Raw genomic sequence first — 57671 nt, forward strand, 5'->3', positions numbered from 1 at the left:
TCTGGCGTGCTCGGGTGGCCTCCGTGGTGACGCTGCGCTGCCGCCTCCGGCCGCTGACCGCTCACGCCGCCACCTCCTGAGTGCCGACGAGCAGCCGGAACAACACGGCCATTCGCATGTGCACTCCGTTCGTCACCTGTTGCAGGACCGCCGCTTTCGGCGAATCGGCGACCGCCGAGGCGATCTCCATGCCGCGCAGCATCGGACCGGGGTGCAGGACCACCGCGTCGTCGCCGAGCAGGCCCATCCGCCGTTCGGACAGTCCGTAGTTGATCGAGTACTCGCGGGCCGACGGGAAGAAGCCGCCGTTCATCCGCTCGGCCTGCACGCGCAGCATCATCACCGCGTCGGCGCCGGGCAGTTCCGCGTCGAGCGAGGTCGCGACCCGGCAGGGCCAGCTGTCCACGCCCACCGGCAGCAGGGTGCGCGGCGCGACCAGCACCACCTCGGCACCGAGGGTGTCGAGCAGGAACACGTTCGAGCGCGCGACCCGGCTGTGCAGGATGTCGCCGACCAGCACGATCCGCTTGCCCTCGATGTCGCCGAGGCGCTGACGCAGGGTCAGCGCGTCGAGCAGCGCCTGGGTGGGGTGCTGGTGGGTGCCGTCGCCCGCGTTGATGATCGAGGGGGCGGCGCGGTTCTCCTCGCGCGCCCACTGCTCCATCCAGCGCGCGATCTGGTGCGCGGCGCCGGAGGCCGGGTGCCGGACGATGAGCGCGTCGGCGCCCGCCGCGTGCAGGGTGAGCGCGGTGTCGCGCAGCGATTCGCCCTTGGAGACCGAGGAACTCGAGGCGCTCACGTTGATCACGTCGGCGCTCATCCACTTGCCCGCGACCTCGAACGACACCCTGGTGCGGGTGGAGTTCTCGTAGAACACGGTCATCACTGTGCGGCCGCGCAGCGTGGGCAGCTTCTTCACCTCGCGGCCGAGCAGGGCCTGTTCGAAGCGCTCGGCCTCGTCGAGGAGTTCGGTGGCGGTGCCGCGGTCCAGGTCGGCGACCGTCAACAAATGCTTCACTGCTGCGCCTCCTGGTGCAGGTACACACCGTCGTGTCCGTCGTGTTCGGTGAGCAGGACCGAGATGTCCTCGGCGCGCGCGGTCGGCACGTTCTTGCCGACGTAGTCGGCGCGGATCGGCAGCTCGCGGTGCCCGCGGTCGATCAGCACGGCCAGCTGCACGGCGCGGGGGCGGCCGAGGTCGCGCAGGCCGTCGAGGGCCGAGCGCACGGTGCGGCCGGAGAACAGCACGTCGTCGACGAGGACGACCAGCGCGTTCTCGATGCCGCCGTCGGGCACCGAGGTGCGCTCGAGCGGACGGTGCGGACGGCTGCGCAGGTCGTCGCGGTAGAGGGTGATGTCGAGCGAGCCCAGTGCGGGGCGCACGCCGGAGAATTCCTCGATCTTGGCGGCCAGCCGGTTGGCCAGGGTGGTGCCGCGGGTCGGGATGCCCATGAGGACCACGCGTGGCGCGTCGGCGTCGCCGGAATCCAGGGCGGTCTTCTCGATGATCTGATGCGCGATGCGCGCGACGGTGCGTTGCACGTCCGACGGCGACAACAGTTCGCGGCCGGCTGCCACCCACTCCGGAGTGTGCCGCTGCGATTGTTCGCCCGCGCCGGTTTTGGCCGCCCGTTCGGGCACAGCCATGCCGACCTCCTTCCCCGCCTCACCGGACGGTCCGTTAAAGGATGCCTAACTCGCGCTCCACCCTATCAGCGTCACGACACCTCTTTGACCAGGTAGGCCCACCTGTGAGCGCGGACACGGACCGCGCGGGGCCTGCCGTGGTGCGGCTGCGCTCACACGCCGCGCGAAACTGTGGTGATCACAGTGATTTCCGGCCGCGGACGCGGGGCCGGCGATAAGCGTTTGCGGTCGGCCGAGCCTCCGGGGTGCAATCCAGCTATGGAATCGCAGGGGTTGAGCGGCCGGGTGGCGATCGTGACGGGCGCGAGCCGCCGGGCGGGGATCGGCTACGCGGTCGCCCGTCGGCTGGCCGAACGGGGCACGTCGCTGTTCCTCACGCACTGGGCGCCCCACGACGCGGACCAGCCGTGGGGCGCCGAGGACACCGACGAACTATGCCGGGAACTCGCCGCGTTCACCGAGGTGGCCGATCTCGCGGTCGACCTGGCGGACCGCGAGGCCCCGGAGCGGGTGCTCGACGCGGCGATGTCGGCGTTCGGCCGGGTCGACATCCTGGTCGCCAACCACGCGCGCAGCGGCGGTGACGGCTCCCTGCTCGACATCGATGCCGACATGCTCGACGGCCACTGGGCGGTCGACGCGCGCTCGGTGCTGCTGCTCACCCAGGCGTTCGCCCGGCACTATCGCGCCGATGCCGACCCGGTCCGCGACCGCGGGCGCGTCCTCTGGCTCACCTCCGGCCAGCACCTCGGCCCGATGCGCGGCGAAATCGCCTACGCCGCGGCGAAATCGGTGCTGGCAGGGCTCACCCCCACCGTCGCCGACGAACTGATCGAGCGCGGCATCCTGCTCAACACCGTCAACCCGGGACCCGTCGACACGGGCTACCTCTCCGCCGCCACCGCCGACCGTGACCTCGCCGTCGTCGAGGCCGTCCACGCCGCCTTCCCCCGCGGCCGGGCGGGCACACCCGACGACCCCGCCCGCCTGATCGCCTGGCTGGCCTCCGACGAGGCCCGCTGGATCGTCGGACAGGTGCTCGACTCCGAAGGCGGATTCCGTCGTTCTCGCTGGTGAGAGCGCGTGTTCACGCTGTCGTCATGCCGTGCGCGGCTCGCGCGAACCAGGTGAACACCGGGCCGGGGTCCGGCTGTTCGGGCCGGCCGTTGACAGCGCCGAGCAGACGCCAACAGCGGTGCACGCGTGGGTCGACCTCGAGCCGTGCGAGATCCAGCGGCAGGACACACGTCGTCACCTACCGGCACCCGCCCGGCGCAGGCGTTCGGCGGCTTGGGCACGGAGACCCTTTCCGCACAGCGGTTCGTCGCCGTGTAGGTACTCCCAGCGCGCGTTGTGCGCGGCGGGCCACACACCGGCCGCCCACGCGACTTCGCACTCCTCCACACTGAATCGCCGGCCGCGCAGCTTCTGGTACTCGGTCAGGAAAGCGGCGGAGCTCTCGATCGGCGCCAAGGTAGAGGGTGATTCGCCCGCGAAAGATCCGGACGCGGCTCCCGCGAGCGCGGCTTCGGGCTGCCACGCGAGGCTGTCCCAGTCGTGAACGACCCCGATGTCGCCACCGTGCCAGCGGAGGTTCTGCGCTTCGAAGTCGGCGTGGCCGAGGACGCACGGCAGGTCGGCCGCGAGCAACCGCGCGCGGGCACGGGCGGCCGCCTCGACGACGAAGTCGGGCACCGCACGCTGGTCACGGGCGTCGAGTTCCGGTATCGCCGGCCACAGGCCGGGGTCGCGGTGATCCCAGCGAGACCACCGTGGGTTCGGCAGTGGCGCAGGGACTTTCAGCTCAGCCAGCTCGCCTGCGAGGCGTGCGAACACGGTGGCGTAGCGCCGTGCGATCGCCGGGGAATCGCCGCGCAGGAGATCGCCGCCCGGCCTGTATTCCTCCGCGTGGACGGCCAGATGCCCTTCCCGGAGGACAGGTGTCAACGGGCGGGCACAGGGAAATCCGCGAGCGGCCAGAGCGGCTTGCGCGGTGACACAGGGCGCCGCGCGACCGTCGTCCGGCCTGGCCTTCACGACGACTTCGCGCCGGTCGGTCAACCGCAGTCCGTATACCGCCGAGATGCTGTGCGTCGCGAACAGCAGACGTGTGGGTTCGGCGCCCAGGTTGTCGTCGCACCAGCGCGGTAACCACTCGGGTGCACGCGGGAGCGGGGCTGGCCGGCGGCCGTCACTGTGACGGGTCATGAGGTGGGGTGGGCCAGGTGGCGGTGTCGGGGTCGATGCCGTGGGCGCGGGCGTTGGCGTCGATGGTGGCGCTGAGCCAGGTGGTGAGGCCGGGGGCGATGGCGTCGTAGAAGGCGCGGTAGCCGGGGTCTGTGAGGTAGCCGCGGCCGAGGCAGACGTGCATGGTGTGGGTGCAGTCGAAGTGGGCGGCGATACCGACTCGGTGGCGTTCGGCGAGGGCGTCGGCTTCGGGTGAGCCGGGGCGGACGCCCGCGCGGACGGCGGCGCCGAGGTCGGCGTGCAGGGCCTCGGTCGCGGCGGTGATCGCCTGCCAGTCCCGCGCGGATCGGGCGGCGGCGTGTTCGGCGTACTGGGCCCACTGCGGCGTGTCACCCCACCGGTCACGGGCCTGCTCGACCCAGGTGGGCTGCCAGTCCTCGCCGAAGATCGCGACCTGGTCGTCGGCGGAGAGCAGCAGTCCCGACTCCCGCGCCGCGATCATCCGTTCGACCGCCGCGGTCATCCGTTGCAGCTGCCGGGTCTTGGCGCGCAGGTCGTCGTGTTGGCGGCGCAGGGTGGCGAGGGCGTCGGCGGTGGGCGCGTCGAGCAGGGCGCCGATCTCGTCGAGGGGAACGCCGAGTTCGCGGTAGACGGTGACGCGCTGGGCGCGCACCAGGTCGGCCGCGGTGTAGAGACGGTAGCCGGCGGGCGTGCGGTCGGACGGGTGCACCAGCCCGACCGCATCCCAGTGGTGCAGCGTGCGCGTCGTCACGCCGAGCAGTTCCGCCGCGGCGCCGACGGTGAGCGGTTCCGACACGTCATCCAGTGTGCCGTGCCCGATCGCCGTCACTGGTCAGGCGCCTGGATCCCGATCGACCGCAGGTGCTCGGCCTCGGGGCTGTCGGGATCGTAGGGCCGCGCGGCGGTCATGATCACGCGGATGTTCTCCGGCGTGCGGACCTCCAGCTCGACCGAATTCCAGGGCATCACCCGAGGACCGGTCGTGCATCCCGGCGACACCCGCTCGCAGGCCGCCGCGATCGTCTCGAGCTCGTACAGGACACACGAGAAACCGACGGTCATCGCGGGCGCCTGCGCCTGCCGCTCCCCCGGAACCAACAGGACGTCCTGAAACGCCCAGCGGCGCACATGGATCACGTGCCCGGGCGCGGCGAACAACTCGATGAACCCGAGCCCGTTGATCCACAGATCCGACGAAGCCGCGAGGTCGGCGGTCGGCACGGTGACGAACATCGGCATGCCGTAGATGCCGCGGAACGGCTCCGGCGCCACGGCGTCGGGGCCGGGAACAGGAACGGGACTGATCTCGAAAGCGGGGTGAAGTGCGTTCATGGGAGCAGCGTGGGCCCTCACGCTACGTCAGGGTCAAGCGCGGCCCCGCACCGCGAGCACCACCCCGACGTCGGGATCGCCCACCGCGACGTCCCGGCCGAGCGGCGCGATCATGTCGTCCCAGGCCACGAACTCCGTACTCCAGCCGTGCTCTGCGAGCCACCGCTCGCCCGGCCGCTCGACATCGCGCGCGACCACACCTGCCTCGGTGCCACCGGCGACCAGCCGACGTAGCTCGACGTACGGTCGGGCGGCGTGGTCGACGGCGAAACGGCTCAGGCCGAACTGGCTGCGCGGCGCCGACAGTGCCGTCAGGTCGGCGAGGACACGGTGATGCTCCGCGACGGACAGATAGCCGAGCGCGCCCTCATCGATCCACCGGGTCGGTAGGTCGGCACGAAAACCCTTCGCCCGCAACGCGGTCGCCCACTCGGCGCGCAGATCGATCGGCAGGACGTGCCGACGAGCCGTCGGCCGGGCGCCCGCTGCGCGCAGCACCGGTTCCTTGAAGGCGAAGAGTTCCGGCAGGTCGAGCTCGAAGACGGTGACGTCGGCGGGCAGGTCCAGCCGGAATGCGCGGGTGTCCAATCCCGCTCCGAGCAGCACGATCTGGGGACATCCCGCGGCGACGGCCGCCGCCACACGGTCGTCGACGAGCCGCACACCGACCGACCGGCCCGCGAAGAACTGCTGGGCCACCGACTCCACCCTGGCCCAGCGGGCCGCGCCCTCGGCGGTGCGAGTGAAGTCCTGGCGCGCGGCGGCCACGAAAGCGGCGGCCAGCGGGTCGTCGTAGAGCCGATCCCGTCTGCGGGATTCCCACTCCCTGATCAGCGCGACTCCGATCGCCGTGAGCGCGACCCCTTCGGTGGGGGCGTATGTCATGAGCCCTCCCAACTAACTAGCCGACCGGCTAGGTATCTCGGCTGTGCTCCGACGGTAGGCTTCCCCTAGCCGGTCGTCAAGCAAAAGGAATCACGTGGACGGACGTCGTAGCGACACCAGGGAACGCATTCGCGCGGTGGCGATGGAGTTGTTCTCCGAGCGCGGCTACGAGAAGACCTCGTTGCGTGAGATCGCCGAGCGTCTCGGCGTCACCAAGGCCGCGCTGTACTACCACTTCCGCACCAAGGAAGACATCGTCGTCAGCCTGTCCGACGATCTGCGGCGCGGTATCGACGACATCGTCAGCTGGGCGGAGCAGGCCCCGCCGGGACCCGAACGGGCCGAACAGATTCTGCATCGCTACAGCATGCTGCTGCACAGCCTCGGTCGCGACATGGTGCGCTTCTGGCACGAGAACCAGCCCGCCTTCCGCGATCTCGGATTCGGGGCTGGCCTGCGCTATCAGTTCCGGGTCCTGGCGGACCTCATGACCGCGCCCGAGCACGCGCCGCTGGACGTCTATCACGCGAGGCAGGCGCTGCTGGCGATCAGCTGGAGCCTGTCGATGATGGGCGACCTCGACCTCTCCGACGACGAGATGCACTCGGCCGCGACAGATATCGCCGTCGACATCCTCGCGCGGATCCGGTAGGGCTACTACAGCGGCGCCGGTGGTTCCGGTGCTGTCTGGCGGGTGGGCAGGGCGGTGATGGTGAGCGCGAGCATGACCAGCGCGATCCCGGCGAGTTCGGCGACCGACAGTCGCTGGCTCAGCGCGATCGCGCCGACGACGGCCGCCGTGGCGGGCAGCAGCGCCAGCAGCAGGGCGAAGCGGGCGCGGCCGATCGCCGTGAGCACCACCTGGTCCAGGGCGTACGGGATCGCGCTCGACAGGACGCCGACACCGAGCCCGAGCAGCCAGGTGCGGGGATCGGCGAAGACGGACGCGTCGATCGCCACCTGCGGGACGAGGACGAACGGCGCGAGCAGCACCGCGGCGGCGGCCATCCCGACGGCCAGGGAGTCCTGGCCGTCGCCCGCGTCGGCGACCCGCTTGCCGACCATGATGTACCCGGCCCACAGCACAGCCGAGGCCAGCGCGAAGCCGACCCCGACGGGCTCGACATCGAACTGCACCCCGGCCAGCAGCACCACACCGACGGCGACGAGCAGCACGGCCACCACATCTCGGACCCGCCGCGACCCGAGCGTGGCGACGGCCACCGGGCCGAGGAATTCGATGGCGACCGCGGTGCCGAGCGGAATCCGCGCGATCGCCTCGTAGAACACGATGTTCATCGCCACCGTGACCACACCGAATCCGGCCGCCACCGCGATCCCCCGCCGCGTCCACCGGCTCCGCCACGGCCGTCGCCAGGCCAGCAGCGCTACGCCGGCGGCCGCGGCGCGCAACCAGGCGACGGTCGCCGGTTCGGTCGTGTCGAACAGAAACACGCCCAGCGCGGCACCGACGTACTGGGAGGTCGCCGCGACGACGAACACCAGCGGCACGGACCAGCCGGGAAGGACGGCCCGGCGCGACCGCCCAGATGTCGACATCACATTCATCCCAGGAGTACCCCGCAACTCATACCGGAATTCAACGCCAGACCCCGCGCATGCCGGTCAGGCACTCCCGCACCCGCGACCACGCTCAGAGCTGTCCGACCCAGCGGTCCAGCGCGTCCCGCAGCGTCGGCGCGGCGGTGCCGGCGGATTCGTCGACCGCCGCGGCCCAGGCGACAAAGGCGTCGGGCCGGATCAGGATCGCGTCGGCGGGCCGGTCCTCGGTTTTCGCGGTGACGATCACGAGCCGCGGCTCCCGCTCGCGGGCCTGCTCGCGCAGGTCCGCGCGGTCGGCGAGGTCGAGCAGGACCGGGCGGGCGGCGTGCAGGAGTTCGGCGACGCTGGTAGCGCCCTGCTCGGTGAGCAACGGCAGATCGGGCGCGAAGCTGCCCGCCAACGGGTGCGGGTCGGCGCCGGGCACCGCGTACCGCACGTCGTTGGCCGAGATCATGCCTGCCAGCCTGCGCAGCGCGGGCTCGTCGGTGAACAGCTCCTGGAACACCGCGCGCAGCGCGTCGGCCGCCTCGTCCTGGCCGCGCCGCAGGGCCGCCTGCGCGCGGGTCTGCTGCAGCGCCCGGCCCGCCGCAGCGTGCCGTTCCTCGTGGTAGCTGTCGAGCAGCCCGGCCGGCGCCCAGCCCTGGACGGTGGCCGCGAGCTTCCAGCCCAGGTTGACCGCGTCGAGCATACCCACATTGAGGGCCGTGCCGGTGGCGGGCAGCAGGTGCGCCGCGTCGCCTGCCAGCAGGACGCGGCCGGACCGGAAACGCTCGGCGCGCCGAGCCTGGAACTGGTAGCGCGACAAGCGGATCGGATCGCCGAGGGGCAGCTCGGTGCCGAGGACCCGGTGCGCGCTGGCGGCGAGTTCGGCCAGGGTGAGCGGGTCGTCGTTGTCGTATTCGGTGAGTTCTTCCTCGGTGGTCTGGAAGAACATCGTCCGCTGCGCGGGATCGACCGGGCCGATGGCGAACACGCCGCGTTCGGTGCGGGTGAAGCCCGGCGAGATCGGGCCGTAGCCGGGCAGGTCGAGCCCGCCGTCGGCGCGGACGGGCACCGTGTCGGGCACCGTCACCATGCCGAGCCGATTGACCTCGGGAAAGGTGTTGCCCGGGAAGGCTATTTCGGCGAATTCACGGATCCGGCTCCGGCCGCCGTCGCACCCGACGAGATACCGCGCCGTGAGCGTGTAGACATCGTCCGGCCCCTCGACCCGGACGCGCACGCCCTCCTGGTCCTGGTCCAGCGCGACCACCTCGTGCCCGCGCCGGATCTCGGCACCGAGCTCGCCCGCCCGCTCGGCCAGCAGCTCCTCCACCCGCGCCTGCGGGATCCCCATCGCGTCCATCGGCCCGTCGGCGAGGCTGGTGAAATCGACGTGCATCCCGCCGAAGGGGAAGATCGGCGCCGCGATCGGGCTGCCCACCGCCGCGAACCGGTCGAGCAGGCCGCGGTAGCGCAGCACATCGAGGATCCGTCCGCCCAGGCCGCTGGCCTTGTGCGCGGTGCCCGGCACGGCACGGCGTTCCAGCACGATCGGCCGCACCCCGGCCAGGGACAGTTCCCCCGCGAGCATCAGTCCGGCGGGTCCAGCGCCGACGACGATCACGTCGGTCTTCATCTCACGCACTCGTGTAACTCCCATATCCACTGGTCCGAACTGTCGACGTGCGATTGTGCAGGACACCCGGGGCCTTGCGGCAAGCCCCCGGGTCGGCTATACCTTGGAAGGGGCAGGGGGAATAACCATTCCGGCGTCGCGCGCTGTCAGATACGCGTCGAGCTGAGCCGCACCGGCCAGCAGATTCCGGCTCCGGGCGACCAATCGCTCCTGCCAGGCGTCCAGGAACGCACTGAGCACTTCCGGCCCGCCCGCCGCACGCAACCGCGCCACGAACTGCGCGACCTGGGACAGGCCGTATCCACCGCGACGCAGCTGCCGGGCGATCTCGGCATCACGGACGGCCTCGGGCCCGTAGTGCCGGTATCCGGTCGAGCGATCGCGTTCCGGGCGAAGGATGTCCGCCGCCTCCCAGGTCCGCAGCGTGGCCGGGTGCACACCGATGCGGCGCGCGAGTTCACCGACGGTCAGCGCGGGACCGGCGAGCGGAGTGGGCGGCGAACCCGACAGGGTGCCCAGCGCGGTCGCGACCTCGGCGCGGGTGGCGCGTTCGTCGAGCAGGTCGGCGTGCGCCGCGTCGATCCGGCGGAACGCCGACTCCGGGTCGTCGCGATGGATCGCGCGCATGATCGCCGCGGCCGCCTGATGCCCGTGCCCGGTGCGCAGGCCGAGAAAGGCCCGCAAAGCCTGGGCGTGCAGGGGCGTGTACCGCCGGTAGCCGACGGCGGTGCGGTCGGTCGGGGGCAGGACGCCCGCGTCGTCGTAATTGCGCACGGCCTGCGCCGACAATCCGTGTTCGCGGGCGAGATCGACCGGCCGCAGGGACGCGTCGCCTGTTTGAGGCTTTTTCATTCCCAACCTGGACCTTCTCGCCAAAAGTTTCCACCGAACCTTCAACGATACTGTTCAAGGGCAGGACCTTCCGAAAGAGGAGAACATGCCTGCCTTCACTCCGCTCACCCACCCGCTCCACGATCAGGCGGCGCTCGGCCGCACCCTCGACGAATTCCTCGCCGCCCGCCCCGAGCCGCTCGACATCCTCGCTCTCGGCGAGCCGACGCACGGCATCGCCGCGTTCCCCTTGCTGCGCAACGAACTTCTCGTCCATCTCGTCACAAGAGGGTTTCGGTCGATCGTGCTGGAGAGCGACTTCTTCGCCGCGTCCGTGGTCGACGACTACGTCAACGGCGGCGCGGCGGACCTGGACACCGTGCTGGAGACCGGGTTCAGCCACCATTTCGGCGCGGTCCCGGGCAACCGGGAACTCGTCGAATGGCTGCGCGCCCACAACGCCGACCGCGCACCGGGCGACCGCGTGCGGTTCCACGGGTTCGACGCACCGCTCGAACAGACCGACGTGCCGAGCCCACGACACACCCTCACCGCGGCAGTGCGCCACCTCCCCGTGGCACTGCGCCCCGCGTCCACCCGCGACCTGGACGCCCTGCTCGGCGACGACACCGACTGGACGAACCCCGCAGGCATCTACGACCCGTCGGCCTCGATCGGCGACTCCGACCGGGTGCGTGCCCTGCGGGTCGTCGCCGATGACGTCGCCAGCGCGCTGCGCCGCGCCGCGCCGCCGCTGCATCGGGCCGACCCGGCCGGCTACGCCCTCGCCCTCGCGTCCGCCCGCACCGCGCAGGGCTTGCTGCGCTTCCACACCGCGATCGCCGACACCGGCCCCGATCGGTTCGCCACCCTGCTCAGCCTGCGCACCGAGATGATGGCCGACAACCTGCTCGCCATTCGCACGGCCGAGCAGCGACGCGGCCCGAGCCTGGTGTTCGCCCACAATGTGCACCTGCTGCGCGGCGAGTCCACCATGGCCATGCACACCGGCGAGGTGCGCTGGTGCGGCGCGGGCGCGCTCCTCGCGTGCGCGCTCGGCGACCGGTACGCCGTCCTCGCCACCGATGCCAAGCCGCACAGCACACCCGGGACCCTGCAGGGTCTGCTCGCGGCCGCCACCACCGGCCGCACGCTGTTCCCCGCCCCGGCGTTGCGCGCCGCGTTGCCCGCACCGATCGACGCGGACGCACCGATCCTGCCGGGCCACATCCCGCTCGATCCGGCCGATCTCGCCGGCGCCGACGCCGTCGTGTTCGTCGCGGACACCGATGGCCACCGGCATCAGTATCGATAGCCGGTATTCGAACACATTTTCGAACACGGGGTAGACTGACGGCCATGTCGCTGCCCCTGCAAGGTTCACTGTTCGACGGTGAGGCGGTTGCGCTGGGTCCGATCGAGAAGATCCAGCGCACCCAGCTCGACGCGACGGCCTGGGTGGACACCCTTCCCGGCTGGCTGAGCGGTGCGAGCGAGGTGTTCGAGCGGCTGGCCGAGCGGGTGCCGTGGCATGCCGAACGCAGGCCCATGTACGACCGCGTCGTCGACGTGCCGCGCCTGGTGTCGTTCTTCGGCGAACACGACCCGCTCCCCGACCGCATTCTCGTCGCCGCACGCGACGTACTCACCGGCCATTACGCCGAGGAACTCGGCGAGCCGTTCCGCACGGCGGGCCTGTGCTTCTACCGCGACGGGCGCGACAGCGTCGCCTGGCACGGCGACACGATCGGGCGGGGAGCGACCGACGACACGATGGTCGCGATCGTCTCGGTCGGCGCGCCGCGCACCCTGCTGCTACGCCCGCGCGGCGGCGGATCCAGCGTACGTTTCACCGCCGGACACGGCGATCTACTGGTGATGGGCGGCGCGTGTCAGCGCACATGGGAACACGCGGTGCCGAAGACGACCCGGCCGGTCGGCCCGCGCATCAGCATCCAATTCCGTCCGCGCGGGGTGCGCTGACGTTCCGCCACACCGGTCGCGCCGGACCGATCACGGAGCCTCGAGCACCGAACGCACGAGTTCGCGCACACCCGCACGCAGGCGATCGACCTCGCCCGCCCTCGCCAGGTGCTGGGCGAGTTCCCCGCCGAGGGTCGACAGGAGCAGCGCGCCCACGGTCTCGGCATCGATGTCCGGGCGCACCTCACGCAACAGCGTGGTGACGTGCTCGGCCCAGAAGGCGTGGAACTCGGCGCTGCGGGGATGCGGGGGCATGGCCCGGTAGGCGGCGATCAACTCCACATCGTCGGCGACCATGCGGGTCATGGCATCGAAGAAGGCCAAGAGCCGGTCGGTGGCCGGTGCGCCGGGACCGAGCGGCGGCGGCCCGTCGGACACCGCCGCCATCAGCGCGATCGCCCCCTCGGCCACCAGCTCGTACAGCAGGCCCGCCCGGCTGCCGAACCGGTGGAAGATCGTTCCCTTGCCGACCCCGGCGGCCGCGGCGACCCGGTCCATGGTGATCCCCGCCGCGCCGTGCTCGGCCAGCAGCGCGGCGGTGGCGTCGAGGATCGCTCGGCGGTTGCGCGCGGCATCGGCACGTTCGGTGGGGCGCGGCTCGGTCATCGCTATCGCTTCCTCGGCACAGCCGATCCGTTGACAAGTTGACCGACGGTCCATATCGTTCGGATATCTGGACCGCTAGTCAACTTATGGAGTTCTGATGCGAGCAATCGTAATGACCACGACCGGCGCACCAGAGGTGCTGGTGCCCCGCGACATCGACGACCCGACACCCACGGAGGGTCAGGTGCTCGTCCGCGCGGCGGCCGTGCCGGTGCTCTATCCCGAGACCAAGGTGCGCGCCGGCGCGTTCCCCTTTCCCGCGCCGCTGCCCGCGGTGTTCGGTTTCCAGGCGGCGGGCACGGTCGTGGATCTCGGCGCCGGAGTCGACCCCGCACTGCTCGGCGCGCGGGTCGTCGCCGCCACCAGCGGTGTCGGCGCCTACGCCGAACTGGTCGCCGCCGAGCAGGGTTCGGTGACGGTCATTCCGGACGGCCTCGAGACGGAGGCCGCCGCCGCGATCCAGATGCCGGGATCGGTCGCGCTGGCCCTGATCGCGACCGCCGCCCTCACTCCCGGCGAGACCGTGCTGGTCGAGGCGGGTGCGACCGGCGTGGGCAGCTGCCTCGTCCAGCTCTGCGCGGCACGCGGGGTCCGGGTGATCGCGACCGCGGGCGGCCCGGACAAGGCCGCGCTGGCGCGCGAACACGGCGCGGCGGCGGTGCTCGACCACTCCGCGCCGGCGTGGGCCGACCACCTCGGCGAGGTGCTGTCCGGCGGCACCGTCGACGTCGTGTTCGACTCGATCGGCGGCGAGTCCCTGACACCGCTGCTCGACCACATCACCCCGCTGCGCGGGCGGATCCTCAGCTACGGCTGGCTCGCCGGCACTCCCGCGCAACTCGGTGCCACCGACCTCGTCTTGCGCGGCCTCACCCTCACCGGATGCGCGGGCGCCGCCTGGCTCGACACCGTCGCCGCCCAGCGCCCGGCCGCCCTCGACGCCGCGGCGCGAGGACTCCTGAGCGTCGGCATCGACGCCGTGCTGCCGTTGGACGCCGCCGCCGAGGCGCACCGCAAGCTCGAGGATCGCGCGGCATTCGGCGCGGTGCTGCTGCGCCCGTAGACGATCCCGCAATTCACGCCGCCCTCCTGAAACCCTGTCTGCTACTTGATGATTCGCTCATACTCGAAGACGGAGTAACGCGGACCGAGTGGGGTGGCCGAGATGACGTCCAGCAATGATCGAGAAATCCTGCGCCTGCGAATCGAATACGAGATCACCCACGCCGTCGGCGAACTGCCCGGCCGATCGAAGAACATCTACACCGCCCTGTTGCTGGACGCTCGCAGGCAGTGGCGGCTGCTTCTGCACCGCTCCCAGCCCGCACCCGCGAGCCGATGCGACAGCCTGTTCCTCGGTCCGCGCGGCGTATTCGCCCTGAACATCGTCGACGAGTTGCCCGGTGCGGCTCAGATCCGCAGGCTGCGCGCCCAGGCCGAACAGCTGGTCGCCGGGGTCACCATCGCACCGCACGGCAACGAATTCGTGCGCGAGACGGTCGAATTGGTCTTCGTGCTGCCGGTCGGGCAGCCGCCGGCGACCGACGGCCGTTTCGTCGTCACCACGGACGCGACCCTGCGTTCCCTGCTCACCCGTGACCGGGTCATGACGGCTGCGGCGGCCGACGCGCTCGCCGAGCACACCGGCCGCCGCAGCACCGACTACCAGCTGATCCCGACCATCGTTCCCGCGCAGGCCGCCGAGACCGATGGACTGCTCGAGGTCGCCGACCTGCGCGCCGACCAGGTCACCGAGGCGCTGGCCAGGCCGTTCCCGTCCTGGTTGGCCTTCCTGGATCCGGCGCAGAATGCGCTGGTTTCGCGCGACTACAACGGTCCCGCGCGGATCGTGGGTCCGGCGGGGACGGGGAAAACCGTTCTCGCCCTGCATCGCATGGCGTATCAGTCGCGGCGCTCGACCGGGCCGCTGCTGTACACCACGCTGGTCAAGAACTTGCCGCCGTATCAGAAGACCGCCTTCGCTCGACTGTCGCCATGCACGGCCGACCGCGCGGAGTTCACCAACCTGCACGCGTGGGCACGGGAGCTGCTCACGCGCAGGAGAATCCCCGTCGCCATGGACATGGACCGGGCGGACAACGCGTTCGCCATGGCGTGGTCGCGGGCGGGCGCCCACGGACCGCTGGCCGAGATCTCCGTCGATATCCGGTACTGGCGGGAGGAGATCGACCGCGTGATCAAGGGTCGCGGGCTCGGCCTCGACGACTTCGCCCAGTACGCCGCTCTGCGGCGGCGCGGCAGACGAGTCGCCCTGCACGATGCCGCCCGCACGCGCGTATGGGACCTGTACCGGCAGTACGAGCGGCTCCGCCGGGAAGCCCGGTTCCACGACGCCAATGATGTGATCGCCCTCGCGCTGAATCAGCTTCGCGTCGATCCGCTCGAGCGGCCGTACGCCATGGTGGTCGTCGACGAGGTCCAGGACATCACCGTGCAGAGCCTGCGCCTGGTCCACGAACTCACGGGGAACGCGGCCAACGCACTGCTGCTGGTGGGCGACGGGCAGCAGCGGATCTATGCCGGTGGCTGGCGGCTTGTCGACGCCGGCATCCACGTCGTCGGCCGCAGCGAGACCCTGACGAAGAACTACCGCAATCGCAGGGCCATCGTCGAATTCGCCGCCGCCCTGCCCGGTGCGGCGTCGATCCGGGATCTGGATCCCGAGGACAGCCACCTCCTCGCGAGAGCCGGCGCCGCGCTGCCCGGCGGCCGCGTGGACCGATGGTCAGGACGCTCCGACGACCTACCCGCCGCCGTGATCGGCCAGATCCGGAACCTGCGCGCCGCGGGTGTCGCCGACGAGGACATCGCGATCATCACCATGACCGTCTTCGAGGCCGATCGGCTCCTGCGCGCACTCGAACGCGCCGGCATTCCCACCCAGAACATGGAACGATTCCACGGCGCCGACGACGACGCGGGCGTGAAGGTCGGCACTGTCTACCGCGCCAAGGGCCTGGACTTCCGCGCTGTCATCCACCCGTTCGCCGAACCCGCGCCACCGACGACCGACGCGGAGCGGGAACGTCACGAACTGACCATGCGCCAGCAGTTCGTGGCGGTGACCAGGGCCCGGGACTTCGTGTGGCTCGGCGTGGTCCGGGACTAGTCGCGCATCCACCGCTGGGCAGGTGAGTGGGGCCCGCGGTGGGGTGGTGCGGTGAGAGCGGAAATCGGTATTGCCGATCTCGTTGCTCGGCAACAGGATTCGGTTTCGGTGTGGCTGATCCAGGTCGTATCCTGGTAGGGTCCGCATTCGGTTGCACAGGGGGTCGTGGTGATCGTCGTTGTCGCGGACGAATCCGAGCTCGAAGGCGCAGAAGAGGTCGTCGCGGCGGCGATCCGGGACTGGACGTCGGAGGCGGGTGGTATCGCGGTTTTCCGCTGCCATGTGCCGGAGAGCCGCGGCGGATCCGTCGAGGTCGACGCGCTGGTGTGCACGCCGCAGGGCGCCACCGTCATCGAGGTGAAGGGGTTCACCGCCCGCCAGGACGGCACACTCGCCACCCCGCCGAACGGTCCGTGGACGGTCGACGGCGCGGAGGCCGCGCTCTATCACGCCGTCCGGGTGCCCAATCCGTTCGTCCAGGTGCGGCGACAGGTGTTCGCGGCCAAGAACCTGCTGCAACAGTCCGGCATCTTCGGCTGGGTGAACGCGTTGGTGGTGCTGGTCCCCCAGCCCGGTTCGCGGATCGCCCTCGAGGAATCGCGCATCGCCGACGGCTACCGGGCGGTGCTGATCGACCGCGACGACGCGTCCGCGCTGCACGACTACTTCCACGCCGAGACCGGACGCACGGTCCGGCTCAGCGTCAACGACGTGCGCCGGGTCTTCGACGCGCTGAACCTCGCCCATTTGCTGCCCAGCCGGGTAGAGCTGGCGGATCAGGGATTCCCCGCCCGCCTCGCGCCGACCACCAGCAGCCGCCCCACCCCGACCGCCCCCGAGTCGGAGGAGAAGAAGGACACCGAGGCGGTACCCACCGGCGCGGGCGCCGCGTCGCCGCTGAGTATCCGGGCGAGCGCGCCCGCGTTTCTCGCCGCGATCGATCGGCTCGCGCATCGGCCGCGCAAGTCGGGCGAGCCGGACAGCGAACAGCGAATCCCGGCACGGGAATCCGAAGCGGATACCGTCTCGGGCGCGGGTGACCAGTCAGCGTCGGCTGCCTCGCCATCAACGTCGGCTGGCTCGCCATCAACGTCGGCTGGCTCACCATCAGCGTCGGCTGGCTCACCATCAATGTCGGCCGCCTCGCCATCGGGTTCGGCCGCCTCGCCATCGGGTTCGGCGGATGAGGCTGCTGGTTCGGCGGACGAGGCTGCGGGGGTCGTGGCCTCCGTCGATGGCCACTCGCAGGTCGGTGGATCTCCCGGGGCGAATCACGGCGACACCGCCGCGCGGCAAGCACCAGCGAAGGGACACGCCACACCCGGAGCCGAAGTGGGCGGCCCGAACGAGGTCTCCGCAGCTTCGGAGTCACCGGCAGACACCGTGGGCGGGCTGCGCTCCTCGACGGAGTCCGATGCACGGAGCCGGATCAGAACAGCTGAGGACTCGGGCCCAGCTTCCACCACGGACCCCGGCGACTCGTCTGCCGGTTCGCGGCCTGCCGAGAGCAGCCGCACACCCGTCAGCAAGGTCGCCGCTGCCACCGCAGCGGGAGCTGCGGTCGTGGCAGCGGGAGCCGGTGCTCGGAAGGCGACCTCGACAGAAGCCCCGAACCCACAAGCCGAGGCGACAGAGCCGACACCCGAGGGAACCGAGACGCCGGAGACCGCCTCGTCGCGAACCGACGCCTCAACAGGCACCGACGCTGCAGCAACCGACCCTGCCACCCCCGACGCTTCAACAGACAACAACGCGACGGCAACCGATCCCGCCACACCCAACGCTCCAACAGACAACAACGCGGCAGCAACCGATCCCGCCACACCCAACGCTCCAACAGACAACACCGCCGCAGCAACCAACCCCGCCACACCCAACGCTCCAACAGACAACAACGCGGCAGCAACCGATCCCGCCACACCCAACGCCTCAACAGACAACACCGCCGCAGCAACCAACCCCGCCACACCCAACGCTCCAGCAGACAACACCGCCGCAGCAACCAACCCCACCGCACCCGACGACGCGGCGGAACCCTACGTCGCCGTGGAGGAGACAGCAGGAGCCACCGAACCAAGTGGCGGCGAACCCGACCGTCCGGGCTCAGACTCGACTTCGACCGCTGCGGGCGAGACCGGCAGCATTACTGCCGGTCCGGCACAGTCCGACGCGACAGCAGCCGAAGGCATGGGGGCGGCAGCCGTCGCGGCAGCAGGTGCGGCGGCAGCGAGCGCAGCGGCAACAGGTGGGGCCGCAACCGGTGCGGGAAAGTCCGGTGGGCAACAGCTCGGCACTACCCCGGAGGTAGCGGGAGAGACTGCACTCGGTGGAGGCGGAGCGGGCGCCTCGTCCGCGGAAACCACGGCCTCGCACCATGACCCGGGTGACCTGACCGGCGGCGGGGGTACCGGTGACTCGGCGGGCCGCGAAACCGCTGGCCACGGTGCACGTCCGAGCGAATCCGCCGCACTACGTGAATCCACCGACCCACCGATCACGGGTAGCCCACGAACCGCAGAATCCGCGCCCGACGTAGTTTCGCTGACCAAGTCGCCCACGCCGATGGCCGAACCGGGCCAGCCGGACCGCCCGGCACCCTCGGAGTTCGCCGCCGCGCACGACACCGCGCGCGAAGAAGAATCGACCGACCGGAATCCGGTCGGCGAGAGTGTCCCACATGAGGGCTCGTGGCATGAGCCGGAGGAACCGGCCCATCGCGGGCGATCGGTGGCCCAGACCGCGACAGCCGCCGGTCACGGGGCGGCTGCCGGTGCTGCGGGCGCGGCTGCGTGGTCGGCCCGTTCGTCGAGCGACCCACGCACCGCCCAGCAGTCCGAGACCGGCGAGCCGTACGACAGCTCGGAACACTGGTCGCAGTGGGTCGAGGAGGACCGGCGCGCTCCGCGGCGGTCCGTGTCGAGCCGCATTCGTAAACGTGTGGGCCGACGGTCGAGCGGGCCATCGCTGCTCGAACGGTGGCGCAACACGCCCGTCCGGGAGCGGCGTCAGCGGAGCCGCAGGTGGGTGCGGATCGGTCCCGGCGTGGGGCTGATCCTGTTCATCGTCCTGTTCGGGGCGGGGTTCTTCGCAATCACGGCGGTCAACGCGAGCCGGTTCGAGATGTCGGACTACGACCGGATGTGTGGCGACCGCAAACCGTTCCCGAATGCCGCGGAGTACCAGCGCGACGGCGCGCGGCCGATCTACCTGTCCGGCGAGCTGGCCACCATGGTGGCCGCGAGCGAGTCCAGCGCCTGGCGGCCGAGCGACACCTCCTCGGTGCAGCTCATCGCCTGCATGACGCAGGTGAGTCTGGGCGATCTCGTGGTGACCTGCCAGTACCCGCCCGCTCCCGGCGAACCGATCGGACGCACCGTCAACCTGTTCCGGGCGACCTACGAGGTCGCCGTCTACGAGCTGCGCACGGGCCGGGAGGTCGCGCGCGCGACCATGATCGGCGAACGCTATTCGGCCGACCCCGCCAACACCGACCCGGATCGCTGCCGTGGCGCGGCCGACGCACCGGACTATCTCGGCCGCCGGCTCGGTCAGCCGTCGACCGCGCAGGTCACGGGCTTCCTCGCGCCGCTGGTCCACGCCGACCGCTGACGCCTTGACCTCGAGCGCACTCGAGGTAGCAAGATCACCGGGTGCCTCGCGCACGCCCGACACCGGCGCTCCCCGGCGACGGTCGCGCCTCCGCCGGTTTCCCGTACACCCACCGGCGGAGGCCGTCGGGAACGACGACAGCCGCACACCCGAAAGGACATGCGGCTGTCGCGGTTCGGGGATCACGCCGAGACGGTGATCTCCCATTCGTAGATCGTCAGGTCCGACGCACCGGTGGTGTGCAGCGGATCGGTGTGCGCGAGCGCCGTTGCGGCGTCCAGACTTTCGGCCGACACGACATACGCGCCGCCCGTCCCGTCGGTGAACTTCCCGCTCTCCACCAGCTGGCCCGCGGCGAGCAGGCGCTGCAGGAACTCGCGGTGCGGTTCGATCACGGACTGCTCGAAAGCCGGTGTGCGCATAACCATCACGAGGTACTTGTTGCTCACGCCCGGTCCTCCGGCGCGGGTCGCGCGGCACGGGTGGCCGCCGCGGCGGCGCGCACCTGCGGCGCCACCTGGACGACCTGGCCGAGCACACCGTTCACGAACGACGGCGAGTCGTCGGTGGACAGCTCCTTGGCCAGTTCGACGGCCTCGTCGACCGCGACCACCGGCGGAACGTCGGTGGCGTGGAACAACTCCCACACCGCGATCCGCAGAATCGCCCGGTCGACGGCGGGCAGGCGCGACAGCGTCCAGTCCTGCAGGTAGCCCTCGATGGTGCCGTCGACCCGGTCCAGGTCGTCGGCGACGCCTTCGACGAGCACACCGGTGTAGGCGTGCACCGGCGCCACGCTCTGGTCACGGGTGGCCAGCTCCGCGCGTTCGGCGAGCAGGTCCGAGACGTCGACGTCGCGCGCCTCCGCCTCGAACAGCAGGTCCACGGCCCGGCGGCGCGCCTTGTGGCGCGCGCCGAGCTTCTTGAACGAGCCCTTCTTGTCTGCCGGGGAGTCCGTCACGATCAGGCGTTGACGCGGCCGAGGTAGCTGCCGTCGCGCGAGTCGATCTTCAGCTTGTCACCGGTGTTGATGAACAGCGGGACCTGCACCTCGGCGCCGGTTTCCAGGGTGGCGGGCTTGGTGCCGCCGGTGGACCGATCGCCCTGCAGGCCGATGTCGGTGTGCTGCACGAGCAGCTCGATGGTGACCGGGAGCTCGACGAACAGCGGCGCGTCCTCGTGCACGGCGACCTGCACGCCCATGTTCTCCAGCAGGAAGCGCGCGCCCTGACCGATGGTGGCCTCCGGGATGGAGATCTGGTCGTAGGTCTCGCCGTCCATGAAGATGTAGTCGGTACCGTCGTGGTACAGGTAGGTCATGTCGCGACGGTCGACGGTCGCGGTCTCGACCTTGACGCCCGCGTTGAAGGTCTTGTCGACGACCTTGCCGGACACGACGTTCTTCAGCTTGGTCCGCACGAAGGCGGGGCCCTTACCCGGCTTCACGTGCTGGAATTCGACGATCTGCTGGAGCTGACCGTCGATCTTCAGCACAAGGCCGTTCTTGAAGTCGCTGGTGTCCGCCACTGTCCTCGGATCTCCTCGTTCGTTTACTGCGGTCTCTGGGGACCGGCGTCACTCGACGACGGTCAGGTCCTTGCTGGTGAGGGTGAGCAGGTCCGGGCCCGCCTCGCGTACCACGAGCGTGTCCTCGATCCGGACCCCGCCGCGGCCGGGAAGGTACACACCAGGTTCGACGGTCACCGCCACGCCAGCAAGAAGTGTACCGGTACTCGTTTTCGCGACTCCCGGCGCTTCGTGGATCTGCAGCCCGACGCCGTGTCCGAGGCCGTGCACGAACTGGGGGCCGTAGCCCGCCTCCTCGATGACGACCCGCGCCGCCGCGTCCACCTCGGCGGTGCCCGCGCCGGGCTCGAGCGCCTCGCGGCCCGCGCGCTGTGAGCGGGCGACCAGGTCGTAGATCTCGCGCTGCCAGTCCGCCGGCGGGCCGAGCACGAGGGTGCGGGTCATGTCCGAGTGGTAGCCGTCGACGACCGCGCCGAAATCGAGCTTCACGAAATCGCCGGTGGCCAGCACGGCGCCGGTCGGGCGGTGGTGCGGGACGGCGGAGTTCACGCCGGTGGCGACGATGGTCTCGAACGAGACGGCTTCCGCGCCGTGCTCGAACATCGCCCACTCGAGATCACGGGCGACCTGCCGTTCGGTCCGCCCCGGGCGCAGCAGCCCGCGCTCGAGCAGGCTCGCCAGGCCCGCGTCGGCCGCCGCGCACGCCGCGCGCAGCTGAGCGACCTCGTAGGCGTCCTTGACCATGCGCAGTTGCTCGACCAGGCCGTTCGTCGGCACCAGCTGCAGGCCGGTCCGCTGCTCGACGAACGACTGATGCTCGGCGACGGTCACCACATGGCTCTCGAAGCCGACGCGGCCGAGCTGCCACTCACCGGCCAGCTCCAGGATGCGGCGCGCGGTGGCGCGGGAGATCTCGGCGCGCAGGTCGGGGACCTGCGCCGCGACCTGCGCGGAGTAGCGGCCGTCGGTGCCGATGACGGTGCGCTCCTCGGCGCCGCGCATGTCCCACGAGTGCACCAGCAGGACGGCGTTCGAGCCGGTGAAGCCGGTCAGGTAGCGGATATTGACCAGATCGGTCACCAGCAGCGCGTCGACGCCGTTCTCCACCAGCAGGCTCCGCAGGGCGCCACGCCGTGCCGCGTGATCTGGGCCCGTGTAGTCAGCACACATGGGTCAACGCTACCGCTGAACCGACGACACGTCGGCGGTGCGTTCCACGCGGTGGGCGCGTCGGCCGGGCCGAAACTGACCATCTGAATATTCACAGCGACCGGAGTTGTCCACATTCGTGATCGCGACCTGGATCGGGCGGGACGCGCCCAGCACGATCGACGTATGACCACTGCCGCGTTCTGCCTGCTCATCGCCTGGTGTGTGCTGCTGGGCGTCATCGATGTCCATGCCCGGCGGCTCCCCAACGCCCTCACCGGCGTCGGGGCCGCCGCGGTGTTTCTCTACGCCCTGTACACAGGGCAGCTGGCCACCGCGGTGATCGGCGCCGCGCTGTTGACCATGCCGTATCTCGTCACGCACCTCGTCTCCCCCGCCGCGCTGGGCGCGGGCGATGTGAAACTGGCAGTCTCGCTGGGTGGTGCCGCCGCGCTCGCGGGCGCGCCCGCCTGGGTGTGGGCCGCGCTGGCCGCACCGCTGCTCACGGCCGTCGCCGCGGTCCTCGTCCTGGGACGGGATCGGCTGCGTTCCGCCCGGGGAGGCGGCGGCGCACCGCGTCGGCGGCCCACCGGGCGAATGGTGCCCCACGGCCCGGCCATGTGCCTGGCGACGGTCACCGCGATGGCGCTGGCATGAGCGCGCGCACCGCGGCGCCGGTCGCGCCCTCTTCCGCGCTGGCCGGGCGGGAATCGGATGTCGACGGCGCCGGACCGTCACGCCGGCACGCCGGGGTCCCGCGGCGGAGTGCGGCGGCAGTGCGCGGCCTCCTTCGTGGCGCCGGGGCCGCGAATCGGCGCTCGCGCCGGAGCGATCGGCGCCGCACCGCATGCCGTCGCGGCGGCGCCGAGAGGGCCCTTTCGCCACGCCCGGCGCACCGGCGCACCGCGGCCGCACTCGGCGCGCGGAACCACCCGGAACCGCACGATCGGGCCGGTGGGCGCCACCGCCCCACCCCGCGCGCAGGCGGGGTGCCGCTCGTCACGGTGGACCGCGTGCCCTACGACGCGCGACGACATGGGAAGATGGTCGGCGTGTTGCGCTGGATAACTGCCGGAGAATCCCATGGTCCCGCTCTCGTCGCCCTCCTGGAAGGGATGGTCGCCGGAGTCGAGGTGACATCGGACGACGTCTCCGCACAGCTCGCGCGCCGCAGGCTCGGCTACGGGCGCGGCGCCCGCATGAAGTTCGAGGCCGACAAGGTCACGCTGGTCGGCGGCGTGCGCCACGGCCGGACCATGGGTGGTCCGGTCGCGATCGAGATCGCCAACTCCGAGTGGCCGAAGTGGACCGAAGTGATGTCGGCCGACCCGGTCGACGAGACCGCGCTCGCCGGCATGGCCCGCAACGCGCCGCTCACCCGTCCGCGCCCCGGCCACGCCGACTACTCGGGCATGCTCAAGTACAACTTCGACGACGCCAGGCCGGTGCTCGAGCGGGCCAGCGCGCGGGAGACCGCGGCCCGCGTCGCCGCGGGAACCGTCGCTCGCAACTTCCTGCGCCAGGCCTTCGGCGTCGAGGTGATCTCGCACGTGGTCTCGATCGGCACCGCGGCCAACACCACCGGCGTCACCCCGGGCGCGCACGACCTCGACGCCATCGACGCCAGCCCGGTGCGCGCGTTCGACGCCGACGCCGAGGCGGCGATGATCGCCGAGATCGAGGCGGCCAAGAAGGACGGCGACACCCTCGGCGGCGTCGTCGAGGTGATCGTCGACGGCCTGCCGATCGGGCTCGGCTCGTTCACCAGCGGCGAGCAGCGCCTCGACTCGCGGCTGGCCGCCGCGCTCATGGGCATCCAGGCGATCAAGGGTGTCGAGGTGGGCGACGGTTTCGAGACCGCGCGCCGACGCGGCAGCCAGGCACACGACGAGATGCGGCCCGGCCCCGACGGCGTGCTGCGCTCCACCAACCGGGCAGGCGGGCTCGAGGGCGGCATGACCAACGGCGAGGCCCTGCGGGTGCGCGCCGCGATGAAGCCGATCTCCACCGTGCCCCGTGCGCTGGCGACCGTCGACATGTCCAGCGGCGAGGAAGCCGTCGCCATCCACCAGCGCTCCGACGTGTGCGCGGTACCCGCGGCCGCCGTGGTCGCCGAATCGATGGTGGCGCTGGTGCTCGCGCAGGCCGCGCTGGAGAAGTTCGGCGGCGACTCGCTGGCCGAGACCGTCGACAACATCACCAGCTACGTCAAGCGGATCGGCAACCGCCCGCACGTGCCCGCGGACAGCCGTATCCCGTGACCGGGCAGGGGCAGCAGGGGGCCGCGGAGGACACCGACGCGGGCCCCCCACCGAACGTCGGCGCTCCCCGATCCGGCATCGCACCGCACCCGGCCTCCCCCGCCGACCCGGCGGCCGACCGGGTCGTGGACGACGCTCGCGGCACGGCGGCCGGAACCGCCGCTGACGGCATCTCCGCGAGTGCGCCCGCTGTCGCCGAAGGCACCGCGAGCACTCCCACGAGTGCCCCGGCCGACAGCACCTCCCCGAGCGCGCCCGCCGACGCTGGCACCGACCACACCGCGAGCACTCCCACGAGTACCCCGGCCGACAGCACCTCCCCGAGCGCGCCCGCCGACGCAGGCACCGACCACACCGCGAGCACTCCCACGAGTGCCCCAGCCGACGGTGACTCCACGACGCGTGGCGGCGTGGACAGTCACACCGCCGCTGGTGTTCGCGCGGAAGCGCGAGCGAACAGCACCGCTCCGAACTCGGGAACGGACACCGAGCGCGACGCCGCGGACATGGACACGACCGATGGCGTCGACGCGGGCGGAGACACCGCCACCGGCCTGGCCCCGGGGGCAGACGCCGGAAGCACCACGACCACCGACGCTTCCGTCGGCGCCGATGCGCACACCTCGGGAACCGACGCCGAAGCCGGCACCGTCGCTCCCGCCGACGATGGTCCGCGGGCTCGGATCGTGCTGGTCGGTCCTCCCGGGTCGGGGAAGTCGACGATCGGGCGGAAGCTGGCGCGTGAGCTCGGGGTCGAGCTCTTCGACACCGACGCGGGGATCGAGGCCGAGACCGGGCGCGGGATCCCGGAGATCTTCGCGACCGACGGGGAGCCGGAGTTCCGGCGGATCGAGGAAGACGTGGTGCGCCGCGCGGTGCTCGAGCACGACGGCGTCGTCTCCCTCGGCGGCGGTTCCGTGCTCTCGGCGCGCACCAGGGCGGTCCTGCGTGGCGCCACCGTGGTCTACCTGGAAATCAGTGTGGGCGAAGGACTTCGGCGCACCGGATCGAGCAATGCCCGTCCGCTGCTCAACGGCACCGACCCCGCGGCCAAGTACCGGGAGCTGATGCGGATCCGGCGGCCGCTGTACCGCGAGGTCGCCACCGTCCGCGTGCGCACCGACGGCCGCAGCCCCGGCCGGGTGGTGCGGATGATCATGGCCAAGCTCGGACTCGAATCGGTGCGCACCGATCTCGACGCGCAGCGCGGCACCGGAACCACCTCGGCGGCAACGGGTTCGGTCACCAGCAGGCCCGGAGTCGGCAGCAATCGTTCCCGCGCGCGCCGCCGCGCCAGGGCCCGTGCCGCCGCCGCGCGCCGCGCGGCCACCGCCCAGCCGGGCACGATCGACCGGTCCGGACCAACACTGCCCGGCGGCGGGGCCGCGACCGGCGAGGGCACCGAGGCGAACACGGCCGCGAGCACGGCCGGCGAGCGAACCGGCGCCCAGCCCGGCGAGCCGGGCACGCGCGCGACGGGCCCCCGCCGCCCCCGCCGCGCCCGCTCGCGACGGGGTGGGCGACTGCGGTCCTCGGCCGCCAACGCCCAGGGTTCTACCAGCGGCACCGCTGGTACGCAGAGCGCCGCCGGCACGCGGAATGCCGGCAGTGCGTCCGGCACTGTGAACACTCAGGGCTCCGGTGCCCCACAGGGTTCCGGCAGCACACCCCGTACTACCGGCACGCAGAGCTCCGGTGGCCCACAGGGTTCCGGCAGCGCACCCGGTATCACCGATACGCAGAGCTCCGACGGCGCGTCCGGCACCACCGATACGCAGGGCTCCGGTGGCACGCGAGGTGCCGGGAGCGCAACCGGTGTCGGCGGCGCAGGGAAAGGGGCCGGCGGCACCACCAGCGGGCGCCGCGGGGCGGTGGGGCAGGCCGCGGACGCGGATCGCTCGGCGAATCAGGCCGGGGAGCGGGCGCGCCGGAAGCGGCCGCGCCGGCGGGGGCGAAGCAAGACCAACGACCAGAAAGAATCGGAGCAGCGCACGTGACAGAGCCGACGACCATTCAGGTACGCACCGCCGACCCGTATCCGGTGATCATCGGCCGCGGACTGCTCGGCGATCTCGTGGAGGCCGTCTCCGCGGGCAATGCGGTGCGGACCGTGGCGATCTTCCATCAGCCGCCGCTGGCCGAGACCGCCGAGGTGGTGCGCAAGGCGCTGGCCGACACCGGGATCGACGCGCACCGGATCGAGATCCCCGACGCCGAGGACGGCAAGGACCTGGCCGTGGCCGGGTTCTGCTGGGAGGTGCTCGGCCGGATCGGCCTGACCCGCAACGACGCCGTGGTCAGCCTCGGTGGTGGCGCCGCCACCGACCTGGCCGGGTTCGTCGCCGCCACCTGGATGCGCGGAGTGCGCATCGTGCACGTGCCGACCACCCTGCTGGCGATGGTCGACGCGGCGGTCGGCGGCAAGACCGGCATCAACACCGAGGCGGGCAAGAACCTCGTCGGCAGCTTCCACGAGCCGAGCGCCGTACTGGTCGACCTGGCCACGCTGGAGACGGTGCCGCGCAACGAGATCGTGGCGGGCATGGCCGAGATCATCAAGGCCGGATTCATCGCCGACCCGGTGATCCTCGACCTCGTCGAAGCCGATCCGGAGGCCGCCCTCGACCCCACCGGTGACGTGCTGCCGGAGCTCATCCGGCGGGCCATCCAGGTCAAGGCCGACGTCGTCGCGGCCGACCTCAAGGAGTCGAGCCTGCGCGAGATCCTGAACTACGGACACACCCTCGGCCACGCCGTGGAGCGCCGCGAGCGCTACCGCTGGCGCCACGGCGCGGCCGTCTCGGTCGGCCTGGTCTTCGCGGCCGAGCTGGGCAGGCTGGCCGGGCGCCTCGACGACGCCACCGCCGACCGGCACCGCACCATCCTGGAGAGCGTCGGCCTGCCGGTGAGCTACGACGCCGACGCGCTGCCCCAGCTGATGGACGCGATGCAGACCGACAAGAAGACCCGGTCGGGCGTGCTGCGGTTCGTGGTGCTGGACGGGCTGGCCAAGCCGGGCCGGCTCGAGGGTCCCGACCCGTCGCTGCTGGCCGCCGCCTACTCGGCGATCGCCCGCGAGGCGTCCACCGGCGGCCCGATCCTGCTCTGAGACGACGACGTGCCCGGCAGGACGGCCTGCCGGGCACTCGACGCGGAGGACACTCAGGCCGTGGCGAACTCGGGTTGGGTGGCCGGCGCGGCGGATTCGGGAGCGCGGCGAGCCCGGCGGCGGCCGAAGGCGACACCGGCCAGCGCGGGCAGGAAGATCAGCAGCATGATGAACGCCGCCGAAGAGGTCAGTTCGAAGAGCGCACCGGAGTCGCCGAGTTCGACACCGGGGATCTGATCCAGGACCAGGCACACCGCGCCGCTGGCGAGCCCGGCGACCGCACCGGCGGCCATCCAGCGGACGGTGAGGTCGACAGCGGCGGCCGAACGGCCGTCGCGCATGCCCCACACGGCGGCGACACCGACGATCACGACCAGGCACGCGACCCGCCAGACGAGGCCGAAGGTCGGCGCGAACGCCATCGCGAATCCGAGCAGCAGCCGTAGCCCGACGACCAATGCGCCGAGGACGGTCGCACGCAACACCCAAGCGGTCATGGGCAACACCCTAGCCGGTCAAAACTAGAACAGGTATCAATTCCGTGGATCAGCTGTCGAGCGCCGCGGCCATCGCCGCCCGCGGGGCGGGCTGACCGGTGAACTGCTCGACCTGCCCGTAGGCCTGGTTCAGCAACATCTGCAGTCCGCTGACGACCGTGTGCCCGGCCGCGTCGACCGCCTGGGCCAGCGGGGTCGGCCACGGGTTGTAGATGGCGTCGAGGACCACCGGCGCGACGGCGACCGCCTCGGCGATCGGCGCGGCCGCCTCGGCGGGCACGGTGCTCACCACGGCTCCCGCCGACGCGCACACCGCCCGAACGCGGTCGGCGTCGAGCGGGGCGACGGTGGCACGCATCCCGAGCCGCTCGGCCAGCTCGAGCGCGCCGCGCGCCCGGCCCGCGTCGCGCGCGATGACGGTGACCGTCTTCGCGCCCAGCTCCGACAGCGCCAACAGCGCCGGCCTCGCGGTACCGCCCGCACCGAGCACCACGGCCTCGTCCAGGGTGGTGACGCCACCGCCGCGCAACGCGCCGAGCACGCCGTCGACATCGGTGCAGTCGGCCCGCCAGCCCGCCTCCGCGCGGACCAGGGTGTTGGCCGAACCGACCAGCACGGCCCGCTCGGTGCGCTCGTCGGCGACGGCCAGGGCCGCCTCCTTGCCCGGCATGGTCACCGACAGCCCGACCCACTCCGGTCCGAGGCCCCCGACCAGCCCCGGCAGCATCGCGGCGTCGCATTCGATCCGCTCGTAGGTCCAGTCCAGACCCAGCGCGCGGTAGGCGGCCAGGTGCAGCTGCGGTGATCGCGAATGCGCGATCGGCTGACCGAGCACCGCGGCTCTGCGCACCGTCATCGCCTCGGCCCCGCTCATCGCCCGCTGTCGAGAATGCCGCTCTGATGCGCCTTCTGGATGTTGCGCAGGTGCTCGGCGTAGCTCTCGGTGAACAGAGTGGTGCCCTTCTGATCGATCGTGACGAAGTACAGCCAGGTCCCCGGCTCCGGATTCTCCATCGCCGCCAGCGCTTTCAGCGACGGCGCGGCGATCGGATTGGCCGGCAGCCCGGACATGGCGTAGGTGTTCCACGGCGTGACCTCGGCGCGGTCGGCGTCGGTCGTGGCGACCTCGGTCTTGTCGAGCGAGTAGTTGACCGTGGAGTCGAACTGCAGCGGCTGATCGATGCGCAGCCGGTTGACGATCACGCGCGCGACCTTGGGCATGTCCGGCGGCAGCGCCTCCCGCTCGACCAGCGAGGCGGCGATCAGCGTCTGATACGGGTCGAGCTGGTTGGTGGCGCCCGAACGCAGCAGGCCGGTCGATTCGTACTGGGCCGCGCTGGTGGTGATGAGCTGGCGCAGGATGTCGACCGGGCCGCCGCTGGGATCGAAATCCAGGGTGCCCGCGGCGATCAGGCCGTCGAGCTGCCTGCGCCGGTCCGGCGCCGCGGCGACGGACTGCTTGGCCCAGTCCGGCACCCCGAGCGCGGCGAGGTCGGTGCTCGCGCCCGCGGCGTCGAGCTGTTCGTAGGTGACGCACTTCGCGGCCGGGGCGGTGCCGATGCAGCTGGCGGCGGCGATCTTGGTGTAGATGCCTTCCTTGCGGGCCCCGGTGTTCACGTCGTGCTGGTCGTGGAGCTGGCGGCCCTCGGAGACGACGAGGTTGCCCACGCGCGAGGACTTCGACACCAGCGTGGTCACCGCGTGCTCGGCGGGACTGTTCTGCTGGACGGCGTAGAAGCCGGGCTGCACGCCGTTCATGTTCGAATTGCGCACGGCCGCTTCGTAGAACGCCTCGGCGCTGGCGACGACGCCCTTCTCCTTCATGGACTCGGCGATCTGTGTCGCGGTGTCCCCGGAGTGCACCTGGACCACCACGGGCGCGCCGGGCGGTCCCGCGAAGTCCTCGGGCGGGGTGAAGCCGCTCATCAGCTTGTACCCGGCGAAACCGGCCGCCGCGACGAACAGGACGACGAGCACCGCCCCGACCGCCCACAGGTTGCGGCGGCGCCGTTTGCGCTCTGCCGCCTTGCGCGAGGCGATCCGCGACCGCTTGCTCCGGCCGGCTGCTGCCTTGCCGCGGCCCGACGGTTCCTTCCCGCGGCCTGAGCCTTCCCTGCCACGCGCGGACGGTCCTCGACCACGCGCGGGGGCGGCTTTCCCCGCCGCCGCGCGCCCCGCCGGGGGCCGCCTGCGCGCCGGAGCGACCGGCTCGGGCTCGGGCTCCGGCTCGTCGTAGAGCTCGTCCTCGTAGCGCGGGATGACATTGGTGTCGTCATCGTCGTCCCAGTGCGCCTGATCCGGTTCGGGCTCCGCACGTGCCGTGCGGGCGTCCAGACCCCAGTCGTCGCGCCGGGGGTAGCGCCGATCGGCCTCCCGCGCCCGGTAGCGTTCCTCGGCCCTGGCCCATCGGTCGGTCATGCGTCGTCTCCGACCCTGTGTGCCGCGTCTGTCGCGTCCTTCAACACCGAACTCCGCTCGTCCAACCATCCTTGCAGAATCGACACCGCTGCCGCCTGGTCGATCACCTGCCGCTGGCCACGTGCGCGAACCCCGCTGTCGCGCAGCGCACGTGCAGCAGACACCGTAGTCAAACGTTCGTCGGAAAGGCGTATCGGAATCGGGTCGATCACCCGGCGCAACTCCCGGGCAAACCGGCGCGCGATGGTGGCCGCCGTTCCGTTTTCGCCGCGCAACGTGCGCGGGAGACCGATGATCACCTCGACCGCTTCGTACTCCGAGACGATCTCGGCAATTCTTGCGATGTCGGCGGGTGGGCCCGCCGCGCGCCCACCGGATTTCGCCGGTTTGGCGCGCGGCACGGTCTCCACGGGCGTGGCGAGGATGCCGTCGGGGTCGCTCGAGGCGACACCGATCCGGACACTGCCGACATCGATCGCGATCCGGCGCCCGCGACCGGGATCGGTCGCCGCGTCGGGGCGGTCGGCCGGGTCCTGATCGGTGGCGCCGGTACCGGCAGCCATCAGCCGGCCAGTTCGGCCACCCGGGCACGGACCGCGGCCAGACCGGCCGGGATACCCGACGGATCCGACCCCGAGCCCTGCGCCATCTCCGGCTTGCCGCCACCGCGACCGGCGATGCTCGGCCCGAAGCTGGCGACGAGGTCGCCCGCCTTGAACCCGAGATCCTGGGCGCCCGTGTTCACCGACACCACGAACGGCGCCTTGCCGTCGGCGTTGCCGAGCAGCACGACCACCGCCGGATCGCTGCCGAACCGGCCACGGATGTCGGTGGCCAGGGTGCGCAGATCACCGGCGTTGACGCCTTCCGGCGCCGCCGCGGCCACCAGCAGCACCGAACCCACCCGCTCGGCCTGCTCGACGAACGTGCCCGCCGAGGACAGCACCGCGGCGATCTTGGTGCGCTCGAGTTCCTTCTCGGCGACCTTGAGCCGCTCCACGAGCTGCTCGACGCGTCCGGGCACCTCGTCGGAGGGCACCTTCAGCGAGGACGCGACACCGGCCAGCAGCGCGCGCTCCTTGGCCAGGTACTTGTAGGAGTCCAGACCGACGAAGGCTTCCACGCGCCGCACGCCCGATCCGACCGACGACTCGCCGAGCACGGTGATCGGGCCGATCTGCGAGGAGTGCTCCACGTGGGTGCCACCGCACAGCTCCATGGAGAACGGGCCGCCGATCTCCACGACGCGCACCTCGTCGCCGTAGTTCTCGCCGAAGAGGGCCATCGCGCCCATCTCCTTGGCCTTGGGCAGATCGGTGACGAAGGTGTTGACCTGGAAGTCGGCGCCGACCGCGTCGTTGGAGACGGCCTCGATGTCGGCCTTCTGCTGCTCGCTCAGCGCGCCCTGCCAGTTGAAGTCGAAGCGCAGGTAGCCGGGCTTGTTCAGCGAACCGGCCTGGACGGCGTTGGGGCCGAGCACCTGCCGCAGCGCGGCGTGCACCATGTGCGTGCCGGAGTGGCCCTGGGTGGCGCCGCGACGCCAGGCCGGGTCGGCCTGCGCGAGCACCACATCGCCCTCGGTGATCTGGCCCTGCTCGACCGTCGACTTGTGCACCCACAGCTTCTTGGCGATCTTCTGCACGTCGTTCACGCGCAGCTTCAGGCCCGACGCGGTGATGGTGCCGCGGTCGGCGATCTGACCACCGGACTCGGCGTAGAGCGGGCTGCGGTCGAGGATGACCTCGACGTCCTGGCCTGCCTGCGCGGCGGGCACCCGCACGCCGTCGGCGATCAGGGCCAGCACGTTCGCCTCGGAGGTGAGCTCGTCGAAGCCGGTGAACTCGGTGGCGCCGCGGTCGACCAGTTCCTTGTAGACGGTCAGGTCGGCGTGCGCGTGCTTGCGGGCCTGGGCGTCGTCCTTGGCGCGCTGACGCTGCTCGGCCATGAGCGAGCGGAAGCCCTCCTCGTCCACCGAAAGGCCCGCCTCGGCGGCCATTTCGAGGGTGAGGTCGATCGGGAAGCCGTAGGTGTCGTGCAGCGCGAAGGCGTCGGCGCCGGCGATCTGCTTGCCGCCCTTGGACTTCACCGCGGTGGCGGCGTTGTCGAAGAGGGTCTCGCCGGTGTTGAGGGTCTTGAGGAAGGCGGTCTCCTCGCCGACCGCGACGGTCTCGATGCGGCCGAAGTCGGTGGCCAGCTCGGGGTAGGACGGCGACATCAGGTCGGAGACGACCTTCATCAGCTCGCCCATCACCGGCTTCTCGGCGCCGAGCAGGCGGGCCGAACGCACGATGCGGCGCAGCAGGCGGCGCAGCACGTAGCCGCGGCCGTCGTTGCCGGGGTTCACGCCGTCGGCGATGAGCATCGCGGAGCTGCGGACATGGTCGGCGATCACGCGGAAGCGCACGTCGTCGGCGTGTTCGACGCCGTAGGAGCGGCCGGTGAGCTGCTCGGCCTTGTCGATGATCGGGCGCAGCAGGTCGGTCTCGTAGACGTTCTCCACACCCTGCAGCAGCATGGCGACCCGCTCGACACCCATGCCGGTGTCGATGTTCTTGCGCGGCAGCGAGCCGACCGGCGGGTGACCCTGCTTGGGGCTCAGCTCGCCGCGGATGTCCTGCATGAAAACGAGATTCCAGATCTCGAGGTAGCGGTCCTCGTCGGCGACCGGGCCACCTTCCTTGCCGTAAGCGGGGCCGCGGTCGTAGTAGATCTCCGAGCAGGGGCCGCCGGGACCGGGCACGCCCATGTCCCAGTAGTTGTCCTTGCCGTCGCGGAACTGGATGCGCTCCTTCGGGATTCCCGCGACGCGATGCCAGATCTCGGCCGCCTCCGGGTCCGACTCGTAGGCGGTGACCCAGATGCGTTCGGGGTCGAAACCGAAGCCGCCCTCCTCCTGCGGCTTGGAGATCAGCTCCCAGGCCAGGGTGATGGCGCCTTCCTTGAAGTAGTCGCCGAAGGAGAAGTTGCCCGCCATCTGGAAGAACGTGTTGTGCCGGGTGGTGACGCCGACCTCGTCGATGTCACCGGTGCGCACGCACTTCTGCACGCTGGTCGCGCGCGAGTACGGCGGTGCCTCCTGGCCCAGGAAATACGGCTTGAACTGGACCATGCCCGCATTGACGAACAGCAGGTTGGGGTCGGCCAGGATCAGCGAGGCACTGGGCACCTCGGTGTGTCCGGCACGGACGAAATGGTCCAGGAAACGCCGTCTAATCTCGTGGGTCTGCACAGCAGTCCAGCCTACCGCCTGCATTCCACCTGTTTTCCGCCGGAGTCCGTGGTCTCGGCGACACCGCGCCGGGACCACCTACTTCCCGCGCACGATGCGGCGCAGCTTGCCCAGCCTGCCGCCGACCTCCCGTTCGAAGCCGTGGTCGGTCGGCTCGTAGTAGTCGGTGCCGACCAGGTCGTCGGGCGGGTACTGCTGGGCCAGCACGCCCTCGCGCGCGTTGTGCGGGAACCGGTAGCCCTGCGCGTTGCCCAGCGCGGCGGCCCCCGCGTAGTGACCGTCGCGCAGGTGGGGCGGCACGGCGCCGGACTTTCCCGCGGCGACGTCGGCCATGGCGGCACCGAGCGCCGAGGTCACCGCGCCGGACTTGGGGGCGGTGGCCAGGTGGATCGTGGCCTGGGCCAGCGCGAGCTTGGCCTCGGGGAGCCCGACCAGCTGCACCACCTGAGCGGCGGCGGTGGCGGTCTGCAGGGCCATCGGGTCGGCCATGCCGATGTCCTCGCTGGCGTGGATCATCAGGCGGCGGGCGATGAAGCGCGGGTCCTCGCCCGCGGTGAGCATGCGGGCCAGGTAGTGCAGGGCGGCGTCGACGTCGGAACCGCGGATCGACTTGATGAAGGCGCTGATCACGTCGTAGTGCTGGTCGCCCGCGCGGTCGTACCGCACGGCCGCCTTGTCGACGCTGGCCTCGACCAGGGCGACGTCGACGACACCGTCGAGCGAGGACTCCGCCGAGGCCTCCAGCGCGGTGAGCGCGCGCCGCGCGTCCCCGCCCGCGATGCGCACGATGTGGTCGAGCGCCTCGTCGGTGACCGTGTACTCCCCCGCCAGGCCGCGCTCGTCGGCGATCGCGCGGTCGAGCACCGACCGGATGTCGGCAGGCGTGAGCGATTGCAGCTGCAGCACCAGCGAACGCGACAGCAGGGGCGAGACCACCGAGAACGACGGATTCTCGGTCGTGGCGCCGACCAGCAGCACGATCCGGTTCTCGACCGCGGCCAGCAGCGCGTCCTGCTGGGTCTTGGAGAAGCGGTGCACCTCGTCGATGAACAGGACGGTCTGCTCCCCCACCGTCAGCCTGCGCCGGGCCACGTCGATGACCGCGCGCACCTCCTTCACGCCCGCCGACAGCGCGGACAACGCCTCGAACCGGCGCCCGGTGGCCTGTGACAACAGCGAGGCCAGCGTGGTCTTGCCGGTGCCGGGCGGGCCGTAGAGCAGCACCGAGGCCGCGCCGGAGCCCTCGACCAGGCGCCGCAGCGGCGAGCCGGGGCCGAGCAGGTGCTGCTGGCCGATCACCTCGTCGAGCGAGCGCGGCCGCATCCGGACGGCCAGGGGCGCCCCGGGGTCGCGCCGCACCACCGCGTCGAGCCCCTGCGCGGGCGCTGGGTCGGCACCGGGCACGTCGAACAGGCTGTCACTCACGTCGAGCAGGGTACCGATGCCCTCGGACAGGTCCGCGAGTTGAACGGCTGACCAATTCTTGCGTGTCCGACTTGCGCGCCGGGCCGCGCTGGGATGAGATCGCTGATCGTGGTCGAAAACACCGAGGTCGCCGTGGGACAGTTCGCTCGCCGCACCCTGTTCAAAGGCGGCACCGCGGCGGCGGCCGCCGCCCTGCTGACCGCCGCGCCCGCCCACGCGTCGGGTGCGGTGTTCCGGCACGGTGTCGCCTCGGGCGATCCCCTGCCGGGCGCGGTGATCCTGTGGACCAGGGTCACCGTCGCCGAGGACGCGACCCCGGGTTCCGGGCTCGGCGACGCGGCCACCGTCCGCTGGGAGATCGCGACCGACGAGTCGTTCACCCGGCTCGCCGCCTCCGGGACCGCCACCGCCACCGCGGACGGCGACCACACGGTGAAGGTCGACGCGACCGGTCTGGCCGCGGGCACCGACTACGTCTATCGCTTCACCGCCCTGGGCGAGACCTCCCCCGTCGGCCACACCCGCACCGCCCCGGCCGACGACACCGAGGTCGAGCGACTGCGTCTCGGGGTGGTGTCGTGCTCGAACTGGGAGGCCGGCTGGTTCGCCTCCTACCGCCACCTGGCCGCGCGCGGCGATCTCGACGCCGTCCTGCACCTGGGCGACTACCTCTACGAGTACGGGCGCGGCGAGTACACCGGGCGCGGCGGCGCGGTCCGTGGACACGATCCGGTGCACGAGATCGTCAGCCTGGCCGACTACCGGATCCGGCACGGCCAGTACAAGACCGATCCCGATCTGCTGGCCCTGCACGCGGCGGTGCCGTTCGTGTGCACCTGGGACGACCACGAATCCGCCGACAACTCCTGGCGCGAGGGCTCCTCCCACCACGATCCCGCCGTCAGCGGCCCGTGGCAGGACCGCAAGGCCGCCTCCACGCAGGCCTACCTCGAATGGATGCCGGTGCGCGCCGACCGCGCCGACGGCGGCCTGCGGATCTACCGCCGGTTGCGGTTCGGCACGCTCGCCGAGCTCTCGATGCTGGATCTGCGGACCTACCGCGACAAGGAGGCCGGGCCCGGCGCGGGCTGGCGCCACGCCGACGATCCCGCCCGCACGATCACCGGCCGGGCCCAGATGGAATGGCTCACCGCGGGTCTGGTGTCCGCGCCCACCCGGTGGAAGCTGATCGGCAACTCCGTGATGGTCGCCCCGGTGGTGTTCCCGCCGCTCGAGCCGGCGACCACCGACGCCATCACCTCGCTGCTCGGTCTGCCGCAGGGCGGCCTGACCGTCAACGGCGACCAGTGGGACGGCTACACCGCCGACCGCGCCACCCTGTATCGCGCGATCGCCGACAACGAGGTCGGCGATGTGGTGTTCCTGACCGGCGACATCCACACCTCCTGGGCCGCCGACCTGCCCCTCGACGCCGCGAACTACCCCGGCGGACCGACCGTCGGCGCGGAATTCGTCGTCCCCTCGATCACCTCGTCCAGCGTCGGCGACCTGCTGAAGGTGCCGCCGCGCACCGCCTCGGTCCCCGCGGAGGAGGCCATCAAGGCCGCCAACCATCATCTGCGCTACGTGGAGCTGGACTCGCACGGCTACGGCGTGCTGGAGGTGACACCGGAGCAGGCGCGGATGGACTGGTTCTACGTGTTCGACGTCAACGACCCGGCCACCGGCGTGCGACACGCCGTCTCCTTCGCGGTGCCCTCCGGCGGTCGGGTGGAACCGCGACCGGTCCACTGAGCGCGGACTCTCCCGGCGCCACGAAAATCGGCGCAGAATTTCTTCGAGCGGCTGTCGATCGCGGCCGCACTCGCCCGTCGGAACTGTACGGCCACCCGACGAGCGGGCAGCCGAAGATCCGAAGGAGAGCCCTCATGAGCCAGTACCTGGTCCTGATCTACGGCGACGAAGCCACCTACGCCGCCATGTCCCCCACCGAGCTCGGTGACATGCTCACCGCGCACCGCGCCTTCCAGCAGCTCGCCGGTGACGCCAACCTCGGCGGCCACGCCCTGCAGCCCACCGGCACCGCGACCTCGCTGCGCCACGAAGCCGACGGCGAGGTCGTCATCACCGACGGCCCCTTCGCCGAGGCGAAGGAAGCACTGGGCGGCTACTACCTGCTCGAGGCACCGGACCTGGACGCGGCGATCGCGCTCGCCGCGCAGGTTCCCGCGCCGACCGGGGGCGTCGAGGTGCGCCCGATCAAGGTCTTCCCGCAGCCGTGACAACGGCGGCGGCCGCGGCCGTCGAGCAGGCGCACCGTCGCGAATGGGCCTTCGTGCTCGCCGCGACGGTGCGCCTGGTCCGCGACTTCGACCTGGCCGAGGAATGCGTGCAGGACGCCTACGCCGCGGCGCTGACCGCCTGGGCGAGCGACGGCGTCCCGGCCAGGCCCGGCGCGTGGCTGACCACCGTCGCCCGGCGGCGCGGACTCGACCTGCTGCGACGCGACAGCACCCTGCGCCGCACGCTGCCGCGCCTGGTCGTCGACGAACCGGTCGCCGATCCCGCCGACCTGGCCCTGGCCGACCTCGACGGCCCGGCGATTCCCGACGACCGGCTCCGGTTGATCAGCACCTGTTGTCATCCGGCGCTGGCCCGCCCGGCACAGGTGGCGCTGACCCTGCGGTTGGTCTGCGGCGTGACCACCGCCGAGGTCGCCCGCGCGTTCCTGGTGAGCGAGGCGACCATGGCCGCGCGGATCACCAGGGCGAAGAAGAAGATCGCGGTGGCCGCGATCCCGTACCGGGTGCCTTCGGTGCGCGAGCTGCCGCACCGCCTCGACGCGATCTGCGCGGTCATCCATCTGCTGTTCACCACCGGCCACACCGCGCCCGTCGGCGAGCAACTCGTCCGCACCGATCTGGTGGGCCGCGCCCGCCAACTGGCACGGATGATGCACGCGCTGGTGCCCGACGACCCGGCCGTCACCGGGCTGCTCGCGCTGATCCTGCTCACCGATGCCCGCCGCGCGGCCAGGGTGGACGCGACGGGCGAGCTGATCACGCTCGAGTTCCAGGACCGCGGCCGCTGGGACCACGCGGCCATCTCCGAGGGCATCGCGCTGGTGAAACAGGCGCTGCCGCACACGGATCGGTACACGCTGCAGGCGGCCATCGCCGCCGTCCACGACGAGGCGCCCACCTGGGCCGACACCGACTGGCCGGAGATCATCGGGCTCTACCGGCTGCTGCTGCGCGTGTGGCCATCGCCGGTCGCCCGGCTCAACCACGCGATCGCCGTCGGGTTGGCCGGCGATCCCACCCAGGCCCTGGCGCTGCTGCGCCCGCTCGGCGACGAGCCCGCGCTGGCGACCTACGGCTACCTCGACGCCGCCCGCGCCGCCTTCCTGGCGGAGGTGGGCCGCACCGACGAGGCGATCGCCGCCTACGAGGCCGCCCTGCTGCTCACCGACAACACCGTCGAACGCGCCCACCTGCTGCGCAAGCACTCGGCGTTGGCCGGGTGACCCCGGCGACTCATGGCACCCGGCGCACTCGGCATCGTCGCCACGCGGGACCCTCGGCGAACCACCCCCCGATCGTCGACGGCGTGATCTCTCTCAGGCGCCCTCGGCCGCGAACGCGCGTTTCCACTCGCGGAACCCCTCCTCGGAGCGTCCCCGCCGCCAGTACCCGGAGATCGAGAACCATTTCGGCGCGACGCCGCGTTCCGTGCGCAGGTAGGGGCGAATGTGGCGCATCACGGCCTCGGCCTCGCCGTGCACGAAGGCGTGCACCTGCCCGGGCAGCCACTCGGCCGCGCGAACGGCGGCCACCAGCGGCGCGTGCTCGCCGGCCAGATCGTCGGGGATCAGGTCCGAGGACACGCCGCGATGCACCCACCGCAGGCGCAGGTCGCCGGGTGAGGTGAGCGCGATCTCGTCCTCGGGGCCGCCCACCTCGACGAACACGAGCGCGGGCGCGCCCGCGGGCACCGCGTCGAGGGCCGCGGCGATGGCCGGCAGCGCCGACTCGTCCCCGGCGAACAGATACCAGTCGGCCGCGGGGTCGGGGGCGAAGGCACCGCCGGGCCCGTTCAGCCAGAAGCGCGCGCCCGGCTCGACCGCCCGCGCCCACGGCCCCGCGATGCCCTCGTCACCGTGCACCACGAAGTCGATGCTGATCTCGCGCCGTGCGGCGTCGTAGGACCGCACGGTGTAGGTGCGCAGCACCGGCTGACTCTCCGGGCCGAGGGTCGCACGCACGGTGTCGAGGTCGAGCGGTTCCGGATACTCGACGCCCGGCGGCGGGAAGACGAGCTTCACGTAGGCGTCGGTGAAGGCGTTCGGCGTGAATTCCGGGCCCACGGCGCCGACGATCCGCACCAGGTGCGGGGTCAACCACTGCTTGCGGACGACGGTGACACTGACCGGATTCGGCACTGCTGCTCCCTACTTCCTCGGACCACCGCGACGGTACTCCCGTCGCGCCGGGAAGTGGGGAGCTCGCTACTCCGCCCAGCGTTCCTCGAGCATCGCCGACACCTGTTCGGCGAAATCGCCGACCGCGTCGTCGCCGGTGACCCTGGCGTCCTCGGCCAGGGCCGACCAGCGATTGATCAGCGCCTCCGAGCGCGGCACGGACAGGCCGTGCTCCCTGGCGGTGGCGATGCGCGTGTGGTCGGCGGGCAGGAACCAGTACGTGGACAGCCACACCCAGATCAGACGCGCCTCGAGGATCCGCTCGGCCAGCACCGTGTCGTCGGCCAGCGACGGCCACACGCCGACCACGGCCGAGCGCCACGCCTCCACCATCTCCCTGGCCCGGCTGCGCGACAGCTCGAAATCGCACAGGCAGCCGGGGAACGAGACCAGCGCGTAGGCGATGTCGAGCGTGGCGTCGCGGAATCCGCCCCACTCGTAGTCGAGGAAGCGGGCGCCCTCGTCGTTCATGATCACGTTGTCGGGGCACAGGTCCGACGGGCTGAACGCGCGGTAGCGGCCGCCGGTGAACAGCCGGTTGCCGTGCACGATGCGTTCGGCGATCTCGCCGGGGACCTCGATGCCGAGTTCGGTCTGCAGCAGACCGGGGACGTCGGCGATCGCGGCCTGGGCCTGCTGGGCGATGCCGTCGACGCGGTGCGCCGAGTCGACCCGCCGCATCAGCGCGACGAAGTCCGGCTCGCGCCCGACGGTCGCCGCGTGCATCCGGCCCAGCGCCTGCGCGAACGCCATCAGCGAGTTGCGCGTGCCGGGCTCGGCGCGGGTCTGCAGCACGGAGGTGAGCAGCGCGTTCTCGCCCAGATCCGAGAGCACCAGCAGCCGGTCCGGCACGCTGTGCGCGATCAGGTAGGCGCCGGGGCGCTGTTCGCGGCTGAGCGCGGTGGTGAACTGGTAGGACACCGCCTCGCGCAGGAACGCGGCATCGATGCTGGCGACTCCGGGCGCCATGCCACCGGTGACGCGGTCCGAGGCGGTACCGCGCACCTGTTTCACGATCAGCGTGCGCGGCAACGAGAAAGCGTTCTCCGCGACACGCACCCGCAGGACTGTTGTCCTGCCACTGCCACTGAGCTCCATCGGATCACTCAGCTTCACCGGAGCACCCATTCGCTTTGTGAGCAACTGTTGTGCTGCGGACACGACGTCGGCGGCGCGTTCGGCCAATAGTGCGGTCATCGCCTCTCAAGCTACTCGTACCTGGTCACTTCTAGCGAGCGGTTACACAACCTTTCCGCGTCGCTCGGCGTGTTGGAGCCAGGGTTGCGCCGGGTGTGCCTGTTCGCTTGACACACCAGTGCGCCGTCGGGTTTTCTCATCGTCAACTGCTGTGCGCCACACCGCAAACCGGTTGAGTCGAAAGGTCTACCACAGTGACCGACACACCGTACGCCGCATCGAGCGATTCACCGGGTGGGCCACCGCGTTCCGGCGGTGGCGGACAGTTCGCCGAAGGCACGGGCCGCCACGAGGGACCTGGTCAGCCGCCCGCGGCGAGCCAGGGGCCGAGCAGGCACGGAATGGCCGGTGGCGCAGGGTATCCGCAGTTCGAAGGGCCCGGCGCCGCGCAGTACGGTGACGAACCGCTCGAGCCGGCCCCGCCGGTTGCCGGCGCCGGCCACGCGGCCCCACAGTACGGTCCGGCGGCACCGCAGTACGGGCCTGCGGGCACCGGTCCCGGTTATCCCGCGCCGCAGGCGAAACCGGACACCGGGGGCTATCCGGTCACCCCCGCGCCCGGCGTGTCGGGCACCGGCGGCCGGCAGCCGCAGGGTTACTACCAGCCGGAAACACAGACCCTCGATGTCGGGCGGTCACTGAGCTACGGCTGGGAGCGCTTCCGCGCCAATCCCGGCCCGTGGCTCGGCGTCACGGCGGTGGGGGTGCTGATCTATCTGGCCGTCCTCGCGATCGTCCAGATCTTCGATCCCACTTCGCTGTTCACGGTGCTGTTCCTGTTCCTGCTGGTCGCGGTCGCGCTGTGGCTGCTGCAGGCCGTGATGATCCGCGGCGCGCTCTACGAAACCGACGGATACCCACCGGCTTTCGGATCGTTCTTCCGCTTCGTGAACGCGGGCAATGTCCTGCTCACCGCCCTGTTGGCCTTCGCGGCGACGCTGCTCGCGTCCTCGCTGTGCCTGCTGCCCGGGCTGGTGGTCGGGTTCCTGTGCATGTTCTCGCTGCACTTCGTCATCGATCAGGACTACGGTCCGCTGGAAGCGATCAAGGCGAGCGCGATCCTGGTGGTGAACAATCTGTGGGCCGCGCTGCTGCTGGCGCTGACGATCTCGCTGGTCACCGCCGTCGGCCTGGTGCTGTGCGGGCTCGGATTGTTCGTCGCCGGTCCGGTGTGCGCGATCGCGGTCACCTACGGCTATCGGGTGCTCACGGCCGGACCGGTCGCCCGGATCTGAACGCGGGGGCTCAGCGCCCGGGCAGGGTGCGCATCCCGAGTGCGCGCTTGAGGCGTTCGAACGGACCGTCCTCGTTGCCCGCGCGCGGACGCAGCCACAGCACCAGCACGCCGGCGACGACGATGCCGAGCAGGTTCACCGAGATCTGACCGACCGACTGGAACGCCCGCTGCCATTCGCCGATCGTCGCGGCCACCACCGCGTATCCGGCGGCGGGCACCGTCGTCACCGAGATGAACACACCGACCAGCGCCGCGGACTTCGAGGTGACCAGCGAGAGCATGCCGGCCGCACCCGCAAGCACGGCCACCACCAGGGAGAACGGCCCCACCTGGTAGATGAAGTCGACGTTGTGCGCGTCGAGCACACCCTCGGTGGTGATCCAGCCGATCTTCTCCCAGATCATCGTGGCCACCGCCGTCACCGCCATGGCGATCGGGAACGCGACGACCAGGGCGATGAGCGAACGCCGGGCCAGCCGCCACTCGCGCCGCACCAGCGCCACCGACAGCGCCGCCAGCGGCCCGAACTCGGGGCCCACCACCATCGCGCCGACGATGGTGACGGCCGAGTTGGTCGCCACACCGATCGAGGACAGCAGGCAGGCGATCGTCAGAAAGGCCACGAAGGTGGCGTTGAGCGAGGATTCCTCGTGTGTCTCGGCCTGGAGTTGTTCCCAGACCACCGCGTCGTCCGGGTCGCCGGGCGCCTCGTGCACGGCGTGCTCGGCGGCATCGGAGAGCACGGTCTCGACCGGGCCGAGCGTGATGCCGCCGCTGTGCACGATGCCGAGGTTCTTGATGTCGGCGAGCACGGCGTTGGCGGCCTCGCGGGCGACATCGGCCTGGACGAGATCACCGGCGGGCTCGACGGCGACGCCGCGCGCGAGCGTCACGTGGGTGACGCCCGGATCCGCCGCGAGCACACCCATCAGGGCATCGGTCCGCTCGGGCGGCGAGATCACACGCAGGTGAAGCACAGGGTGGCCCTTCCGGTCGGCACCGCGGCGCGGCGCGTGAACAGACCAGAAGGTACCGGGTCCCCGTGGTGCGCGCTATTTCTCCGCGGCAACGGCTTTCGCGTCGGCCGCGGTCTTGGCCTCGCCCTTGGCTTCGGGCTTGGCGTCGATGCCGGCTTCCTTGCGCTGCTGCGCGGTGATCGGCGCGGGCGCCTCGGTGAGCGGGTCGACGCCGCCGCCGGTCTTCGGGAAGGCGATCACCTCGCGGATCGAGTCCTCGCCCGCCAGCAGCGCCGTGATGCGGTCCCAGCCGAAGGCGATGCCGCCCATGGGCGGGGCGCCGTAGGAGAAGGCGTCGAGCAGGAAGCCGAACTTCTCCTGGGCCTCGTCGTGGTCGATGCCCATCACCTTGAACACGCGTTCCTGCACGTCACGACGGTGGATACGGATCGAACCGCCACCGATCTCGTTGCCGTTGCAGACGATGTCGTAGGCGTAGGCCAGCGCCGAACCCGGGTCGGTGTCGAAGGTGTCGATCGACTCCGGCTTGGGCGAGGTGAACGCGTGGTGCACCGCGGTCCAGGCCGAGTAGCCCAGGGCCACGTCGCCGCTGGCGGTGGCGTCGGCGGTGGGCTCGAACATCGGGGCGTCGACGATCCAGACGAAGGCCCAGGCGTTCGGGTCGATGAGGTCGCACTTGCGGGCGATCTCGCCGCGCGCGGCGCCCAGCAGGGCCCGGCTCGGCTTGGTCTGGCCCGCGGCGAAGAACACGCAGTCGCCGGGCTCGGCGCCGACCTGCTTGGCCAGACCCTCGCGCTCGGCGTCGGACAGGTTCTTGGCGACCGGGCCGCCCAGGGTGCCGTCCTCGTTGATCAGGATGTAGGCCAAGCCCTTGGCGCCACGCTGCTTGGCCCACTCCTGCCAGGCGTCGAGCTGGCGCCGCGGCTGGCTCGCGCCGCCGGGCATGACGACCGCGCCGACGTACTCGGACTGGAACACCCGGAACGGGGTGTTGGCGAAGTAGTCGGTGAGCTCGGTGATCTCGACGCCGAAGCGCAGGTCGGGCTTGTCCGACCCGAAGCGGCGCATGGCCTCGGCGTAGGTCATGTGCGGGATCGGGGTGGTGATGTCGTGGCCGACGAGCTTCCACAGCGCGACCAGGATGTCCTCGGCCAGCAGGATCACGTCCTCCTGGCGCACGAAGCTCATCTCGATGTCGAGCTGGGTGAACTCCGGCTGCCGGTCGGCGCGGAAGTCCTCGTCGCGGTAGCAGCGCGCGATCTGGTAGTAGCGCTCGATGCCGCCGACCATCAGCAGCTGCTTGAACAGCTGCGGGCTCTGCGGCAGGGCGTAGAAGCTGCCCGGCTGCAGGCGGGCGGGGACCAGGAAGTCGCGGGCGCCCTCGGGGGTCGAGCGCGTCAGGGTCGGGGTCTCGACCTCGATGAACTCGTGGCGGCCGAGCACCTCGCGGGCGGCGGCGTTGACCTTGGACCGCAGCCGGATGGCATGGCCGGGGCCCTCGCGGCGCAGGTCGAGGTAGCGGTACTTGAGGCGGGCCTCGTCACCGGGGGTCTCGTCGAGCTGGAACGGCAGCGGGGCGCTCTCGTTGAGCACGATCAGTTCCGAGGCGTTGACCTCGATCTGACCGGTCGGCAGCTCCGGGTTCTCGTTGCCGTCGGGGCGCTGCTCCACCACACCGGTGACCTGCACACAGAATTCCGCGCGGAGCTTGTGGGCCTGCTCGGCCGCCTCGCCCTCGCGGAAGACCACCTGCGCGACGCCGGACGCGTCGCGCAGATCGATGAAGGTCACCCCACCGTGGTCACGACGCCGGGCCACCCAGCCGGTGAGGGTGACGGTCTGACCGGCGTGCTCGCTTCGCAGCGAACCAGCCAAGTGGGTGCGCAGCACGGTATTCCTTTCGACGACTCGTCGCACCGGCGGAGACGACCAGGTGCACTGCCATCGTAGTGAGACACGATCCCCGAGTGGAAACCGATATCGCGGTCGCCGTGTCAAGCTTGTGACGCATGCCCGCCGTCAGTCGCGTCCGGGGCGGTGAATCATGCTGCAGGACAGCTGGTCAACCTAGCGAAGGCGAGTACGGCGATGACCTTCAACGAAGGTATGCAGATCGATCCAGGCCGGGCCTCCTCCGGCGGCGGCCCGGGGATGGGCGGCAAGCTCGCACTCGGCGGTGGCGCGGGCGGCTTGATCCTGGTCGTGCTCACCCTGCTCCTCGGCGGCGATCCGGGCTCGGTCCTCGGCAACTTCACCGGCGCCCAGAACGAGCAGCAGGCGGGTCAGCAGGGCACCGCGGGCACGCCCGCGCACTGCAAGACCGGTGCCGACGCCAACAAGTACGTCGACTGCCGGGTGGTGCTCACCGCGCAGAGCCTGGACGCGGTGTGGTCGCAGGAGCTGCCCAAGCAGACCGGCAAGCGCTATGTCGAACCGAAGCTGGTGCTGTTCTCCGGCGCGGTGGCCACCGGCTGCGGCAACGCCACCAGTGACGTCGGCCCGTTCTACTGCCCCGCCGACCAGACCGCCTACTTCGACACCAGCTTCTTCCAAGAACTCACCGACCGCTTCGGCGCGAGCGCCGGACCGCTGGCCCAGGAGTACGTGGTCGCGCACGAGGTCGGCCACCACATCCAGAACCAGCTCGGCGACATCGGCCGCGCCCAGCGCGACCCCAAGGGCGCCGAATCCGGCGCGGTGCGCACCGAACTGCAGGCCGACTGCTACGCCGGGATCTGGGCCTACTACGCCGACAAGCAGAACGCGCCCGGCGGCAGCCAGCCGTTCCTGAAGCCGCTGTCCGACACCGACATCCGCGACGCACTCTCGGCCGCCAACGCCGTCGGCGACGACCGCATCCAGCGTGCGGCCGGGCGCGGGGTGAATCCCGAGTCGTGGACCCATGGTTCGTCCGAGCAGCGCCAGAAGTGGTTCCTCGCCGGGTACAAGACCGGCTCGGTGAAGGCGTGCGACACCTATTCCGCGGGTGACCTGAACAACCCACCCGGGCTACGCTGACCCCCGAACGCGACGCCGTCGCACCGACTTTCGATCGAGGGGTACCCATGCGCCTGACCATGACCGGACTGCTCGTCTGCGCTCTCGCCCTGCCCGGCGTGAGCGCCGTCGCCCATGCCGATCCGGCGCCGCTACCCCTGATCAGCGTCACCACGATCCCCGACGGCTGGTCCCAGCGGACCGACCTCCGGCCGGTCCTGCAGGTCTTCCCCGACGGCAAGGCCGTGCACTCCCCGGACGCGGTGAGCAACGACCGCAAGCCCGAGACCGCGGCCAAGCAGGTGACCGGCACCGTGCCCGCCGACGTGCTCGCGGCCGCGCGCGCGGAGATCGAGGCGCTCAAGGAGATCGACTTCGGCATCCCGGCCGGTGAGGGCAAGGGCACCCAGATCATCGACCTGATGCCGGAGGACGCCGAGGGCGAGGCGCACCTGGTCGTCTACTCCCCCGATTCCACCGACGGCCTCGACCCCGATCAACAGGCGGCGCGCAAGCGCTTCGCCGACCTCACCAAGAAGCTGGTCGACGCCTTCAAGAAGAGCTGACCGCGCACCGACGCAGCCCCGGGAACCGGAGAGTTCCCGGGGCTGCGTCGTGTTCGCTCAGAACCGGTCTTCGTCGGCGTCGCGTTCGTCCTCGTGGACCGCGCCGATGACCTCGGGCGTGGATTCGCCGAGGGGGCCGGTGAGGTCGTCGTTGCCGGTACGGCTCTGGTAGGGCTGCACGGTACGGCTGTGTTCGTCGTCGTTGTTGCGCTGGCCTGCGCCCGCGCCTGCGCCGCCACCCATGAAGCCCGATCCGCTGGTGCCGGTGCCCGTGGTGGTGCCGAGGCCGGTACCGGTGCCCATGCCGGCCGTCATCACGCGCCCGCCGGGCACGGTGGCGCCCGGCACCGCCGTGGTGGCCTTGGGTGTGCCCGTGCTCGGGGTACCGCCGCCACCGGCGCTGCCACCCGAGCCGCCGCGCGCGGTGCCGAGCGCGCCGAGCGCGGCGCCGCTGCCACCGCCGGAGCCGCCCGTGCCGCCGGTACCGAGCCCGGCGGCCGAGGTGGAGCCCGGGGTGGTGGTGGGCGAGCCGGTGCTCGCCGCGGCGGCGGTGGTGTCGTCACCGGTGCCGGTGAGGGCGCTCTCGGCCTGGGTGAGCAGGGGTTCGCCGATGTTCTCCGAGACCGCCGACAGCGCTTCCTCGGGCGAGGGCAGGCCGCTCTGCGCCGCGAGCTGCGACACCGCGCCGTTGAGCTGAGCGGTGTGCCCGGCCAGCTGTCCACGGGTGGTGTTGACGACCGTGACCGCGGACCCGAGATGCTCGGTGGCCAGGCCGATCAGCGTGGCCTGGGTGGGCGGCAGCATGATCGTCGGCGCCAGCGCGGTGGCCTGCGCGGCGAAGGTGGTGGCGATCGCCGAGAGCTGCGCGTTGCCCGACTGCACGACGGCGGCGGCCTGCTCGGTGAGCGCGGCGATGTCGAAGCCGCGCTGGCTGGTCTCCTGGCCCTCGACCTGTGCCTGCTGGCTGGCGGTGGTCGCCGCGTCGGCGGACTCGCCCTCCCACAGTTGCTGCACGGTCTTCAAGCCTCCCTGGGCCACGGTCATCGCCGATTCGATCAGCGAGGACGATTGGCTCAGGATGCTGGTGGGGTCGAGCGAGCCGAACACGCCGGTGCCGAAGCTGTTGAGCAGCTGCAGGATCGGGTCGAACAGCGAGTCGATACCCGGCAGCGCGGGGATCGAGAGCCCGTTCATCAGCGCGGTGACCGGGTCCTCGGACAGGGTGGTCGCGGCGGCGGAGTTCGCGGTGCCGCCGGAGGTGCCGGTGCCCCCGGTCGACGCGCCGGTGAAGGCGCTCTTGGCCTGATCGAACGCCGTCTGCGCGGCAGCCAGGGCGGGTCCGGCGGCCTGGCCGAAGGCGGTCTGGGCGCCGCTGAGCGCCGCCGACGCGTCGGCGGAGACGCCGGAGAGGATGTCCTGGGCGTCGACGTCCCCGGTGCCGAGACCGGACAGCCCGGACAGGCCCGCCGGGGAGACGGCGGCCTGCTGGGTCTCCTCGGTGATCTTCTGCGCGAGGGTGAAGACCGGGTCCTCGGCGGTGACGACCTCCTCGGGCAGCTGCATGAGCGGCACGTCGAGGATGGCCTGATCGGTGTAGTCGACCGGGACGGCACCCAGCGCCGACTGCGTCGCGGCGTCGGCGGTGGCCATCGCGACGTCGGGCGTGATGACGCCCGAGTCGCCGGTGCTCAGCGGCTTCATGCCGCGCCTCCGATCCCGGCGGCCTGGCGCGCGAGATCGGCGGCATTGGCCACATCGGTCGCGTCGAACTGCACCGACGAGGTGAACGCCGCGTCGGACAGCTTGGAGAACTTCGCGGACAGGTCGTTGATGTCCTTGGCCTGCAAGGCCTGCGCGACCGCGAACATCGCCAGGTAGTCGGCGCCGATGAGCCCGAACACCGGGGTCATCGCGGCGACGTTGCTCGCCGCGTCGTTGATGCCGGCCGCGGCGATATCCCCCGCCACTGCGGCATTCGTCCCCGCGAAGGCGGCGACGGCATCGGTCTGCACCGAGAGATCGGTCATGCGAATCCCCCAACTCGTCGTGAAAAGGCTGCTCTGAGACCGCGATCGGAAGCCGCGAAACTCCCGACGCGGCCGCCCGAGGGCGCAGTGCGCCAAATATAGCCGAATACCCCGACCAGGATCGACCCGTGTCGGCTCCGATCTGCGGCATTCGCTTTCAAAACTAGAACATGTTCTATATCCTCGGCGGAATGAAGGTCGCAGTGACCGGCGCAGCCGGCTACCTCGGTTCCAACCTGATCCCGCAGCTCCTCGAGCGAGGCCACGAAGTGGTGGCCATCGACCGCGCCGCGCCGACCATCTCCGATCCCGCCGTCACCTGGGTCTCCGGTGACGTGCTCGATCCGGCGTCGATGCGCACGGCCCTGGCGGGCGCCGAGGTCGTCTACCACCTGGTCGCGCTGATCACCCTCGCGGAGAAGAACGACCTGGCATGGCGGGTGAACACCGAGGGCGTGCGGGTCACCGCCGAGGCGGCGCTCGAGGTCGGGGTGCGCCGTTTCGTGCACACCAGCTCCATCCACGCGTTCGATCAGTACCGGGCGGGGCACATCGACGAGACCACCGTCCGCTCGGCGGATCCGGGTCTGCCGGTGTACGACCGGTCCAAGTGGGCGGGCGAGCAGGAACTGCGCACGGTGATCGAGCGCGGCCTCGACGCGGTGATCGTGAACCCGACCGGTGTCTACGGTCCGGTCGACCATCCCGACCGGCTCTCACGTCTCAACAGCGTCACCGCCGAGGCGATGCGCGGCCGGACGCCGGTGATGATCGGCGGCGGCTTCGACCTGGTCGACGTGCGCGACGTGGCGCACGGACTGATCCTGGCGGGCGAGAAGGGCCGCACCGGCGAGAACTATCTGCTCGGCGGCTATATGACGTCACTGCTCGACCTGTGCCGGATGGCCGCGGCGCGCACCGGCGCCAAGGGGCCGCGCTTCGCGATTCCGGCCAAGGCCCTGGGCGCGGTCCTGCCGATCGTGGAGCCGATCGGCAAGCGCTTCGGCTCCGACATCCTGTCCAAGGCCGCCCTCGGCGCCATCCTGTCGGCCCCGATCGTCGACCACGGCAAGGCCGAACGCGAACTCGGCTACCACCCGCGGCCCACCGCGGAAACCGTCGCCGACCTGGTCGATTTCCTGCGCGCACCGCGCACCGCCTGAGCACAGCCCCTACGCCGCGGCCCGCACCGCCGCGTGGACGATCTCCGCGGTGGCCTGCTGTCCCGCGGCGTTGGGGTGCACCGGTGTGGCATTCGGCTCGCCGGGAACCAGTGGCTCGATCCACCGGGTGCCCGGCTCGCGGCACGCGTCGTGGCCGATGCCGGGGGTGTAGATGTCGAGGTAGGTCGCGCCGTTGGCTTCGGCTTGCCGCCGCAGCGCGGCGTTGAGCTCGAGCTCGACGCCCCGCGCGTAGGCGGTGTCGAGGGTGCTGAGCGGAATCCGCGGATAGCAGCGGCCCGATTCGGGCAGCACCGCCGGATACCCGAGCACATAGACTCGCGCGTTCGGCGCGAGTTCCCCCACCCGCGCGATGGCGGCTCCCATCGCGGGCTCGTAGCGGGCGATGTCGTCGCTGAACCGCGATCCCCACGCGTCGCGACACGGTGCGCCGACGTCGGCGGCATTGCCGAGATTCACCGCGACGCACGACAGCACCATGGTCTGGAACAGATTCCCGTCGTTACCACCGAGCTGGTAGGTGACGATCCCCGTCCGCGCCGACAAGGCGTCGAATTGTGGTGGCTGATCGGCATATTGGGCGGTGCCGAGGTGCGCGGTCGCCGCCGAGGCACAGCTGACGTCGGTGAGCTCCCACCCCGTCGCCGCGGCCAGCCGATGCGGATAGTTCGCCGCCGAGCGCGTGCACAGCGGCGGGCTGCCGGGAACGGGATCGAGCAGACCGGGCGCGGCGGCATAGGAGTCACCGAGCGCGACGTAACTCACCCCGGATACCGCATCGGCACCGGGAAACAGCAGACCGAGCGCGAGTTGCGCAACGGCCGCGGCCACCACCGGCCTTCTCATCGTGCACGCCCACCGAGACACCCGCCGAGCCGAACGGCCCGCCACCTGCGATTCTACGCGCGCACCGGCCTCGCGGCCGACCATCACCTCCGCCCACCTCGAACCCCGGTGCCATGATCGAGTCCATGCGTCCGCAGTCGAGCGCCGAAGCCGTTGTCGAGGGATGGAAGTCGCGACTGGTCGCGCTCGCGGCCGCCCCGGAGCACGTCTTCGTCGACACACCGCAGGAATTGATCGACCGGTATCAAGCCCGTCTCCGCACCTTCGAAGGCTGCACCAGCGCCGAGCTCGAGGCGATCGAGGCGCGGGTGGGCGGTCGGTTTCCCGAGGTGTTCCGCCAGTATCTGCTGCAGATGGGTGAGGCGCGCGGCGATCTGTTCCGGGGCAGCGACTGCGGGGGGTGCCCGCGACTTCGATCAGCTGCGCGAGGACGCGCGAGAGATCGTCGACGATGCCGGCGGCACGTGGACGCTGCCGCCCGACGCCGCTGTCGTGCTCACCCACCAGGGCTACACGTTCGACTACGTGCGGGCGATCGGCGGGTTCGACCAGCCGGTCATGCGGTGGTCCGACTCCGCGCCGGACCTGGATGCCCAGTGCGCGCCGTCGTTCACCCACTACGTCGAGGCGCACCTACGCCTGATGGAGCGCAACAACCGCACCGCCCGCGAGCGCGGCGGCTACTACAGGACCCTCTATCCCGGTGGCGGTGGACGAGACGTTCACCCGGCCCGCAATTCCGGTGACCGCCCACTCGACAGCCGCTGAGCTCGACATCGTTCAGACGTCGACCCCCGCGTCATCATTTCCCCAGGGCAGCACGCAGGCGCCGGGCCAACGCGCCGGCCTGCTCCGGCGTCCAGGGCAAGACCCCGTTCCGCCATCAGCGCATGGACCTGCTGCTCGTGATACGGGACCCCTGGAGGCAACGGCGAAATATGCCAATGCCTCGGTTTCGGCGACCACCTCGTGCCATCCGTCGCTGCCGGGGCTGCCGGGGCTGCCCGCCACCTCACAGATGAAGCAGGAGCTCGACCGAACACGCTGGACATAGACTTCCACGTCGAACGGAATACGGTGCATACCAAGCGATTCCGCCGACACGGCGAAGGTGTGGCCACCGTTGACTTGCGCACCCAGGGGAACATATGTTCGACTCGATGGGTGCGGTGGCAAGCGCAGACCCTGGACGTCGAGGACGGCGCCCTGCCCGGATTGACCAGGGCGGGGCTGGTCCGATCCGTCCGCACGCCCGAGTTCGACGGGGTCACCTTCCACGAGGTGCTGTGCAAGAGCGCGCTGAACAAGATGCCGGAGAACTCGTCGTTGCCGTTCCGCTGGACGATCAATCCGATGCGCGGGTGTACGCACGCCTGCCGGTACTGCTTCGCCCGGAGCAGCCACGAGTACCTCGATCTCGACGCGGGGCGCGACTTCGACTCCCAGATCGTGGTGAAGACCAATGTGGCGGCGGTCCTGCGCCGCGAGCTCGGCCGCCGGTCCTGGCGGCGCGAGGCGGTCGCGCTGGGCACCAACACCGATCCGTATCAGCGGGCCGAGGGCCGATACCGGTTGATGCCGGGCATCATTGCTGCCCTCACCGACGCGGGCACACCGTTCTCGATCCTCACCAAGGGCCCGCTGCTGCGCCGCGATCTGCCGCTGCTCACCGAGGCGGCCCGGCGGGTGGAGGTCAGCGTCGCGGTGTCGATCGCGATCCTCGACACGGACCTGCACCGTGGGCTCGAACCGGGCACGCCGGCGCCACGCGCGCGCCTGGACCTGGTGCGCGCACTCGCCGACGCGGGTTTCGCGGTCCATGTGATGGTGGCGCCGGTGATCCCCTGCCTCACCGACAGCAGCGCGCACCTGGACGCCCTGTTCGCCGCGATCGCCGAGGCGGGCGCCACCAGCGCCGTCGCGTTTCCCATGCATCTGCGCGGCAGCACCCGCGCGTGGTTCCTCGAGTGGCTCGGCACCGAGCACCCAGCCCTGATGCGCCGGTACCGCCAGCTCTACGGTCGTGGCGCCAACGTCGCCCCCGCGTACGCCACCTGGTTACGGGAGCGCGTGAATCCCCTGCTGGACGCCTACGATCTGCGCCGTCCGCAGGGTTGCACGACACCCGCCGCACCGGAACCCGCTCCGGCGGACGCTCAACTCGCCCTGTTCGGATGAGGGACCGAGCCCCGGTCGTCGAACGACCACCCGGCCCCGACGGGAGATTCAGACGAGCGAGGCCACCTCGGCATCGGTGAGCACGACCGTGGCGACGGCGTCCTTGTCGCGGACCAGGCGCACCCCGCGATACAGCGGACGCTCGCCCAGCGCGGCATCCCGGGCCTCGGCGCGCAACTGCTGCACCAGCACGTCGGAGATCGACACCGCGGCGGCGAGTTCGCTCGCGGCCAGGGCGTCGGCGAGCGTGCGCAGGCCCAGCAGGTGCAGTTCGCGGCCGCTGCCCGCGTCGGTGTACATCGCCAGCGGGATCAGCTGGATCTCGGCGCCCGCGGTCACCTTCAGCACGATCCGGCTCAGCCTGCCGGGGAACACCAGCAGCTGCACACCGGTCGCGTCGGCGAGGTCGATCCGGCGCTCCCCGAACAGCCGATGCGCGCGGATCACGGTGCCGCTCAACCACATCCGCCGACGCCGGAACGCGACGACGTACCCGATGGTCGGCACGGCGACGACCAGGCCGAGGACGATCGCGTACGGCCAGCTCAACCACACCGCCGACACCAGCGTCACCGCGAGGCCGACGCCCAGCGCGCCCACCGCGAGCCTGCGCAGCATCGGCGCGAACACCTCCGGCGCCACCAGGTCGATGCCGACCGGTTCCGCCGCGGACTTCCCGTCCACCCTGTCCCTCTCCACCACGTCCCGGCCCACCCGGCGCGCGGCGCGGTCAGAGTACCGCGCCGCACACCGGCGGGCTCAGTGCCCGAGCGCGGTGCGCAGCACCCCGACGACCTCGCCGAGCGGCACCTGACGCTGCTCGCCGGTGCCCATCTCCTTGACCCCGATCGCGTGCTCCTCGAGGTCACGATCGCCCAGAACCAGGGTGTACTTCGCGCCCGAGCGGTCGGCGCCCTTCATCGCGCCCTTCATCCCGCGTCCGCCGTAGGCCAGGTCGACGCTGATACCCGCGCCGCGCAGCTCCCCGGCGAGCGCCACCAGCCGCGCCTTGGCGGCGTCACCGAGGGCGACGCCGTACACCTGGCAGCGCGCCGGGTCGGCGGCCGTCTTGCCCTCGGCCGCCAGCGCCAGCACCGTCCGGTCGACCCCGATGCCGAAGCCGATGCCCGACAGCGGCTGCCCGCCGAGTTCGGCCATCAGCCCGTCGTAGCGGCCGCCGCCGCCGATGCCGGACTGCGCGCCGAGCTGGTCGTGCACGAATTCGAAGGTGGTCTTGGTGTAGTAGTCCAGGCCGCGGACCATGCGCGGGTTCACCACGTACGGCACGCCGAGCGCGTCGAGGTGCGCGAGCACCTGCTCGAAGTGGGTCTTCGCCGATTCCGAGAGGTGGTCGATCATCAGCGGCGCGTTCGCGGTGAGCTCGCGGACCTCGGGGCGCTTGTCGTCGAGCACGCGCAGCGGGTTGATCTGGGCGCGGCGGCGGGTCTCCTCGTCCAGCGGCAGGCCGAACAGGAATTCCTGCAGCAACTCGCGGTACTGCGGTCGGCAGGTCTCGTCGCCGAGCGAGGTGATCTCGAGCCGGAAACCGTCGAGGCCGAGGCCGCGGAAACCGGCGTCGGCCACCGCGATGACCTCGGCGTCGAGCGCGGGATCGTCGACGCCGATCGCCTCGATACCCACCTGCTGCAGCTGCCGGTACCGGCCCGCCTGCGGACGTTCGTAGCGGAAGAACGGTCCGGCGTAGCAGAGCTTGAGCGGCAGCTGACCGCTCTTGTCGAGTCCGTGCTGGATGACCGCGCGCATCACGCCCGCGGTGCCTTCGGGGCGCAGGGTGAAGCTCTCGCCGTTGCGGTCGGCGAAGGTCCACATCTCCTTGCTGACCACGTCGGTCGACTCGCCGACACCCCGGGCGAACAGGGCGGTCTGTTCGAAGATCGGCAGCTCGATATGCCCGTATCCGGCCAGTCGGGCGGCGTCGATCAAGCCGTCGCGCACAGCGACGAACTCGGCCGATCCGGGCGGCACGTAATCCGGGACCCCCTTCGGGGCGGTGAAGCTGCTGGTCTTGGTCACGATCACCCAGTTTTCCCCACGGGCGCCCCCGGAGTCCAACCGGTTACCCTCTAGACGAATTCGACGACACGGGAGGAACGCGGTAGTGCCGAGCAATGAACAGCGACGGGCGGCGGCCAAGCGCAAGCTGGAGCGTCAGCTGGTACGACGGGCCGAGCAGGAGAAGAAGCGCAAGCGCCTCATGATCGCGGGCTCGGTCCTCGGTGTCATCGTGGTCGCGGCCGCCGTGACCGGCGTGTACTTCCTCACCAAGAGCGAGGAGGGCGACGCGTCGGCCGAATCGTCGTCGCAGGTGCCGACGACCACGTTCGTCAACACCCCGCTGGACCTCCCCGGCCCACCGCCCCCGGCGGCCAAGCCCGCCACCGTCGACTGCGCCTACCCGGCGAGCACCGAGCCCGCCGCCAAGCCGGTCAACGCGCCCGCCACGACCTCGGTCGCCACCGACGGTCCCGAGGTCAAGGTCGCCATCGACTCCACCCAGGGCCCGATCGGGCTGACGCTCAACAGCGCCCAGGCGCCGTGCACGGTCAACTCGCTGGTGAGCTTGGCCAACCAGGGCTACTTCGACAAGACCAGCTGCCACCGCATCGTGGCCAGCCCCGGTTTCGGCATCCTGCAGTGCGGTGACCCGCAGGCCAGCGGCATGGGCGGCCCGGGCTACACCTTCGACAACGAGTACCCGACCGACGTGTTCCCCGCGGGCGACCCGGCGCTCGAGCAGCCGGTGAACTACAAGCGCGGCGTGGTCGCGATGGCCAACGCGGGCACCTCCCCCGACGGCAAGGGCACCAACGGCAGCCAGTTCTTCCTGGTCTTCGGTGACACCCAGCTGCCCCCGAACTACACGATCTTCGGCACCATCGACGAGGCCGGGCTGGCCACGCTGGACAAGGTCGCCGGCGCGGGCGTGAAGGGCGGCGCCGAGGACGGCGCGCCGGCCATGCCGATCTCGTTCACCACCGTCAAGGTGGCCTGAGCCCACCCCGAGACCCACGACGGGCCGGACGCCACCGCGGCGTCCGGCCCGTCGTGTTTCGGTCGTGTCCTTCGCGCGGTAGTCTCAGATGTCCACTTCCACAGCCGCATCGGGGAGCAGTCATGGCGGAACTCGACGACATCGGTAGCGAAACTGCGGCGATGATGCGCACCATGCTGCAGATGGCCACTCTCGTCGCGCTCAAGTCACGCGAACACGGGCAGAAGGAAGCCGAGGCCCGCGCGAAGGCGGTCGAGGCGAAGATGAAGGAAGCCAGGGAACTCCAGGTCCGCGAAGCGCGCGATCTGAAGGCCAAGGACCCCCGCAACATCGAGCTGGTCCAGATGATGTCGGTCGGCAACAAGGCGACCCAGGCACGCGGGCTCAGCCTGGAGAAGGACCCGTCCTCCCCGTTCGCCAGCACCGCCGCCGGCAGCACCGCGGCCTCGGCCGGCGCGAATGTGCCGCAGGTGGGCTACGACTCGGTCGAGCGGCGCGCGGCCATCGCCGCCCATCTCCAACGGGCCGGTGTCGCACCGGAACTGGCGGAGGTGCGGATGCTGGTCGAGATGGGCCAGGGCATTTCGCCGGAGGAGGCGATCCGCCGCACCAACGCGGGCGCCCGCCGCGCCGGTTTCGAACGCAGCCTCGAACGCGGCATCGAGCGCGGCGTCGACCGCGGCCGCTGACCCGCACGGGTGTTCGGTGGCGGCGGGCGTCGCCCCCACCGAACCGCGCCGGTCAGGGCCTGGTCTTGTTGATCGTCATGTCGACATCGGGGTCCGTGAACAGTTTCCGGTCCGCGCCGACCTGCTCCTCGAAGGGCAGCGGTTCGAGCATGTCCTTGTGCCCGTTGCGGACGCTGCAGTATTTGAACGGCCCGCGCGAATCGAACAGCTTCGCCATGTGCGGATCGGCATGGTCGAGGAACCACACGCTGATCCCCGGTCCACCCTCCAGCCGGAAGTGTTCCCACGCCTGCCACAGCGCGTGCAGCCGGACCGCGGCCTCGGGATGGCGCCACCATTCGGGGCACCAGACCGTATCGCTGATGTCGGTGACCTGCCTGCTGTACACCCGGCTGAGGTAGTCGGTCACGAAGTCGAACACCGTGGCGTACCCGTTGGTGAGCTCGCGTGCGGGTGGCGTTTGATCGTTCACAGGGGCTTGACCTCCTCGATGTCACCGATCTGATCGGGCGGAGTGGACTGGGACAGCACGGGGGTGCCGATGAGATCGTCGATGCGGGTCTTGCGGGTCGGATCGTTGTACTCGATCGACTGCTTCACCGCCTCGGCGTACTCCGACTCCCACCACGGCACGGTACGGACCAGCACGGCGGGCTGACCGGAGGTGAACACCACCGCGCGGCCGCGGGGCAGCGTCGCCAGCCCCTGCGCGGTGAAGGTCACCGAGGAACTGAGCGACCGCGAGTAGCTCTTGCTGTTGCCCGACTGCGACATCGACGACGAGATCGAGTCGTATTCGCCGATGGCCTCGGAGCGGTCGCGCAGGAACGCCATGTCGTCGACGCCGCTGCCGAGCACCTTGATGTTGGCCGCCGACCACAGCGCGCTCATGCCCGCGTCGCCCCAGCAGCGCGCGCCCTGTGCCCACGACTGCAGCACCGTCATCACCACGATGCCGCGCGAGCCGAAGTGGCTGTACTGCTTGGGCAGGTCCTTCCAGCGCACCACGTTGGCCGCCTCGTCGAGCACCGCCAGCAGCGGGATCGGCAGCCGGCCGCCCGACGACATCGCCGCCTTGCGCATCGCGACGTCGATGACGGCCTCGGTGAGCGCGCTCACCAGCGGCGCGGCCGAGCCGCGGCCCTCCAGCGAGAGGCAGTAGAGGGTGCCGTTGCGTTCGACGAACTCGAGCTCGTCGAACTGCAGGCGGTCCCCGGCGCCGCGGGTGATCCACGGGTGCACGTTCGACATCTGCAGGCAGCGCACCATCTTCTTGGCGGTGCCGAAGATGCCGC

General features: G+C 71.1%; 53 protein-coding genes and 2 pseudogenes (1 of these 55 only partly in view). 23 read left to right on the forward strand and 32 right to left on the reverse strand.

The genetic code is table 11. The features are described from left to right. Positions 1-61 precede the first annotated feature (61 nt). Positions 62-1018 (reverse strand): aspartate carbamoyltransferase catalytic subunit, encoded by a 957-nt coding sequence (locus AB0H56_RS22135; protein ID WP_357166305.1) that lies wholly within the window; start codon positions 1016-1018, stop codon positions 62-64. Next, a complete protein-coding gene (gene pyrR, locus AB0H56_RS22140; protein ID WP_357166308.1) occupies positions 1015-1647 on the reverse strand; it encodes a bifunctional pyr operon transcriptional regulator/uracil phosphoribosyltransferase PyrR in 633 nt (210 codons plus the stop codon). Before pyrR ends, AB0H56_RS22135 begins: the two co-directional genes overlap by 4 nt. 258 nt (positions 1648-1905) lie before the next feature. Here pyrR and AB0H56_RS22145 point away from each other — a divergent pair, with 258 nt between their 5' ends. Next, a complete protein-coding gene (locus tag AB0H56_RS22145; protein ID WP_357166311.1) occupies positions 1906-2724 on the forward strand; it encodes an SDR family oxidoreductase in 819 nt (272 codons plus the stop codon). A 10-nt stretch (positions 2725-2734) separates the two neighbouring features. On the opposite strand, the gene AB0H56_RS22150 is transcribed toward AB0H56_RS22145, so the two are convergent. Genes AB0H56_RS22150 through AB0H56_RS22170 form a run of 5 tightly spaced genes read right to left on the reverse strand, consistent with a single transcriptional unit; the run spans position 2735 to position 6072 of the window. Further along, a complete protein-coding gene (locus AB0H56_RS22150) occupies positions 2735-2902 on the reverse strand; it encodes a hypothetical protein (protein ID WP_357166314.1) in 168 nt (55 codons plus the stop codon). Further along, positions 2899-3855 carry a phosphotransferase gene (locus tag AB0H56_RS22155; RefSeq protein ID WP_357166317.1) on the reverse strand — a complete coding sequence of 319 codons (957 nt, stop codon included), beginning with the start codon at positions 3853-3855 and terminating at the stop codon, positions 2899-2901. Before AB0H56_RS22155 ends, AB0H56_RS22150 begins: the two co-directional genes overlap by 4 nt. Further along, positions 3839-4651, reverse strand: a complete 813-nt coding sequence (locus AB0H56_RS22160; protein ID WP_357166320.1) for a MerR family transcriptional regulator — start codon at positions 4649-4651, stop codon at positions 3839-3841. Before AB0H56_RS22160 ends, AB0H56_RS22155 begins: the two co-directional genes overlap by 17 nt. A gap of 29 nt (positions 4652-4680) precedes the next feature. Next, positions 4681-5187, reverse strand: a complete 507-nt coding sequence (locus AB0H56_RS22165) for a VOC family protein (RefSeq protein WP_357166323.1) — start codon at positions 5185-5187, stop codon at positions 4681-4683. A gap of 33 nt (positions 5188-5220) precedes the next feature. Continuing rightward, entirely contained in the window at positions 5221-6072 is an 852-nt protein-coding gene (locus tag AB0H56_RS22170; RefSeq protein ID WP_357166326.1) for an SAM-dependent methyltransferase, read from the reverse strand. Positions 6073-6166: 94 nt separating this feature from the next. Between AB0H56_RS22170 and AB0H56_RS22175 the strand changes: the two genes are divergently transcribed. Further along, positions 6167-6724, forward strand: a complete 558-nt coding sequence (locus tag AB0H56_RS22175) for a helix-turn-helix domain-containing protein (RefSeq protein WP_357166329.1) — start codon at positions 6167-6169, stop codon at positions 6722-6724. A gap of 5 nt (positions 6725-6729) precedes the next feature. Here AB0H56_RS22175 and AB0H56_RS22180 read toward each other — a convergent pair whose 3' ends face one another. From AB0H56_RS22180 to AB0H56_RS22190, 3 genes are all read right to left on the reverse strand, one after another. Next, positions 6730-7632, reverse strand: coding sequence for an EamA family transporter (locus AB0H56_RS22180; protein WP_357166332.1), 903 nt, complete (start codon positions 7630-7632; stop codon positions 6730-6732). Between the two features lie 94 nt (positions 7633-7726). Then, on the reverse strand, positions 7727-9253 hold the full coding sequence (locus tag AB0H56_RS22185) for an FAD-dependent monooxygenase (protein WP_357166615.1): 1527 nt from the start codon (positions 9251-9253) through the stop codon (positions 7727-7729). Positions 9254-9349: 96 nt separating this feature from the next. Then, positions 9350-10075, reverse strand: coding sequence for a MerR family transcriptional regulator (locus tag AB0H56_RS22190; RefSeq protein ID WP_357166618.1), 726 nt, complete (start codon positions 10073-10075; stop codon positions 9350-9352). Between the two features lie 115 nt (positions 10076-10190). Here AB0H56_RS22190 and AB0H56_RS22195 point away from each other — a divergent pair, with 115 nt between their 5' ends. Then, positions 10191-11399: an erythromycin esterase family protein gene (locus AB0H56_RS22195; protein WP_357166335.1), complete on the forward strand. Its 1209-nt coding sequence runs from the start codon at positions 10191-10193 to the stop codon at positions 11397-11399. 44 nt (positions 11400-11443) lie between these two features. Then, entirely contained in the window at positions 11444-12067 is a 624-nt protein-coding gene (locus AB0H56_RS22200) for an alpha-ketoglutarate-dependent dioxygenase AlkB (RefSeq protein WP_357166337.1), read from the forward strand. 30 nt (positions 12068-12097) lie between these two features. Here the strand turns inward: AB0H56_RS22200 and AB0H56_RS22205 are convergent, their stop codons facing one another. Further along, positions 12098-12673: a helix-turn-helix domain-containing protein gene (locus tag AB0H56_RS22205; protein WP_357166340.1), complete on the reverse strand. Its 576-nt coding sequence runs from the start codon at positions 12671-12673 to the stop codon at positions 12098-12100. 97 nt (positions 12674-12770) lie between these two features. Here AB0H56_RS22205 and AB0H56_RS22210 point away from each other — a divergent pair, with 97 nt between their 5' ends. The 4 genes and pseudogenes from AB0H56_RS22210 to AB0H56_RS22225 all read left to right on the forward strand — a co-directional run bounded on the left by AB0H56_RS22210 (position 12771) and on the right by AB0H56_RS22225 (position 19412). After that, complete coding sequence (locus AB0H56_RS22210) at positions 12771-13736, forward strand: zinc-binding dehydrogenase (RefSeq protein ID WP_357166343.1); 966 nt, start codon at positions 12771-12773, stop codon at positions 13734-13736. A gap of 102 nt (positions 13737-13838) precedes the next feature. After that, positions 13839-15803 (forward strand): UvrD-helicase domain-containing protein, encoded by a 1965-nt coding sequence (locus AB0H56_RS22215; protein ID WP_357166347.1) that lies wholly within the window; start codon positions 13839-13841, stop codon positions 15801-15803. 168 nt (positions 15804-15971) lie between these two features. Next, positions 15972-16352, forward strand: a pseudogene (locus AB0H56_RS22220) (nuclease-related domain-containing protein); the annotation flags it as partial. After that, the gene (locus AB0H56_RS22225; protein ID WP_357166627.1) at positions 16353-19412 is read left to right on the forward strand and encodes a hypothetical protein; all 3060 of its coding nucleotides are present in this window, start codon (positions 16353-16355) and stop codon (positions 19410-19412) included. A gap of 182 nt (positions 19413-19594) precedes the next feature. Here AB0H56_RS22225 and AB0H56_RS22230 read toward each other — a convergent pair whose 3' ends face one another. Genes AB0H56_RS22230 through AB0H56_RS22245 form a run of 4 tightly spaced genes read right to left on the reverse strand, consistent with a single transcriptional unit; the run spans position 19595 to position 22109 of the window. Next, the gene (locus AB0H56_RS22230; protein WP_357166350.1) at positions 19595-19861 is read right to left on the reverse strand and encodes a YciI family protein; all 267 of its coding nucleotides are present in this window, start codon (positions 19859-19861) and stop codon (positions 19595-19597) included. Beyond that, a complete protein-coding gene (gene nusB, locus AB0H56_RS22235; protein WP_357166353.1) occupies positions 19858-20373 on the reverse strand; it encodes a transcription antitermination factor NusB in 516 nt (171 codons plus the stop codon). The genes AB0H56_RS22230 and nusB overlap by 4 nt, the downstream gene beginning before the upstream one ends. A gap of 2 nt (positions 20374-20375) precedes the next feature. Continuing rightward, a complete protein-coding gene (gene efp, locus AB0H56_RS22240; protein ID WP_110035568.1) occupies positions 20376-20939 on the reverse strand; it encodes an elongation factor P in 564 nt (187 codons plus the stop codon). Positions 20940-20987: 48 nt separating this feature from the next. Beyond that, entirely contained in the window at positions 20988-22109 is a 1122-nt protein-coding gene (locus AB0H56_RS22245) for an aminopeptidase P family protein (protein ID WP_357166357.1), read from the reverse strand. Between the two features lie 165 nt (positions 22110-22274). Here AB0H56_RS22245 and AB0H56_RS22250 point away from each other — a divergent pair, with 165 nt between their 5' ends. The 4 genes and pseudogenes from AB0H56_RS22250 to aroB all read left to right on the forward strand — a co-directional run bounded on the left by AB0H56_RS22250 (position 22275) and on the right by aroB (position 27458). Then, complete coding sequence (locus AB0H56_RS22250; protein ID WP_357166360.1) at positions 22275-22745, forward strand: A24 family peptidase; 471 nt, start codon at positions 22275-22277, stop codon at positions 22743-22745. A gap of 395 nt (positions 22746-23140) precedes the next feature. After that, complete coding sequence (gene aroC, locus AB0H56_RS22255) at positions 23141-24349, forward strand: chorismate synthase (RefSeq protein WP_110036069.1); 1209 nt, start codon at positions 23141-23143, stop codon at positions 24347-24349. Positions 24350-25032: 683 nt separating this feature from the next. Beyond that, positions 25033-25518, forward strand: a pseudogene (locus tag AB0H56_RS22260) (shikimate kinase); the annotation flags it as partial. A gap of 824 nt (positions 25519-26342) precedes the next feature. Then, the gene (aroB, locus tag AB0H56_RS22265) at positions 26343-27458 is read left to right on the forward strand and encodes a 3-dehydroquinate synthase (RefSeq protein ID WP_357166364.1); all 1116 of its coding nucleotides are present in this window, start codon (positions 26343-26345) and stop codon (positions 27456-27458) included. A gap of 53 nt (positions 27459-27511) precedes the next feature. On the opposite strand, the gene AB0H56_RS22270 is transcribed toward aroB, so the two are convergent. From AB0H56_RS22270 to AB0H56_RS22295, 6 genes are all read right to left on the reverse strand, one after another. Then, complete coding sequence (locus tag AB0H56_RS22270) at positions 27512-27955, reverse strand: B-4DMT family transporter (RefSeq protein ID WP_357166367.1); 444 nt, start codon at positions 27953-27955, stop codon at positions 27512-27514. A 49-nt stretch (positions 27956-28004) separates the two neighbouring features. Continuing rightward, a complete protein-coding gene (locus tag AB0H56_RS22275; RefSeq protein ID WP_357166370.1) occupies positions 28005-28829 on the reverse strand; it encodes a shikimate dehydrogenase in 825 nt (274 codons plus the stop codon). After that, positions 28826-30373: an endolytic transglycosylase MltG gene (locus AB0H56_RS22280; RefSeq protein ID WP_357166373.1), complete on the reverse strand. Its 1548-nt coding sequence runs from the start codon at positions 30371-30373 to the stop codon at positions 28826-28828. Before AB0H56_RS22280 ends, AB0H56_RS22275 begins: the two co-directional genes overlap by 4 nt. Next, positions 30370-30936: a Holliday junction resolvase RuvX gene (gene ruvX / locus AB0H56_RS22285; protein ID WP_357166376.1), complete on the reverse strand. Its 567-nt coding sequence runs from the start codon at positions 30934-30936 to the stop codon at positions 30370-30372. Before ruvX ends, AB0H56_RS22280 begins: the two co-directional genes overlap by 4 nt. Beyond that, positions 30936-33602 (reverse strand): alanine--tRNA ligase, encoded by a 2667-nt coding sequence (gene alaS / locus AB0H56_RS22290; RefSeq protein ID WP_357166379.1) that lies wholly within the window; start codon positions 33600-33602, stop codon positions 30936-30938. The genes ruvX and alaS overlap by 1 nt, the downstream gene beginning before the upstream one ends. A gap of 78 nt (positions 33603-33680) precedes the next feature. Next, positions 33681-35027 carry a replication-associated recombination protein A gene (locus tag AB0H56_RS22295; protein WP_357166382.1) on the reverse strand — a complete coding sequence of 449 codons (1347 nt, stop codon included), beginning with the start codon at positions 35025-35027 and terminating at the stop codon, positions 33681-33683. A gap of 93 nt (positions 35028-35120) precedes the next feature. On the opposite strand from AB0H56_RS22295, the gene AB0H56_RS22300 reads away from it, so the two are divergent. The 3 genes from AB0H56_RS22300 (at position 35121) to AB0H56_RS22310 (ending at position 38514) form a co-directional block, all read left to right on the forward strand. Next, complete coding sequence (locus AB0H56_RS22300; RefSeq protein ID WP_357166385.1) at positions 35121-36782, forward strand: alkaline phosphatase D family protein; 1662 nt, start codon at positions 35121-35123, stop codon at positions 36780-36782. Positions 36783-36916: 134 nt separating this feature from the next. Next, a complete protein-coding gene (locus AB0H56_RS22305) occupies positions 36917-37270 on the forward strand; it encodes a YciI family protein (RefSeq protein WP_357166388.1) in 354 nt (117 codons plus the stop codon). Next, positions 37267-38514 (forward strand): DUF6596 domain-containing protein, encoded by a 1248-nt coding sequence (locus AB0H56_RS22310; protein ID WP_357166391.1) that lies wholly within the window; start codon positions 37267-37269, stop codon positions 38512-38514. Before AB0H56_RS22305 ends, AB0H56_RS22310 begins: the two co-directional genes overlap by 4 nt. Positions 38515-38607: 93 nt before the next feature. On the opposite strand, the gene AB0H56_RS22315 is transcribed toward AB0H56_RS22310, so the two are convergent. Further along, positions 38608-39429: a siderophore-interacting protein gene (locus AB0H56_RS22315; protein ID WP_357166394.1), complete on the reverse strand. Its 822-nt coding sequence runs from the start codon at positions 39427-39429 to the stop codon at positions 38608-38610. A 66-nt stretch (positions 39430-39495) separates the two neighbouring features. Further along, a complete protein-coding gene (locus AB0H56_RS22320; protein ID WP_110035581.1) occupies positions 39496-40665 on the reverse strand; it encodes a kinase in 1170 nt (389 codons plus the stop codon). Positions 40666-40859: 194 nt separating this feature from the next. Here AB0H56_RS22320 and AB0H56_RS22325 point away from each other — a divergent pair, with 194 nt between their 5' ends. Beyond that, the gene (locus tag AB0H56_RS22325; protein ID WP_357166397.1) at positions 40860-41900 is read left to right on the forward strand and encodes a hypothetical protein; all 1041 of its coding nucleotides are present in this window, start codon (positions 40860-40862) and stop codon (positions 41898-41900) included. 10 nt (positions 41901-41910) lie between these two features. Here the strand turns inward: AB0H56_RS22325 and AB0H56_RS22330 are convergent, their stop codons facing one another. Then, positions 41911-42879 (reverse strand): DUF389 domain-containing protein, encoded by a 969-nt coding sequence (locus AB0H56_RS22330; RefSeq protein ID WP_357166400.1) that lies wholly within the window; start codon positions 42877-42879, stop codon positions 41911-41913. Between the two features lie 75 nt (positions 42880-42954). Beyond that, a complete protein-coding gene (gene aspS / locus AB0H56_RS22335) occupies positions 42955-44769 on the reverse strand; it encodes an aspartate--tRNA ligase (protein WP_357166403.1) in 1815 nt (604 codons plus the stop codon). Between the two features lie 198 nt (positions 44770-44967). Between aspS and AB0H56_RS22340 the strand changes: the two genes are divergently transcribed. Then, a complete protein-coding gene (locus AB0H56_RS22340; RefSeq protein ID WP_110035585.1) occupies positions 44968-45897 on the forward strand; it encodes a neutral zinc metallopeptidase in 930 nt (309 codons plus the stop codon). A gap of 47 nt (positions 45898-45944) precedes the next feature. Next, positions 45945-46442, forward strand: a complete 498-nt coding sequence (locus AB0H56_RS22345; RefSeq protein WP_357166407.1) for a hypothetical protein — start codon at positions 45945-45947, stop codon at positions 46440-46442. Between the two features lie 57 nt (positions 46443-46499). On the opposite strand, the gene AB0H56_RS22350 is transcribed toward AB0H56_RS22345, so the two are convergent. Then, positions 46500-48143, reverse strand: coding sequence for a hypothetical protein (locus AB0H56_RS22350; protein WP_357166410.1), 1644 nt, complete (start codon positions 48141-48143; stop codon positions 46500-46502). Continuing rightward, on the reverse strand, positions 48140-48469 hold the full coding sequence (locus AB0H56_RS22355; RefSeq protein ID WP_232999629.1) for a type VII secretion target: 330 nt from the start codon (positions 48467-48469) through the stop codon (positions 48140-48142). The genes AB0H56_RS22350 and AB0H56_RS22355 overlap by 4 nt, the downstream gene beginning before the upstream one ends. Positions 48470-48660: 191 nt before the next feature. Here AB0H56_RS22355 and AB0H56_RS22360 point away from each other — a divergent pair, with 191 nt between their 5' ends. Continuing rightward, on the forward strand, positions 48661-49632 hold the full coding sequence (locus tag AB0H56_RS22360; RefSeq protein WP_357166413.1) for an NAD-dependent epimerase/dehydratase family protein: 972 nt from the start codon (positions 48661-48663) through the stop codon (positions 49630-49632). Between the two features lie 9 nt (positions 49633-49641). Here the strand turns inward: AB0H56_RS22360 and AB0H56_RS22365 are convergent, their stop codons facing one another. Next, on the reverse strand, positions 49642-50481 hold the full coding sequence (locus AB0H56_RS22365; protein WP_357166416.1) for an SGNH/GDSL hydrolase family protein: 840 nt from the start codon (positions 50479-50481) through the stop codon (positions 49642-49644). A gap of 372 nt (positions 50482-50853) precedes the next feature. Here AB0H56_RS22365 and AB0H56_RS22370 point away from each other — a divergent pair, with 372 nt between their 5' ends. Further along, entirely contained in the window at positions 50854-51264 is a 411-nt protein-coding gene (locus AB0H56_RS22370) for a hypothetical protein (RefSeq protein ID WP_357166419.1), read from the forward strand. A gap of 396 nt (positions 51265-51660) precedes the next feature. Then, a complete protein-coding gene (locus AB0H56_RS22375; RefSeq protein ID WP_357166422.1) occupies positions 51661-52674 on the forward strand; it encodes an Rv2578c family radical SAM protein in 1014 nt (337 codons plus the stop codon). Between the two features lie 48 nt (positions 52675-52722). Here AB0H56_RS22375 and AB0H56_RS22380 read toward each other — a convergent pair whose 3' ends face one another. Together AB0H56_RS22380 and hisS are read right to left on the reverse strand one after the other, a co-directional pair. Beyond that, positions 52723-53358 (reverse strand): hypothetical protein, encoded by a 636-nt coding sequence (locus AB0H56_RS22380; protein WP_357166425.1) that lies wholly within the window; start codon positions 53356-53358, stop codon positions 52723-52725. Between the two features lie 75 nt (positions 53359-53433). Further along, positions 53434-54708 carry a histidine--tRNA ligase gene (gene hisS, locus AB0H56_RS22385; RefSeq protein ID WP_357166428.1) on the reverse strand — a complete coding sequence of 425 codons (1275 nt, stop codon included), beginning with the start codon at positions 54706-54708 and terminating at the stop codon, positions 53434-53436. Positions 54709-54793: 85 nt separating this feature from the next. Here hisS and AB0H56_RS22390 point away from each other — a divergent pair, with 85 nt between their 5' ends. Together AB0H56_RS22390 and AB0H56_RS22395 are read left to right on the forward strand one after the other, a co-directional pair. Then, on the forward strand, positions 54794-55687 hold the full coding sequence (locus AB0H56_RS22390; protein ID WP_357166431.1) for a peptidylprolyl isomerase: 894 nt from the start codon (positions 54794-54796) through the stop codon (positions 55685-55687). 122 nt (positions 55688-55809) lie between these two features. Continuing rightward, positions 55810-56376, forward strand: coding sequence for a hypothetical protein (locus AB0H56_RS22395; RefSeq protein ID WP_357166434.1), 567 nt, complete (start codon positions 55810-55812; stop codon positions 56374-56376). A 52-nt stretch (positions 56377-56428) separates the two neighbouring features. On the opposite strand, the gene AB0H56_RS22400 is transcribed toward AB0H56_RS22395, so the two are convergent. After that, the gene (locus AB0H56_RS22400) at positions 56429-56848 is read right to left on the reverse strand and encodes a DUF4913 domain-containing protein (protein ID WP_357166437.1); all 420 of its coding nucleotides are present in this window, start codon (positions 56846-56848) and stop codon (positions 56429-56431) included. Continuing rightward, positions 56845-57671: the 3' portion of a TraM recognition domain-containing protein gene (locus AB0H56_RS22405; RefSeq protein ID WP_357166440.1), read on the reverse strand. The gene runs 997 nt beyond the window's last position; 827 of the gene's 1824 nt are visible here — the last part of the coding sequence; the start codon falls outside the window, past its right edge; its stop codon occupies positions 56845-56847. Before AB0H56_RS22405 ends, AB0H56_RS22400 begins: the two co-directional genes overlap by 4 nt.

The sequence above is a fragment of the Nocardia sp. NPDC050717 genome, assembly GCF_040654275.1.
In the GTDB taxonomy this organism is placed as follows: domain Bacteria; phylum Actinomycetota; class Actinomycetes; order Mycobacteriales; family Mycobacteriaceae; genus Nocardia.

What these genes read in the sequence shown, in the direction of transcription:
- AB0H56_RS22170 (WP_357166326.1), bottom strand. Translation starts at nt 6,072, where the DNA reads ATGACATACGCCCCCACCGAAGGGGTCGCGCTCACGGCGATCGGAGTC.
- AB0H56_RS22355 (WP_232999629.1), bottom strand. Translation starts at nt 48,469, where the DNA reads ATGACCGATCTCTCGGTGCAGACCGATGCCGTCGCCGCCTTCGCGGGG.
- AB0H56_RS22395 (WP_357166434.1), top strand. Translation starts at nt 55,810, where the DNA reads ATGGCGGAACTCGACGACATCGGTAGCGAAACTGCGGCGATGATGCGC.
- AB0H56_RS22200 (WP_357166337.1), top strand. Translation starts at nt 11,444, where the DNA reads ATGTCGCTGCCCCTGCAAGGTTCACTGTTCGACGGTGAGGCGGTTGCG.
- AB0H56_RS22360 (WP_357166413.1), top strand. Translation starts at nt 48,661, where the DNA reads ATGAAGGTCGCAGTGACCGGCGCAGCCGGCTACCTCGGTTCCAACCTG.
- AB0H56_RS22275 (WP_357166370.1), bottom strand. Translation starts at nt 28,829, where the DNA reads ATGAGCGGGGCCGAGGCGATGACGGTGCGCAGAGCCGCGGTGCTCGGT.
- AB0H56_RS22145 (WP_357166311.1), top strand. Translation starts at nt 1,906, where the DNA reads ATGGAATCGCAGGGGTTGAGCGGCCGGGTGGCGATCGTGACGGGCGCG.
- ruvX (WP_357166376.1), bottom strand. Translation starts at nt 30,936, where the DNA reads ATGGCTGCCGGTACCGGCGCCACCGATCAGGACCCGGCCGACCGCCCC.
- AB0H56_RS22340 (WP_110035585.1), top strand. Translation starts at nt 44,968, where the DNA reads ATGACCTTCAACGAAGGTATGCAGATCGATCCAGGCCGGGCCTCCTCC.
- AB0H56_RS22165 (WP_357166323.1), bottom strand. Translation starts at nt 5,187, where the DNA reads ATGAACGCACTTCACCCCGCTTTCGAGATCAGTCCCGTTCCTGTTCCC.
- AB0H56_RS22205 (WP_357166340.1), bottom strand. Translation starts at nt 12,673, where the DNA reads ATGACCGAGCCGCGCCCCACCGAACGTGCCGATGCCGCGCGCAACCGC.
- AB0H56_RS22300 (WP_357166385.1), top strand. Translation starts at nt 35,121, where the DNA reads ATGAGATCGCTGATCGTGGTCGAAAACACCGAGGTCGCCGTGGGACAG.
- pyrR (WP_357166308.1), bottom strand. Translation starts at nt 1,647, where the DNA reads ATGGCTGTGCCCGAACGGGCGGCCAAAACCGGCGCGGGCGAACAATCG.
- AB0H56_RS22270 (WP_357166367.1), bottom strand. Translation starts at nt 27,955, where the DNA reads ATGACCGCTTGGGTGTTGCGTGCGACCGTCCTCGGCGCATTGGTCGTC.
- AB0H56_RS22245 (WP_357166357.1), bottom strand. Translation starts at nt 22,109, where the DNA reads ATGTGTGCTGACTACACGGGCCCAGATCACGCGGCACGGCGTGGCGCC.
- AB0H56_RS22210 (WP_357166343.1), top strand. Translation starts at nt 12,771, where the DNA reads ATGCGAGCAATCGTAATGACCACGACCGGCGCACCAGAGGTGCTGGTG.
- AB0H56_RS22155 (WP_357166317.1), bottom strand. Translation starts at nt 3,855, where the DNA reads ATGACCCGTCACAGTGACGGCCGCCGGCCAGCCCCGCTCCCGCGTGCA.
- AB0H56_RS22250 (WP_357166360.1), top strand. Translation starts at nt 22,275, where the DNA reads ATGACCACTGCCGCGTTCTGCCTGCTCATCGCCTGGTGTGTGCTGCTG.
- AB0H56_RS22185 (WP_357166615.1), bottom strand. Translation starts at nt 9,253, where the DNA reads ATGAAGACCGACGTGATCGTCGTCGGCGCTGGACCCGCCGGACTGATG.
- AB0H56_RS22305 (WP_357166388.1), top strand. Translation starts at nt 36,917, where the DNA reads ATGAGCCAGTACCTGGTCCTGATCTACGGCGACGAAGCCACCTACGCC.
- AB0H56_RS22350 (WP_357166410.1), bottom strand. Translation starts at nt 48,143, where the DNA reads ATGAAGCCGCTGAGCACCGGCGACTCGGGCGTCATCACGCCCGACGTC.
- AB0H56_RS22180 (WP_357166332.1), bottom strand. Translation starts at nt 7,632, where the DNA reads ATGTCGACATCTGGGCGGTCGCGCCGGGCCGTCCTTCCCGGCTGGTCC.
- AB0H56_RS22280 (WP_357166373.1), bottom strand. Translation starts at nt 30,373, where the DNA reads ATGACCGACCGATGGGCCAGGGCCGAGGAACGCTACCGGGCGCGGGAG.
- AB0H56_RS22215 (WP_357166347.1), top strand. Translation starts at nt 13,839, where the DNA reads ATGACGTCCAGCAATGATCGAGAAATCCTGCGCCTGCGAATCGAATAC.
- AB0H56_RS22320 (WP_110035581.1), bottom strand. Translation starts at nt 40,665, where the DNA reads ATGACCGCACTATTGGCCGAACGCGCCGCCGACGTCGTGTCCGCAGCA.
- AB0H56_RS22345 (WP_357166407.1), top strand. Translation starts at nt 45,945, where the DNA reads ATGCGCCTGACCATGACCGGACTGCTCGTCTGCGCTCTCGCCCTGCCC.
- AB0H56_RS22195 (WP_357166335.1), top strand. Translation starts at nt 10,191, where the DNA reads ATGCCTGCCTTCACTCCGCTCACCCACCCGCTCCACGATCAGGCGGCG.